This window comes from Verrucomicrobiaceae bacterium, from assembly GCA_016713035.1.
Lineage (GTDB): Bacteria > Verrucomicrobiota > Verrucomicrobiia > Verrucomicrobiales > Verrucomicrobiaceae > Prosthecobacter.
Window position 1 is genome coordinate 115,343 of record JADJPW010000001.1, and the last position, 57,671, is coordinate 173,013.

At 58.5% G+C, this 57,671-nt stretch carries 44 protein-coding genes and 2 pseudogenes (2 of these 46 running past the window's edge); 16 read left to right on the forward strand and 30 right to left on the reverse strand.

The features are described 5' to 3' along the window. The 8 genes and pseudogenes from IPK32_00495 to IPK32_00530 form a co-directional block, all read right to left on the reverse strand. Positions 1 to 1,367 carry the 5' portion of an FAD-dependent oxidoreductase gene (locus tag IPK32_00495; protein ID MBK8090502.1) on the reverse strand. Its footprint begins 586 nt before the window's first position, so 1,367 of the gene's 1,953 nt are visible here — the first part of the coding sequence; it begins with the start codon at positions 1,365 to 1,367; the stop codon falls past the left edge of the window. A 10-nt stretch (positions 1,368 to 1,377) separates the two neighbouring features. Beyond that, on the reverse strand, positions 1,378 to 2,607 hold the full coding sequence (locus IPK32_00500) for an exo-alpha-sialidase (GenBank protein ID MBK8090503.1): 1,230 nt from the start codon (positions 2,605 to 2,607) through the stop codon (positions 1,378 to 1,380). Positions 2,608 to 2,667: 60 nt separating this feature from the next. Beyond that, entirely contained in the window at positions 2,668 to 4,212 is a 1,545-nt protein-coding gene (locus tag IPK32_00505) for a hypothetical protein (GenBank protein ID MBK8090504.1), read from the reverse strand. 9 nt (positions 4,213 to 4,221) lie between these two features. Further along, positions 4,222 to 5,410 (reverse strand): annotated as a pseudogene (locus IPK32_00510) (DUF1016 family protein). A 52-nt stretch (positions 5,411 to 5,462) separates the two neighbouring features. After that, positions 5,463 to 6,911, reverse strand: a complete 1,449-nt coding sequence (locus IPK32_00515) for a TIR domain-containing protein (protein ID MBK8090505.1) — start codon at positions 6,909 to 6,911, stop codon at positions 5,463 to 5,465. After that, positions 6,908 to 8,141: pseudogene (locus IPK32_00520) on the reverse strand (DUF1016 family protein). The gene IPK32_00515 and the pseudogene IPK32_00520 overlap by 4 nt, the downstream one beginning before the upstream one ends. A 44-nt stretch (positions 8,142 to 8,185) precedes the next feature. Beyond that, positions 8,186 to 10,042, reverse strand: a complete 1,857-nt coding sequence (locus tag IPK32_00525) for an FAD-dependent oxidoreductase (GenBank protein MBK8090506.1) — start codon at positions 10,040 to 10,042, stop codon at positions 8,186 to 8,188. 1,824 nt (positions 10,043 to 11,866) lie between these two features. After that, the gene (locus tag IPK32_00530; GenBank protein ID MBK8090507.1) at positions 11,867 to 12,721 is read right to left on the reverse strand and encodes an amidohydrolase; all 855 of its coding nucleotides are present in this window, start codon (positions 12,719 to 12,721) and stop codon (positions 11,867 to 11,869) included. 92 nt (positions 12,722 to 12,813) lie between these two features. Here IPK32_00530 and IPK32_00535 point away from each other — a divergent pair, with 92 nt between their 5' ends. After that, positions 12,814 to 14,505, forward strand: a complete 1,692-nt coding sequence (locus IPK32_00535; GenBank protein MBK8090508.1) for a type II/IV secretion system protein — start codon at positions 12,814 to 12,816, stop codon at positions 14,503 to 14,505. A gap of 55 nt (positions 14,506 to 14,560) precedes the next feature. Here the strand turns inward: IPK32_00535 and IPK32_00540 are convergent, their stop codons facing one another. Together IPK32_00540 and IPK32_00545 are read right to left on the reverse strand one after the other, a co-directional pair. After that, entirely contained in the window at positions 14,561 to 15,157 is a 597-nt protein-coding gene (locus IPK32_00540) for a DNA-3-methyladenine glycosylase (protein ID MBK8090509.1), read from the reverse strand. Between the two features lie 3 nt (positions 15,158 to 15,160). Further along, positions 15,161 to 15,916, reverse strand: coding sequence for a Nif3-like dinuclear metal center hexameric protein (locus IPK32_00545; GenBank protein MBK8090510.1), 756 nt, complete (start codon positions 15,914 to 15,916; stop codon positions 15,161 to 15,163). A gap of 96 nt (positions 15,917 to 16,012) precedes the next feature. Here IPK32_00545 and IPK32_00550 point away from each other — a divergent pair, with 96 nt between their 5' ends. Together IPK32_00550 and IPK32_00555 are read left to right on the forward strand one after the other, a co-directional pair. Beyond that, positions 16,013 to 16,777 carry a DUF1549 domain-containing protein gene (locus tag IPK32_00550; protein ID MBK8090511.1) on the forward strand — a complete coding sequence of 255 codons (765 nt, stop codon included), beginning with the start codon at positions 16,013 to 16,015 and terminating at the stop codon, positions 16,775 to 16,777. 747 nt (positions 16,778 to 17,524) lie between these two features. Next, a complete protein-coding gene (locus tag IPK32_00555) occupies positions 17,525 to 19,033 on the forward strand; it encodes a DUF1553 domain-containing protein (protein ID MBK8090512.1) in 1,509 nt (502 codons plus the stop codon). Positions 19,034 to 19,045: 12 nt separating this feature from the next. On the opposite strand, the gene IPK32_00560 is transcribed toward IPK32_00555, so the two are convergent. Further along, entirely contained in the window at positions 19,046 to 19,498 is a 453-nt protein-coding gene (locus tag IPK32_00560) for a type II toxin-antitoxin system VapC family toxin (protein MBK8090513.1), read from the reverse strand. Beyond that, positions 19,495 to 19,773 carry a hypothetical protein gene (locus IPK32_00565; GenBank protein MBK8090514.1) on the reverse strand — a complete coding sequence of 93 codons (279 nt, stop codon included), beginning with the start codon at positions 19,771 to 19,773 and terminating at the stop codon, positions 19,495 to 19,497. Before IPK32_00565 ends, IPK32_00560 begins: the two co-directional genes overlap by 4 nt. A 15-nt stretch (positions 19,774 to 19,788) precedes the next feature. Between IPK32_00565 and IPK32_00570 the strand changes: the two genes are divergently transcribed. From IPK32_00570 to IPK32_00580, 3 genes are all read left to right on the forward strand, one after another. After that, positions 19,789 to 21,207: a DUF1501 domain-containing protein gene (locus IPK32_00570; GenBank protein MBK8090515.1), complete on the forward strand. Its 1,419-nt coding sequence runs from the start codon at positions 19,789 to 19,791 to the stop codon at positions 21,205 to 21,207. Continuing rightward, a complete protein-coding gene (locus tag IPK32_00575) occupies positions 21,204 to 22,139 on the forward strand; it encodes a PmoA family protein (protein MBK8090516.1) in 936 nt (311 codons plus the stop codon). Before IPK32_00570 ends, IPK32_00575 begins: the two co-directional genes overlap by 4 nt. A 281-nt stretch (positions 22,140 to 22,420) precedes the next feature. Continuing rightward, positions 22,421 to 23,173: an SDR family oxidoreductase gene (locus tag IPK32_00580; GenBank protein ID MBK8090517.1), complete on the forward strand. Its 753-nt coding sequence runs from the start codon at positions 22,421 to 22,423 to the stop codon at positions 23,171 to 23,173. Between the two features lie 84 nt (positions 23,174 to 23,257). On the opposite strand, the gene uvrA is transcribed toward IPK32_00580, so the two are convergent. Then, positions 23,258 to 26,257 carry an excinuclease ABC subunit UvrA gene (uvrA, locus tag IPK32_00585; GenBank protein MBK8090518.1) on the reverse strand — a complete coding sequence of 1,000 codons (3,000 nt, stop codon included), beginning with the start codon at positions 26,255 to 26,257 and terminating at the stop codon, positions 23,258 to 23,260. Positions 26,258 to 26,379: 122 nt separating this feature from the next. Here uvrA and IPK32_00590 point away from each other — a divergent pair, with 122 nt between their 5' ends. Further along, positions 26,380 to 27,351: a hypothetical protein gene (locus IPK32_00590; GenBank protein MBK8090519.1), complete on the forward strand. Its 972-nt coding sequence runs from the start codon at positions 26,380 to 26,382 to the stop codon at positions 27,349 to 27,351. A 66-nt stretch (positions 27,352 to 27,417) separates the two neighbouring features. Here IPK32_00590 and IPK32_00595 read toward each other — a convergent pair whose 3' ends face one another. Next, on the reverse strand, positions 27,418 to 28,425 hold the full coding sequence (locus IPK32_00595; protein MBK8090520.1) for a MoxR family ATPase: 1,008 nt from the start codon (positions 28,423 to 28,425) through the stop codon (positions 27,418 to 27,420). A gap of 27 nt (positions 28,426 to 28,452) precedes the next feature. Next, positions 28,453 to 29,973 carry a hypothetical protein gene (locus IPK32_00600; GenBank protein MBK8090521.1) on the reverse strand — a complete coding sequence of 507 codons (1,521 nt, stop codon included), beginning with the start codon at positions 29,971 to 29,973 and terminating at the stop codon, positions 28,453 to 28,455. A gap of 213 nt (positions 29,974 to 30,186) precedes the next feature. Between IPK32_00600 and IPK32_00605 the strand changes: the two genes are divergently transcribed. Beyond that, positions 30,187 to 31,467, forward strand: coding sequence for a class I SAM-dependent rRNA methyltransferase (locus IPK32_00605; protein ID MBK8090522.1), 1,281 nt, complete (start codon positions 30,187 to 30,189; stop codon positions 31,465 to 31,467). 94 nt (positions 31,468 to 31,561) lie between these two features. On the opposite strand, the gene IPK32_00610 is transcribed toward IPK32_00605, so the two are convergent. Beyond that, positions 31,562 to 34,081, reverse strand: a complete 2,520-nt coding sequence (locus IPK32_00610; protein MBK8090523.1) for a transglycosylase domain-containing protein — start codon at positions 34,079 to 34,081, stop codon at positions 31,562 to 31,564. A 125-nt stretch (positions 34,082 to 34,206) separates the two neighbouring features. Here IPK32_00610 and polX point away from each other — a divergent pair, with 125 nt between their 5' ends. Then, entirely contained in the window at positions 34,207 to 35,934 is a 1,728-nt protein-coding gene (gene polX, locus IPK32_00615; GenBank protein ID MBK8090524.1) for a DNA polymerase/3'-5' exonuclease PolX, read from the forward strand. A gap of 20 nt (positions 35,935 to 35,954) precedes the next feature. Beyond that, positions 35,955 to 36,818, forward strand: a complete 864-nt coding sequence (locus IPK32_00620) for a class I SAM-dependent methyltransferase (GenBank protein ID MBK8090525.1) — start codon at positions 35,955 to 35,957, stop codon at positions 36,816 to 36,818. Between the two features lie 46 nt (positions 36,819 to 36,864). On the opposite strand, the gene IPK32_00625 is transcribed toward IPK32_00620, so the two are convergent. Together IPK32_00625 and IPK32_00630 are read right to left on the reverse strand one after the other, a co-directional pair. Then, positions 36,865 to 37,923: a D-alanyl-D-alanine carboxypeptidase gene (locus tag IPK32_00625; GenBank protein MBK8090526.1), complete on the reverse strand. Its 1,059-nt coding sequence runs from the start codon at positions 37,921 to 37,923 to the stop codon at positions 36,865 to 36,867. An 11-nt stretch (positions 37,924 to 37,934) separates the two neighbouring features. Beyond that, complete coding sequence (locus IPK32_00630) at positions 37,935 to 38,645, reverse strand: type I 3-dehydroquinate dehydratase (protein ID MBK8090527.1); 711 nt, start codon at positions 38,643 to 38,645, stop codon at positions 37,935 to 37,937. A gap of 73 nt (positions 38,646 to 38,718) precedes the next feature. Here IPK32_00630 and IPK32_00635 point away from each other — a divergent pair, with 73 nt between their 5' ends. The 3 genes from IPK32_00635 to IPK32_00645 all read left to right on the forward strand — a co-directional run bounded on the left by IPK32_00635 (position 38,719) and on the right by IPK32_00645 (position 43,328). Beyond that, positions 38,719 to 40,113: a sugar transferase gene (locus tag IPK32_00635; GenBank protein MBK8090528.1), complete on the forward strand. Its 1,395-nt coding sequence runs from the start codon at positions 38,719 to 38,721 to the stop codon at positions 40,111 to 40,113. A 330-nt stretch (positions 40,114 to 40,443) separates the two neighbouring features. Beyond that, on the forward strand, positions 40,444 to 42,045 hold the full coding sequence (locus IPK32_00640; GenBank protein ID MBK8090529.1) for a hypothetical protein: 1,602 nt from the start codon (positions 40,444 to 40,446) through the stop codon (positions 42,043 to 42,045). Between the two features lie 20 nt (positions 42,046 to 42,065). Continuing rightward, positions 42,066 to 43,328, forward strand: coding sequence for a right-handed parallel beta-helix repeat-containing protein (locus IPK32_00645; protein MBK8090530.1), 1,263 nt, complete (start codon positions 42,066 to 42,068; stop codon positions 43,326 to 43,328). Positions 43,329 to 43,343: 15 nt separating this feature from the next. Here the strand turns inward: IPK32_00645 and IPK32_00650 are convergent, their stop codons facing one another. The 4 genes from IPK32_00650 to IPK32_00665 all read right to left on the reverse strand — a co-directional run bounded on the left by IPK32_00650 (position 43,344) and on the right by IPK32_00665 (position 48,020). Further along, positions 43,344 to 44,645: an alginate export family protein gene (locus tag IPK32_00650; protein ID MBK8090531.1), complete on the reverse strand. Its 1,302-nt coding sequence runs from the start codon at positions 44,643 to 44,645 to the stop codon at positions 43,344 to 43,346. Next, positions 44,642 to 45,940, reverse strand: coding sequence for an SUMF1/EgtB/PvdO family nonheme iron enzyme (locus IPK32_00655; protein MBK8090532.1), 1,299 nt, complete (start codon positions 45,938 to 45,940; stop codon positions 44,642 to 44,644). The genes IPK32_00650 and IPK32_00655 overlap by 4 nt, the downstream gene beginning before the upstream one ends. Positions 45,941 to 45,951: 11 nt before the next feature. Further along, the gene (gene nirK, locus IPK32_00660) at positions 45,952 to 47,421 is read right to left on the reverse strand and encodes a nitrite reductase, copper-containing (protein MBK8090533.1); all 1,470 of its coding nucleotides are present in this window, start codon (positions 47,419 to 47,421) and stop codon (positions 45,952 to 45,954) included. Positions 47,422 to 47,534: 113 nt separating this feature from the next. Continuing rightward, positions 47,535 to 48,020 carry a group III truncated hemoglobin gene (locus IPK32_00665; protein ID MBK8090534.1) on the reverse strand — a complete coding sequence of 162 codons (486 nt, stop codon included), beginning with the start codon at positions 48,018 to 48,020 and terminating at the stop codon, positions 47,535 to 47,537. A 176-nt stretch (positions 48,021 to 48,196) separates the two neighbouring features. Between IPK32_00665 and IPK32_00670 the strand changes: the two genes are divergently transcribed. After that, positions 48,197 to 48,778 (forward strand): cytochrome c oxidase subunit 3, encoded by a 582-nt coding sequence (locus IPK32_00670; protein MBK8090535.1) that lies wholly within the window; start codon positions 48,197 to 48,199, stop codon positions 48,776 to 48,778. Next, on the forward strand, positions 48,775 to 49,005 hold the full coding sequence (locus tag IPK32_00675; protein ID MBK8090536.1) for a cytochrome C oxidase subunit IV family protein: 231 nt from the start codon (positions 48,775 to 48,777) through the stop codon (positions 49,003 to 49,005). Before IPK32_00670 ends, IPK32_00675 begins: the two co-directional genes overlap by 4 nt. 2 nt (positions 49,006 to 49,007) lie before the next feature. Here the strand turns inward: IPK32_00675 and IPK32_00680 are convergent, their stop codons facing one another. The 4 genes from IPK32_00680 to IPK32_00695 are packed head-to-tail and all read right to left on the reverse strand — an operon-like array spanning position 49,008 to position 53,653. Further along, positions 49,008 to 50,690, reverse strand: a complete 1,683-nt coding sequence (locus IPK32_00680; protein MBK8090537.1) for a VWA domain-containing protein — start codon at positions 50,688 to 50,690, stop codon at positions 49,008 to 49,010. 3 nt (positions 50,691 to 50,693) lie between these two features. Then, a complete protein-coding gene (locus IPK32_00685; protein ID MBK8090538.1) occupies positions 50,694 to 51,473 on the reverse strand; it encodes a CbbQ/NirQ/NorQ/GpvN family protein in 780 nt (259 codons plus the stop codon). Then, positions 51,470 to 52,837, reverse strand: a complete 1,368-nt coding sequence (locus IPK32_00690; GenBank protein MBK8090539.1) for a cbb3-type cytochrome c oxidase subunit I — start codon at positions 52,835 to 52,837, stop codon at positions 51,470 to 51,472. The genes IPK32_00685 and IPK32_00690 overlap by 4 nt, the downstream gene beginning before the upstream one ends. A gap of 24 nt (positions 52,838 to 52,861) precedes the next feature. Further along, positions 52,862 to 53,653 carry a cytochrome c gene (locus IPK32_00695; protein MBK8090540.1) on the reverse strand — a complete coding sequence of 264 codons (792 nt, stop codon included), beginning with the start codon at positions 53,651 to 53,653 and terminating at the stop codon, positions 52,862 to 52,864. 174 nt (positions 53,654 to 53,827) lie between these two features. Here IPK32_00695 and IPK32_00700 point away from each other — a divergent pair, with 174 nt between their 5' ends. After that, positions 53,828 to 54,310: an Rrf2 family transcriptional regulator gene (locus tag IPK32_00700; GenBank protein ID MBK8090541.1), complete on the forward strand. Its 483-nt coding sequence runs from the start codon at positions 53,828 to 53,830 to the stop codon at positions 54,308 to 54,310. A gap of 18 nt (positions 54,311 to 54,328) precedes the next feature. Here the strand turns inward: IPK32_00700 and IPK32_00705 are convergent, their stop codons facing one another. The 4 genes in view from IPK32_00705 to IPK32_00720 are tightly spaced (at most 13 nt apart) and all read right to left on the reverse strand, a layout consistent with a single transcriptional unit that may run on beyond the window. Further along, positions 54,329 to 55,297, reverse strand: a complete 969-nt coding sequence (locus IPK32_00705; protein MBK8090542.1) for an aldolase catalytic domain-containing protein — start codon at positions 55,295 to 55,297, stop codon at positions 54,329 to 54,331. Positions 55,298 to 55,305: 8 nt separating this feature from the next. Beyond that, positions 55,306 to 57,006 (reverse strand): hypothetical protein, encoded by a 1,701-nt coding sequence (locus IPK32_00710; protein ID MBK8090543.1) that lies wholly within the window; start codon positions 57,004 to 57,006, stop codon positions 55,306 to 55,308. Beyond that, the gene (locus tag IPK32_00715; GenBank protein MBK8090544.1) at positions 56,948 to 57,277 is read right to left on the reverse strand and encodes a hypothetical protein; all 330 of its coding nucleotides are present in this window, start codon (positions 57,275 to 57,277) and stop codon (positions 56,948 to 56,950) included. Before IPK32_00715 ends, IPK32_00710 begins: the two co-directional genes overlap by 59 nt. 13 nt (positions 57,278 to 57,290) lie before the next feature. Then, positions 57,291 to 57,671 carry the final stretch of a DUF1501 domain-containing protein gene (locus IPK32_00720; protein ID MBK8090545.1) on the reverse strand. 951 nt of this gene lie beyond the right edge of the window, so only the last 381 of its 1,332 coding nucleotides appear in the window; its start codon lies beyond the right edge, outside the window; the stop codon is at positions 57,291 to 57,293.

Here is a 57,671-nt window from a genome sequence, read left to right on the forward strand (position 1 = left end):
ATGGCGCGATACGGCACCTGGCCGGGGAAGGTCTCGACATCGAGCATCATCTTCCCTTCCTCCAGCGCTGCCTCGATGCGTCGCGGCGTGCAGGCGTGCGTGTCGAGATACCACTCCGTCACGCCGATGCTGTCCGCATGCATCGGCGCACGCTCCAGGCCTTCCGCGAGCATCGCGTCATGCTGGGTGAAGATGTATCGCCCCGTGATGCGCCGTGCCTCGCGCACATAAAACTCGTGCGGACGATGTCCGTTGTCGGTGAACTCGTCTTTTGCGAGACCAAACTCCCGCCACGACTTCTGCCGTACCGGATCGACGGACGGATCGTTCTGTAAAAAGTAGAGCAGGGCCATCGTCGTGTCCCAAAACGCATTCATGATCTTCTGCCGCCCGTTCCAATCGGCCTCGACATACTCGGTTTGCATGCCGACGAGCTGCGGACGGTTCCAGCCGCGTTTCGAATTCGGGATCGGCGATACGATGGAGCCATGCTCCAGCAGTTTGAGCTTCTCGGGATCATAATTCGCCGGTTTTTCGACCGGCAGCCGGTTCGCGGGTTCAGAGCTCAAGATCGTGCGGTAGTTGAAGGCCTGCACATTCCCATCCGCCTCGCCCGTGCTTTCCGGCTGCTTGATCCGCTGAAAGCCGCTGAACTTCCGCATCTTCAACCTGTGATGCAGCTCCGCAGCCCGAGCCATCTCGGGCGTGGGTGCCGATTTGACCGGCGACATGAAAATCACGCCCGCATGAGGCTCGTTGAACTCACTCCGCGCCTCACGTCCGATGCGATACGGCACCTTCGCCATCGCCGAGAGATCGCCTTCGTAGCTGCAATCCGCAAAGACCCTGGCCTGGACCTCGATGGCTTCCACATTCGCCCACAGACTCATGAAGCTCGCAGATCGAATCAACACCCCGTCACGCTTCACCGCGCTGATCACCCGATTCGTGATCAAGCGAATGCGCGGCTCCTTCTTCACCAAGCCCGTCAAAACCATCTCCGCCACTTTCGGCTCAAACTTCCCGTTTGTGTGCCCGCTCTTGCCCGGCAGTGCATCGCGATACTGCGGCGACTTCTCGCCATACGTCGTGCGGTAGTGATCAAAGATCGCCTGCCGTGTCTCATCATAGATCGGAGCCCGTTTTCCCTCCCACAACGTATCCCAAACGCCGAGCCCGTTCGAGAGAATGCCGCCAAGATGATCATCGTGATTCACCAGCACGACCGACAAGCCTTCCCTCGCCGCCCGCACGGCCATCGCGATGCCGCCGGGCGTGGCTTCATAGATGCAGAGATCGGCCTCGACCTTTTCGGCGCGAGCCGACGTGGCAAAAGCAACCATCAGAACGGCAAACAAAGTTTTCATGCGGGACAGGTTACTCCTCAGCCTCCGGCACGAGCTTCAGCGCGAGGCTGCGAAAATTCTTCACACGATGAAATGTCGCATGATCCGCATCGTGCTGGTTCGGTGCGTGGATGCTGCTGCGGGCGATGATGGCGAGGTCGTCGCCGTCGATCACGGGGCGCGCATACATGAAGGACTGTGAGATCTTGCCCGCTTGCGCCACGCAACCGGCCTGAAACCAGTTCAGGCCATCGACGCTGTATTGCAGCATCAGAAAGCGGCGGTCATTGCCGCCGAGGCCGCTGGCGTAGCGCACGTTGCCGCGCTTTTCGCCGTCGCGGAACCAATCGAACGCGCCCTGGCCATCCACGACGAGATTCGCCGTGGCCCAAAACAGCTTCGACTGCTCGTCCCAGATGACGCAGAACTTCAACTGCCCGCCGGGCATGGGATGAAACTGCGTGAACTTCAAATCGAGCGGGCCGCCCTTGTCCTCAAAGTCGAGCACGGCGCACATGCCCGCGGTGGACTGCCGTTTGGGCTTCACGGTCATCAGCACGCGCAGCCTGCCGCGCACATCGATCACGTTTGGCTCCAGATACTGGCTGCTGAGATTTTCATACTGCGGATTCGTCATCGCCTCCGGCACTCCGGGAAAGGGCACCGGCTCGGACAATCGCCACGCGCTCGGATTCATCACCTCGCCGGACAAATCGCCCGCGATGATGCGCGGCCCGCGTTTGCTGCCGAGCGCGAGATCGTCCGTGGCCCAGTAGAGTTTGTTGTCGCGCTGCACCATGCCCGTGTGGCAGTTCCAGAAGTGCCCGGTGAAGAGAGTCACCGGCTCCGACCACGTTTTGCCGCCATCGGTGCTCTTGAGCAGCAGCAGATCGTCATTGCGCACCTTCGTGCCGCCCTTGTTCACGAACAAATACAGCGCTCCGCCATGCGTCCACGGCGCGGCGGAGTAGTAGGGCAAATCGGATGCCTTCAGCCACGTCTGGCCGCCATCGCTGCTGCGCAGGATGTGCGTCACGCTCTGCGTGGCCCGCCGTTCCTTGCTCCACTCCTCACGCGGCACCACCGGCACCACGGCAACGAGCGTGCCATCATTCAATCGCACCAGTCCCGGCCCCTCGACATAAAACTCCGGGTTCGGATTGTGAATCACCACGCGGTAATCCTGCGCGAGCGGCTTTGCCTGCGCATGGAGCATGAGCGGCATCAAAGCGAGGCATGAAGCCATAACGAGACGGCACATTTTGGAACGAAGCTTTGATCTCATGGTCGTGGTTGCAGTTTGGTTTTCACATCCTTGCCTTCAATCAATCCGGTAGCTGAACATGTCTCCATTCTGAAGATGAAAGCGGAGGCGGATGGGAATGCCCGTCGGAAGTGTCGCCGAGTTTTTCCAGCGTATGGGCAGCTTCACGGCGTCTTGGTTTTCGATCACGCAGGCTTCCTTTTCAAAGCCTGGGATCGTTTTGCCATCTGCATCCAGCACCTCCACCATGAGGCGGCCTTTTCTGAAATCAGCATTCACCGAGAGCTGCGTTCCTTCCGGGATGAAGTCGTGGGTTTCGATGCTTCCAGGCTTGTCCTTGGCCTGCATGGACGCGAGACCATCGACGCGCCACTTGGCCAGCGCGATGGATTGCTCCTTTTCTGGTGCCAGGCCTCCGTGTGGAGTGGTCGCAGCGGTGTAATACATCCACATCTCATCGCCGACGAAGACGGGGGCGTTGCAAAGTCCGAAGATGCTCCCCGCATCATACGCATGCGGCCCCAGCGGGATCACCGGGCTGCGATCCGAACAGCGATCCCAATGACGGCCATCCCTGCTGGTGACGAGCTGGACATCGATGATTCCCGTCGCGGATCGTTTCTGGCCGTTGACCTCGTCATTGCCGAACAACGCAGACGGTGGCTCGACGCGGCGGAAATGAGTGACAAAGCCCAGCCAATGCCCGGCGTAGGCGAAACCGGACAGGTTGTAGTATTCCGAGTAAGTGCCGCCCTTCAGCTTTCGCGTGGCCTTGTTGTCGATCTCATCGGCCACATGCACCGGATGCGGCTCAGACCAGTGCTTCATGTCCTTGCTGACCGAAAGGAACACATGGCGGATGCCCACCACGCGCGGATCCCCCTGGCGTTTGTGAAAGGCAAGATATTCGCCCGTCACCGTATCCTGCGACAGCGTGATGGTGTCGCAACCGAGCAGGATCGGTTCCGGCTCAATCGTCCATCGCCAGCCGTCGGCCGAATAAGCCGCGTAATACAGGCGGTGATCCTTGTCGCGATACCAATCGACCAACTCAAACTTATCCTTGAGCCGTTGCAGCTTGGCGTCATCCACACCCCGGCCCGCACTGCCGACCGCCTTGTAGCGCTTCGCGGGATTGGTCTCAAACTTGTCCTCAATGATGCTGGGACTGTGCAGATGCAGATCGGTTTCATTGTTCTCGCCGGCAACCTTCAGCATGGGCCGCTCCCAGCGAATGCCGTCGGCGGAGATGGCGTAAAGCACGCTGCCTGCATCCGCATACCACATCCTGAAGGAGCCGGACTTCGCATCACGCAGCACCGTTCCATAAATGTTCACCCGCTTGTCGATGATACCATCCTTGATCTTCACTTCCCAGGGCATCTCAGCAGTGAGCACAGGCTTCTCGAGTTTCTTGGCGGGATGGATGACTCGCGTGACGCCTTGCTTGCCGCGGATCATCACGCTGTCCACGAAGAGCTGTTTCTCGCCCTTTTTCAGCAGCGGTGCTGGCGGGCGGTTCAATGGGATAGATTGAGGCTCGGCGGACACCGACAGTGCCATGGCGGCGGAGATGAGAAGGATGAGAGGGAGGTGCTTCATGCTAGAGGCTCACGACTTGGATTTCTTGCCCGCAGGCTTCTTCGCGCGAGGCTGATTCAGCTCGCGCTCAATGTCCGTGATGGTCGGCAGCGATCCGCGCAGGTTCTTCGGCAGCGATTCCACCAGCCGCGTCTGCCACTCTGCCACGCCGATGGGCTTCTTCACATCGCGCAGCGCATATTCGACCTTCAGCTTGTTCTTCGCGTCCTTGCACAGCAGCAGGCCGATGGTCGGCGCGTCGTTCTCGTGGCGCATCTGATCGTCCACGGCGGACAAGTAAAAGTTCATCTTCCCCCGCGAACTCCGGCTCGAAGGGCTTCATCTTCAAATCCACCACTACAAAGCAACGCAGCCGCAGATGGTAGAACAGCAGGTCGAGATAAAAATCCTCGTCGCCCACCTCCACCGGCACCTGCCGGCCCACAAAGGCGAACCCCGCGCCCATCTCCAGCATCAGCTTCTGCACATGCTCCACCAGCCCGCGTTCCAAGTCGCGCTCGTGCGCGTCCTCGCCCAGCGTGAGGAAGTCGAAGGTATAGGGATCCTTCAACACCTCCCGCGCCATGTCCGACTGCGCGGGTGGCAGCGTCCGCTCGAAGTTCGTGATCGCCTTCCCGCTGCGCTCATGCAGCCGCGACTCGATCTGTACCGTCAACACCGCCCGGCTCCACCCATGCTCCACCGCCTTCCGCGCATACCAGAGGCGTGCGGCGGGGTCTTTGAGCTTGTGGAGAAGAATCAGATTGGCACTCCAGGAAAGCCCCATGAGCGGCTCTGGCGGAGAATCTTCAAATTGTCTAACGGGCTGTGAGACAATTGATGCAACGGGCGGTTGCACTTTTGCCTTCGCCATTTGTGTCACCGCCTGTGGCACAATTTCGCTGCTCAATTTACTAACAGGGTGTTGGACTATCTCGATGGGTTCCCAGGCGGCGTAAAAGGAACGCATAAAGAGAAGATTGGCTCGTGAAAACCCGCCCATCTCCGGAAACTCCGCCGCCAAGTCCTTCGCCAGCCGCTCCACGACCTTCGCGCCCCAGCCCTCCGCCCTCTGGGCTCGCAGAATCTCCCGCCCAATGTGCCAGTAGAGCAGAATTAACTCCCGGTTCACCGACACTGCAGCCTTTACCTGTGCGGCACGCACACGGGCCTTCAGGCTCGCGAGCAGCGGGGCGTAGGAAATCGATTCGATCTTCATGTGTTCAAAAAAATTGAGCGGTCCTCTGAGCAGAGCTGTTTAGCGATCTTGTTCAAAAGCCATGCGCTCCGGGTAATAGTTTCGGCCACCACGATTGGAAAACCGCCCAACTAGAATTCGAGGTGATACTTTGAAATTTCGCAAGGAACTCGTCTCTCACTGTCTTCCAATTCGCGCGACCTGAAATAATTCCAAGCCTGTCAGGCTCTTTGCCGGATTTGGCCTTTTGGAACCATGGAAACTTTGTTCCTCGCGACGAGTAAACCGCAGTGTATGGATACCACCGAGTATCATTCAGAACATTCGCCAGAAACACAACTGCCTCAGCTTCAATCACCCGCTCACGGTTTAAACGGGTATGCGTGCAACGTTGAAGAACGCGCTCTGCGATTGGTGAAATCCACTTCTGTTCCTGCTTCTGATTCCAGTGCTCCATGAATTGAGAATAGTGGCAGAACTCTGAAAGGGCTGCGTGCATGGATTCTCGGTATCGCCCGCGCTCCGGGAAAGGATGAACCAGTAACATTCGCAGTGCCGCAGGTGCATCTACTTCTAAAAGGACAGCCACAGCGTAGAGCGCCATTTCGTAACCCAAGACAGCCATCGCGTCTCGCACTGCGGAGCATGTTGGAGAATTGTCTGATTCTCTCGGAATGGCATTTACTCGCTCCAGCAGCGGAATGAGGCACCGCCTTACGGCATTCTCAGCATCAATTCTCGCCTCCGAGAGCGCCCATTCGAGCAGTAATTCGCGGGGCTCAATCTGAGCGTGCAAGCAATCCTCCCATCGCCGCCTGACATCAGCATTGTCATCGGTCTTTAGCTGCGAACCACCGCAGGCTTCGAGCAGTTCGTTTTCAAACAAATCAAGGAACTCATCGCGAAGCACCGCCACTCCCGGCTTCCCATCCATCAAAGCTGCACGAAGAGCAGCCCAGGTTCGCTTCATTCCGACAAAAGCACCGCCTGCCTCGATAGTCAGGTATTTTGGTGATTCTCCAAGACTAGGCTTGGTGCGAATTGGCTTACCCCAAAGGTGTCTACCGAGTTTTTCCCACTCACGGTGCATTGATTCTGTGGAGGAAAAATCAAAATACATTCGCGTTCGAAGGAACGTGGGCAGGCAGGGGTCTCCGTCTGGCGTCCGCTCCATCAAGACAGGCACGACGCGAGTTTGCCCGATGTCGTTGTAAACGTCCGCAGAAAGAATCTGCGCCTCAGTGCCAACCCCACGTTTTCGCGAATCGGCTTTTGCAGCGTAGGCCGCGTCCGAAAGCACAAGCACATGGGTGATTGTAGAGTCGGTTTTGAGGCGCTCCATGAAGGCCACGATGTCTTGGCCGCCTTTCAAATCGTATTCATCAACAACGACCTCAACGCGGTCATCTTTGATAAGGCGATCAGCGATGTCCAAGACCAATTCCTTGTAGGCAGGCGTGCTCCAACTGTAAGAGATGAAGACTTTTGGCGGATTGGTTACATTTGTCGGCGCGGTGCTCATGCGTGCTTTGGAGTTTTGCGTTCTTTTCCCACCCTCTCCAGCCGCTTCCGGGTCTCCGCGAGTTCGGCTTCCAGCTTTTTCACTGCGGGGAGGGCGAGGCTGGTATTCTCTCGCCATGACTTTGTTCGGCAGGGTGTCGAGGGTGTAATGAGCGAGCGAGGCATCAGCGGAGGAACAGAGAATGATGCCGACGGGCGGGTTTTCGCCTTCGTGGGTCCAGTGTTCGCGGGCGTAGCTGAGGTAGAGGTGCATTTGACCGGCATCGGCGTGATCCAGCGTGCCGAGCTTGAGGTCGATGATGACGAGACAGCGCAGGCGGCGATGGAAGAAGATGAGATCCACGCGATACCAAGTGCCACCCACACGCAGGCGGCGCTGGCGTCCAACGAAGGTGAAATCGCCGCCGAGTTCGAGCAGGAATGCTTCAAGATGGCGAACGAGGGCATCTTCGAGATCGGTCTCGGAGTATTCGTCTTTCAGATTCAGGAACTCGAGCACCAACGGATCGCGCACGGCCTCATCGACGGTGAGAGCGTCGCCGGATTGCGGCTTCGAGCCTTTGCGGAGCACCGCCGCCTTGTCTTTGGAAAGCAGGGTGCGCTCATAAAAGAGGCTGCCGATTTGCCGGTCGAGCTGTCGCACGCTCCAACCGCCGCGCAGGGCTTCCTCCTCGTAGAAGCGGCGGGCTTTTTCGTCCTTCACCGTGAGGAGTTTCACATACTGCGACCACGGAAGTTGGAAACGAGCGGCGAGGGCGCGGAGTAACGGTAGCGTGTCGGCGGGAGAAATACGCGACAGTGTCGCGGAAATTGGCACGCGGGATTTCGCAGACAGTGTCTGTCCAATTTGCTCCTCGGCGGATTCGTCCGACACTGTCGGGAGAGTTTTTGGGGTCCCGGATTTTTCAGACACTGTCTGAAAAATCTTTTCGGTCGGCCAACTGAGGTAAAACCGCTTCATGTGGCTGAGATTGACCGCTCCGAACCCCCGCCCATGGCGCTGCGTCAGGTCTCGCGACAGCCGCTCCAGCAGTTCATCGCCATACTCAGCGCGCCGTTTGCCACCCTGCTCGAACTCCACGATCCGCCGCCCGATTTCCCAGTAGGTGGCGGTCATGAAGCAATTCGCCGCACGGGCGACCGAGCGGCGAGACTCCTCCAGCAGCGTGCCGATGCCGGTGATGAGTCTCGGATAGGCGGCAGGTTTGGGTTGGGCGACTGGCTTTTTCATCGTCGTGAAGGTGTCATGCTGCTTCACTGAGGTAAAGGCCAGCATTAGGGGAAGAAGGACTTCCACATGGCAGCAAGTGCTGCACCCCGCGTCTCCTTCGTGGCTGGTGAACCCTTCATTTCCGCCGCATGAACGACCTTCGCGAGCTGCATCGGCACCAAAGTGCCTTTTTGGAGTTTTTCGAAGCCGTCCTGCCATACGGCTTTCACCGTTTCGGTGAGGGGTTCATCGAGATTGGCGTCGTAGCTGGCGAAGAAGCCTCTCGTGGCGAAAAACTGCGCGGCGACGACTTGGGGATCGTTCGAGGTGACATCCGCATCGTTGAAGAAGCTGATCATGACGCGGCTCGCGGCGAGTTTGCGGATCAAGGTGTCGGCAGGGAGCTTGGCGGGTGTTGTTTGGCCCTTCACCGCCAGCGCGGCGGCGTGGCCGGCGCTTTCGCCGAGCTGCATCCAGACGGGTTCGAGGCGGATGCTGCCCCAGCCGACGTGCGAGGCGCTGATGGCGACGGGGACAAGGAGGTTGTCGATTTCCTTCGCGAGGATGCTGCGATACGGAACTTGCGCGGGGCGTGATTCTTCGCCGAGGAAGAGGATGCCGTCGGTGTTGCCGCCGGGCGCTTTGCGCGGAAGGCAGGCGACGGAATCGACCGGCCAGTCCGTCATGGCGATGCTGTCAGCATGAATCGGCGTGCGGGCGATGCCTTCGACGATGACGTTGTCCTGCTCCTTGAAAACGTCGCGATCGACGAGGCGACGGGCTTCGCGGACGTAGATCTCATAGGGCATGTGGTGGTTGTCGGGGAACTCATCGGCAGCGAGGCCGTAGCCTTCGAACTGCTTGCGCTCCTTCTCCGGGGCGCTCGGATCGTTTTGCACCCACCACAGACGCATCATCATGCCGTTGAGATACTGTTGGGCGATGGCTTCGCGTGTGGGCCAATCGGCAGCGGGATACTCGTTCTGCGGGCCGATGAGACGTCCGCCGTTCCATGCGACCTTCTTGTTCGGCAGATTCGGCACGAAACCACCACCGCCTGCGGCTTTGGCGATAGCGACATCGTAGTTCTCAGGCTTCGTCGGCATGATGCGATTCGCCGGGTCGCGCGTGAGCACGAGCCGATAGTTGTAGGCCATCACTGATCCATCGGCTTCGCCGCTCTGCGGACCTTCGACGATGTCGGCGGTGGCGTGGCTGTTGTAGCGAATGTTGAGCGAGCCTTCGTCGGCGGCTTTGGGAAAGCCTCGTTGTCCCGGCTCTTTGTGGCGCTCTTGAGTGTAGATGACGCCTGCGTGTTTCTCGCGGTATAGCGCGCGCGACTCGCGACCGATTTGCGTCTTCACGCCCACCGCCGCCATGAGGTCGCCTTCATACATGCCGTCGGCGAAAACTTTGCCCATGACGGTGATGAAGCCATCGCCGTGCATCGGCTTGAACGTGATGCTTTTCAGCAATGCGTCCTCGCGCTCGGCCTTGGTGACGATGTGGCCAAGCAGAACGGTCAGCGTCTTTTCCCTCTCGACCATCGCATTGAAAAGCATCTCCGCGATGCGCGGCTCGACCTTCGGACGGTCAATGTGAGCACGGCTGGTTTGGCTCGGCATCGAGAGCAGATGTTGCGTCGAGCCTTCGCCGTATTTGTCTCGATAATAGGCTGCCGCGCCCGTGATCATCTCTCCATACAAAAGTGAGCGCAGGCCGTCATACGGCGCCTCCCAACCGCCTGCACCGCTGGTGACGAAGCCGCCGAGGTGCTGCGTGTGATTCACGAGCAGCACGCTCAGTCCTTCTCTTGCCGCCCGCACGGCACAGGCGATGCCGCCCGGTGTGCCGCCGATGACGACGAGGTCATACGCTTTGCCATTCACGTCCTGTGGCTTCGCGGCGCTCGTCAGCAGCATCGGTGGTGGAACGACCACAGGCTTGGCCGCATCGCTCGTCTTGATCGGGAAGCTCGATGCCGCGTGCGTGGTGCGTTCACCGATGGCCTCAGCCTCAGGCACGAGTTGCAAACCATCGACGACGACAAAACCTTCCGCCCCGTCATTCGAGACCTCGATGGTTCCTGACTTGCCTTTGGCAAAAGCAAACACACCCAACGCTCGCGGTAGGCCCTCCTCAAGGCAGGCTTCGCGTTGGTTTTGCTGCACGATCTTCTCTCCATCCGCACAGCGAATCTTGATCGTCGCTTTCGTCGAACGATTGGTCGCCGCGACGTAGAGCAAGCGCACCTCATACTTGCCTGCCTCGGGAATGTTCGGCGCGAAGGTCGCCGTGGCGGCTTGCTTGCGATCCGCTGTGCGATAGCTCGCTCCGACGAGCGCAGGCAGTTTGTCACTCACGGCCCAGGCTCCCGTGAACTCTGCCGCATCGTCATCGAGCATGAGGTCACTCGTGCTGGCCTCAGATGTCGCCGCCAGCGTCATCGGCTTTGCCTTGTCCGTCTCTGCCAAAGTGAACCGCGTGCTCACCACCGAGTTCTTCTCGGCACCCTCGCGATACTGAATGTATGTGGTCGCGACAAAGGTGTCGTCCGGCAGCAGTTCCAGGCCCGAGTAGCCGCAGTCGCTGCCTTTGTAGCTGTGCAGCAGCAACAGTTTCCGCTGGCCTTCGCGATGCTGCACGATGTCATCATAAGTCCCCACCCACGCGACGAAGTGATTATGCGTTCGCTTGTCCGGCCCCATGTCGCGGAAGGTCACGACGAGCCTGCCATCACGAGCATAGCGCAGCATGTGGCGATCACCCCACAAGCCCTCCGGCAGTGGCTTCAATTCCGACCACTTCGCCCCTTCGTCATCACTCGTGATGAAGTGCGAGCCCGCCGCACGGATGTTCTCACGGATCATGCAGAGCAATTGCTTGCCATCAGGCGAGCGGATCACGGCAGGTTCGCAAGGCTTCAGCGCCTTGTCATCCACCAGCACGCGCCACTTCGTCCACGTCAGGCCGCCATCGCTCGACTCGCTCTGCGCGAGCACGTTCGACCGGAGGTCAGCGTCACCCTCGCGACGAATGCTGCTCAACCCGATCAACTTCTTCCCGCCTTCCACCGGCACGATGGTCGTGAACGGCATCACGCACTCCAGACCATTGCTCGCCATCGGCGACCACGTCTTGCCTTCATCCATCGACACCGACTGCTGCATCTGCTTGTCCGGCCCACGCCCCGCATACACGATCAATCGCGTCACGCTATCTGGCCCCGTGATCCGATAGATCGAAGGACAGTTCTTCGCCTCCGTCCAGTTCTCGGGCACCGTCAGCAGTTCACTCCAAGTCCTCCCGCCATCCTCGCTGCGCTTCATAGGCCCACACGTCCCGCCATGACCGAGTGTCCACACTGCGATCATCGTCTTGCCATCTGGCAACAACACCGTCGTCGGATGCCCCTGATAGACCTCTTCAGAGCCTTGCGCGATGATGACCTGACGCTGCGTGTCCTGCGACAGATCGATGACGGGCAGCGGATCAACCGCAGCGGCCAGGAGAACAGGCGCTAAGGCGCAGAAAGAAAGTCGGAGGAGGGAGAAGCAATGCACCTCCTCATGACGAAGACCACGACGGCGAAATATCTTCTGAATCTGCTTTGGAGGAGAATCGTTTCACTTCATGCAGAAAGGCATGATGCAGAAACGAACAATCAAGAAGCGATGCGGAAGAGCTTTTGGCGTTCTCGAACAGAATCTTTCGCTCCACGAGCTTGTTAGGCGAGAGCTTGCGGATCATCGCCAGTGTCTGCGCCCCTGGCAGCCGGGACCACGGCCAAAATGGTCTGCGCAATCACTGCCATAGAGGATTTTATCCTGATGCCGGTCGAAAAAGCCCCGCGTGTGCTCCTCGTCCCGCGTCAGCGCCAGCAGGCCGCTGCCCGCAGACATATCGGCGAACATATTCGGATAATCGGCCAAATAGCGATCTGTCAGTCCGCCTGGTGTCACTTTGCCTTTTGGGTAATTCACCTTCTGGTCGTGGTTTTTGTCGATATTGCCCCAAAATGCCTGCGCATGGCCGATGAAGCTCGTTTTGGGGAATTTCGAGAGCATCGTGTGGAGGCGGTCATAGCCGCGATTGTACGTCTGGTGCTGAAAATGGAGCAAAATGGGCACTCCATAGGCCCCGGCGAGCTCATAGAGCTTTTGGCTCGCAGCAGAATCACACTCCACATCAAACTTTTGCTCTGCGATCATGCATGCACCGCGCTTGAGCCAGTGTTCCAGTTCAGAGGGCGCAGAGTCTAAATCCGTGACCTCATTCGCCGCCCACAGATATGCGCCAGGATGCGCTGTGGCAAAATTCATCGCCCAGGCCGTGCCGCTGACCTTTGCCGCTAGGCCATTGGAGCGGCCCTGGTGCGTGGATGCCCGCTCCACCATCGTCCCGCCCGGCAGCAGGATGCTGGTCGTCACGCCCATCGCCTCCTGGTGTGCCAGCAGATGTGCATCTGTGCGCAGGTGGTAGTTCATGTGCTGGTGGATGTCGATCACCGGCTCCACCGCTGCTTTTTCCTGTGAAAATGCCGTGGAGCACAGACTAGTGACTGTGGAGGCCAAAAAATTCCGCCGAGAGATGTTTTTCATGTCATTGCTGCATACGTCGGCTGCATGCCATTATTCCGCAGCCATCAGCAACTTTGATCACCACCCTGCGTTTCACCTGGGAACTCTCTTCTATGCCGAATCTCATCGACGTCCTCGTCCAAACTGCTGCCACTGCCGGTTGCCCCGAGCCCACCCGCCTCCGTCACTCCCTGGAAACAGCCGCCGATAAGCGCCAACCGCTCATGGATGCGCTCGTGGATGCCAATATGGTGGATGAAGATCGCTTCTTCTCCCAGCTCGCCACCAGCCTCGGCATTCCATTTGAGCAAAATGGTGCCACCGATGCTCCAGAGGGCATCCACAACCGCTTCCCGGCCAAAATCGCCCTCCGCCACCGCGTCTTTCCTACCCAGCTGAGCAGCACTGAGGCCACGCTGCTCACTTACAATCCCTTTGACCTCAGCGCACGCCAGGCCGTGGGCCAGGAGCTGCGCAAACGCGTCCACTGGCAGATCGCCCCACGCCACCGGATCCTCGAAGCCCTCCACCAGGGCTACGGAGTCGGAGCAGAGAATTTCGAGGAGCTGCTGGAAGGCCGCGAGGCTGGCGACGACCACGACGACCTCAAACAGGAAACCACCGTACTCGATGAGGCTGATGAGGAAGCCACCGTGCTCAACTTCGTGAACCAAATCTTCCGCGAGGCACTCAAAGAACGCGCCACGGACATCCACGTCGAGCCCTTAGACAAAGACCTGCGCATCCGCTACCGCGTCGATGGCAAGCTGCTGGAAGTCCCCGTGCCGCCAAACATGCGACTGCTGCAAAACTCGCTCGTCTCACGCCTGAAAATCATGGCCCACCTCGATATCGCAGAGCGTCGCCTGCCGCAGGATGGCCGTATCAATCTGGAGCTCGATGGTGAACCGATCGACGTCCGCGTCGCGACCATCCCTAGTGTGAATGGTGAGTCCGTGGCACTGCGCCTGCTCACACGCAAAAAGTTCGACATGAACGCCATCGGACTCGATCCGCACACCGAGGCTACCTTGAGAAAGCTAATCGCAGCCCCCAATGGCATCATCCTGGTCACTGGCCCCACTGGCAGCGGGAAATCGACCACGCTCTACACCCTGCTCAAAGAGCTGAACACCAAGGAGCGCCGTATCGTCACCATCGAAGACCCAGTGGAAAACAAGCTCGATGGCATCGTGCAAATCGCTGTGAAACCAGAAATCGACCTCACCTTTGCCGCAGGCCTACGCAGCATCCTGCGTGGCGACCCGAACGTCATCATGGTCGGCGAAATGCGTGACCAGGAGACCGTGGAGATCGCTATCCGTGGTGCATTGACTGGTCACTTAGTACTTTCCACGCTGCACACCAATGACGCTGTCGGCGGCATCTCACGCCTTTTGGACATGGGCATCGAGCCCTTCATGGTCGCCTCCAGCGTGCGTGCCTTTCAGGCTCAGCGCCTCGTGCGCACCCTCTGCACAGCCTGCAAACAACCCGCGCACTACGAAGAAGCCTATCTGAAGAACGTTGGCATTCCGGCTGATTTCAAGCGCACCTTCTACAAGCCTGTCGGCTGCCGCTCCTGCCGTGGCACTGGCTTCACTGGCCGACTCGCCATCATGGAAATCTGCCTCATGACCGAAGCCATCCAGGACAAGATCAACCAACGTGCCAATAGCATGGAACTCAAAGCTCAAGCCCTCAAAGACGGCATGGTCCCCATGCGCCAATACGGCTTCCGCAAAGCTAGCGAAGGCATCACCACACTCGAAGAGGTGCTCACCGTCACTGCGGCTAGTGAGTAGCCCCTGAAAAAGGGCTCAGTCCAATCACGAAATCAGACGGTGTTGATCCACACGATCAAGCACGCACCTTTACCTTCCCATGCGGCACGCTGACATGGGGATTGCCACGTGCGAGGAAGCGCCACGGGAAATCCACGGCCTGGCTGATTCCTACACGGATGTCGCTCACCACCTCGTAATCTTTTTTCGCCTTCCGAAGGCCACACTCTGCCTCCCTGCCCTGCCCCACCATCGGCAGGCCATGATGCGATCCGTCGATGCCTAGCGCCTGCGCCAGCTTGCCGGGACCAGAGCATAAATCGCGGACTTTTTCGCGCTTGCGGCGGCTTTGCATGTCTTCGAGACCGCTTTGCGGATCAAGCGCCCGAACTAAAATAAGCCCATCGTGCTCGCCACCCTTCACCAGCAAGTTAAAGAGCCAGTACATGCCATAATTGAAATACACATAGGCCGCACCGGGTGGCTTTGAACGCACGAACTCACGCGCACTAGGCCTGGAGGCCGTGTGACACGCTGCATCCCCCTCCACCGCATACGCCTCTGTCTCCACGATGATGCCCGAGCAGCCGTGCCACACCAACTCCACGCCTACGAGCTCGCGGGCCACAGTGAGCACATCCCGCTGGAAGAAGTTCCGTGTTAGATAAGGCATATTTCACAGCCCTGTCGGATGGTCCACAAATTGCCACGGAATGCCGAACTTCGACTCGATGTGGGCGGAGAGTGCCTTCACGCCGAAGGTCTCAGTCGCGTAATGCCCACCGTAGATGAGATTGACCCCCAGCTCCTCTGCCAGCGTGTAGCTCCAGTGTGGCCCCTCGCCGGTGATGAAGGTGTCGATGCCGGCCTTCGCCACCGTGGCGACTTCCGAACCCGCACCACCCGTCATGATGCCGATGCGGCGGCAGACGGCTGGGCCACCTGGACAGACATGCACGCGGGAGCCTGTTGCTGCCCCGACTCGCTTCACGAGCTCTTCGCGGCTGATTTCTGTTTCGATCCGGGCACCATTGTCCGTCCCCTTCGTCTTCATAAAAGTGCCACAGGGCTCAAAACCGATCGCACGGGCCAATACAGCGTCGTTGCCGAGAGTGGGATGAAAATCCAACGGCAGATGGCAGCTATACACCGCCAATCCGGCATCCAGCGCCACTTTCATCTTCTGAAACACCGGTCCCGTCCAAGTCTGCAATCCAGTCCAAAACATGCCATGATGCACAATCAGTAAATCTGCTCCAGCATCCACAGCCTTTCGTATCACGGGCAGTGTGGCGTCCACAGCCGCGACGATCTTGCTGACGCTGCCGTGGTGATTCTCGAGTTGCAGGCCATTGAGAGCGTTACCGTAATCCGCGATCTCATTGAGGCGCAGTTCGGTATCGAGGTAGGTGACGAGGTCGGCGAGTTTCATGGAGGAAAGGGGCGGCGGGGCACTTGTGATGCTGCCGAGTGGTTTTTCCATGTCATTTCGCATCAAAAACGAACGTAGTGTCCCCTGCCCTGATTTATGTTCCGCCCCCTCCTTTTCATCACACTCGCTCCGATGGCTGTTTCTGCTGCCGAACAGCCTCTACCAGCCAAAATCGAGTTCAATCGCGATGTGCGGCCCATTTTGAGTGACAACTGCTTCTACTGCCACGGCAACGACCCGAAGCACCGCGAGGCCGATCTCCGTCTCGACCTCCGCGATGAGGCCGTGAAGGCCAAAGCCTTCCTTCCCGGCAATGCAAAAGACAGCGAACTCATCGCCCGCATCCTCACCCAGGACGAGGACGATCACATGCCGCCGCCGGATTCGAACAAGAAGCTCACTGAGCGTCAGAAGGCCATTTTGCAGAAATGGATCGAGCAAGGTGCCACCTACCAGCAGCACTGGGCCTATGAAAAGCCCGTGAAGGCTAAAATCCCCGCCGGTGCAAATCCCATCGACCACCTGGTGCAAAAACGCATCGCCGAGATCGGACTCAAACCGTCCCCGAAGGCCGATGACCGCACATTGATGCGCCGTCTGTCCTTCGACCTCACCGGCCTGCCACCGCAGAAATCGGAAATCACCAATCTGAAATCCGAAATCGACCGCCTGCTCGCCTCCCCGCACTACGGCGAGCGCATGGCCATCGGGTGGCTCGATGTCGTGCGGTTCGCCGACACCATCGGCTACCACAGCGACAATCCCACAACGTCTGGCCGTACCGCGACTACGTCATCCGCAGCTTCAACGAGAACAAACGATTCGACCGCTTCACCCTCGAGCAGATCGCCGGAGACTTGATGCCGGATGCCACTCAAGAAACCCGCGTCGCATCCGCCTTTAACCGCCTGCTCCTCACCACCGAAGAAGGCGGCGCTCAAGCCAAGGACTACGAGCAGCGCATGCTCACCGACCGCGTCCGCGCCATCGGCAATGCGTGGATGGGCCAGACCACCGGCTGCGCCCAGTGCCACGACCACAAGTTCGATCCCATCACCATGCGGGACTTCTACACCCTCGGCGCTTTCTTCTCCGACATCAAAGAGCCCATCCTCGGCCGACGCGAGCCGGGCATGATGGTCCTCGATGCCGAGGGTGAAAAGAAACAGGCAGACATTGCGAAACGTCTCGCAGCCTTGCAGGCGGAGTTTGCCAAGCCACGCCCGGAACTCGCGACCGCGCAATCCGAGTGGGAAAAGAAGGCGCTGGAGGCCGTGACCACCAAGAGCACGTGGCAGCCGTTGAAGCCGCTCACCGCGGCCTCGGTGAAAAAGAACGTCACCCTCAAAGCCGACAAAGACGGCATCGTGCGCGGCGTGATCGACAAAAAACGCGAAGAGAGGAAGCAAAACGACGGCACCGAAACCTACACGATCACCACCAAGCTCCCGAAAGGCACCACCGGCATCCGCCTCGATGCCTTGAAGGAAAAATCACCCGGCATCGGCCTCGCCTCGAATGGCAACTTCGCCCTCAGCGAGGTCGCTTTGAGCATCGGAAACAAAAACAAGCAGGAGAAACTCCCGATCGCCCACGCCAGCGCCACCTTTGAGCAGAAGAATTTTCCCCGCGAAGAACACCATCGACGGCATCGCCGATCAAAAACTCAACGGCTGGGCCGTGCTCGGTGCGACTGGCGCAGATCAGTCGCTCTACCTCGAACTCGCTCAGCCACATGCCGATGCGCAGGCTGTCGTCACCCTCACGCTAAGCTTTGCGCATGATGGCAATCACGAGATCGCCAACCTCCGCCTCAACACCACCGCCGCCGCCGCGCCCATCCGCGCACCGGCCATCGCGCTTCCAGCCAAAGAGATCGCCGACATCCTCAAAGCACCCGCCGACAAACGCACCGCGTCGCAAAAACAAAAACTCGCCGAAGCCTATAAGCAGATCGCACCCGAACTCGCCGCGCTCCGCACCCAGCTCTCCACCACCGAAAAAGAAAAGGCCGACTTCGAGGCCGCCGCGCCGAAGTGCATCGTCTCCGTCAGCGACACCGCGAAACGCACCGTGCGCATCCTTCCGCGTGGCGATTGGATGAACGAAAGCGGCGAAGTCGTGAAGGCCGCGCTGCCCAGCTACCTGCCCAAGCCAAAAATCGAAGGCCGCGACCTCACGCGCCTTGATCTCGCCCAGTGGCTCGTTTCCAAAGAGAATCCGCTCACGGCCCGCAACGTCATGAACCGCCTGTGGAAGCAGTTCTTCGGCACCGGCCTCAGCAAGGTGCTCGACGACCTCGGCGCTCAAGGCGAGCCGCCCGTGAATCCCGCGCTGCTCGACTGGCTCGCTTGCGAGTTCATGGACAGCGGCTGGGACATGCAGCACATGATCCGCCTCATCGTCACCAGCCACACCTACCAGCAGGTCAGCACCTCCACGAAGGAACTCACCGCCGCTGATCCGTATAATCGCGAATGCGCCCGCCAGAGCGCCTTCCGCCTCGATGCCGAACTCGTGCGCGACAACGCCCTCGCCATCTCCGGCCTGCTCGTGCCGAAAATCGGCGGCCCCAGCGTCAAACCTTACCAACCCGCCAAATACTGGGAAAACCTCAACTTCCCCACCCGCGAATGGCAGAACGACAGCGGCGAGAGCCTGTATCGTCGCGGCATGTACACCTGGTGGCAGCGCAGCTTCACCCATCCCGCCATGCTCGCCTTCGACGCCCCCAGCCGCGAAGAATGCACCGCCGAGCGAAATCGCTCCAACATCCCCCAGCAAGCCCTCGTCCTCCTCAACGACCCCTCCTACGTCGAAGCCGCCCGCGCCTTCGCCGCCCGCATCCTCCAAAGTGATGGCGATGCCCCAAAACGCATCACCTGGGCCTTCCAGCAAGCTTTGCAGCGCCCACCGAGCGCCGACGAAATCAAGACGCTCTCCGCCTTGTTCACCAAACACCTCTCCGATTACCAAACGGACCCTGTCGCCGCCGAAGCCCTGCTCCAAACCGGCGCTGCACCTGTCCCCGCCACTTTGAACAAGCCCGAACTCGCCGCGTGGACGCATGTCGCCCGCGTCTTGCTGAATCTGCACGAAACGGTCACGCGGAGCTGAGTCATGAATCGCTCAGTTCACCTTCAAACCCTCCAACCGCGCCAGCTTCTTCGCCTTGGCGTCAAAGCTCCAAAACGTGTCGCACCCCAGCACCAGCGCGGAGGAGACGTGGAGGATGTCATAGGTGCGGAAGCCTTCTTTCGCGGTGTGGCGATCACTAAGCTGCATAAACACCTGTTCGACGGTGTCATCATCCAATGGACAGTTTTGAAAGCGCCTGCCCGTTCTGACTTCGTCCGCAAATTGTGCCCGGACTGCGGAAACATACTCGGGCGTGATGCGGAGCACTTGTGCCCCGTGTCGGGCCATGTACAGGCATTGCTGGAGCGCATTGGCGATCTCCAGACGCAACAGCCGCGTGATTGGCAGGATGTCGTGCGCGGTGGGAAGAAGTCTCCGGGCCTCTTGGCTGTCAGAGAGGTCCACCAGGATATTGGTGTAGAAATTGGTGTCGGCGTAAATCATGCAGCCTCTCCGGCGATCATGCGGGCCAGCAGATCCGACTCTTCCCGTGAGGCCGCGACCAATTCACCGTGCGCACGAAAAGGCCTCTGCAAAAGCTCCAACTGGGCGAGAAAATCATCCGGCGCTGGCCCTGCCAAAATCTTCACCCGTGGGTGTGCGGTCGACTTGATCACGCGAACAGGGGGAGATGCCACGGAACGGCGGCGGGCAGTTTTTTTGGCAAGCGTTTTGGTCTTCATTGGCAGGATCATGGCGAAAATCACGCCTTTCAGCAAGCCACTTCTACTCTCATGACCTCCCCGCTTCTCCACACCCGCCGCGCCTTTCTCGGCCGCACCTCGCAAGGTCTCGGCGGCATCGCTTTGGCTTCGCTGATGAGTCCGGGGCTGCTTGGTGCCGCCTCACGCGGAGTGCTGGGCAAACTGCCGCTGCCGCAAAAAGCGAAACGCGTCATCTGGCTCACGATGGCGGGCGGACCGTCGCAGTTGGAGCTGTTTGATTACAAGCCGAAGCTCGCGGCAATGGATGGGAAGCCTATGCCGGAGTCATTCACGAAGGGGCAGCAACTCGCGCAACTGCAGGGACAGAAATTGGTGTGCAAAGGGCCGATGTTTGGTTTCGCGAAACACGGCGAAAGCCAGATGGAGCTCTCGGAGCTGCTGCCGCATCTAGGCAGCGTAGCGGACGACCTCTGCCTCGTGCGCTCAATGACCACGGACGCGATCAACCACGACCCGGCGCACATGTTCATGAACACCGGCGCTCAAATCGCCGGCCGTCCGAGCATGGGCGCATGGATCACCTACGGCCTCGGCAGCGAGGCGGAGGATCTGCCCGGATTCGTCGTCATGGTGTCCACCGGCAAAGGCCGCACGCCGCAACCCATCGCCGCGCGGCAGTGGAGCAGCGGCTTTTTGCCGTCGAAGTATCAAGGCGTGCAACTCCGCTCGCAGGGCGATCCCGTTTTGTATCTCACGAGTCCAAATGGAGTCACCCGCGAGCGCCAAGGAGCCGATGTGGCCGCGATTAATGCGCTGAACAAACAGCACGCCGCCATTTGCGACGATCCCGAGATCGCCACGCGCATCGCGCAGTATGAAATGGCTTTTCAAATGCAGGCCAGCGTGCCGGAGCTGATGGACATCCGTCCCGAAGGCCCGAAAACGCTCGAACTCTACGGCTGCACGCCCGGCGACGGCTCCTTCGCGTCAAACTGCCTGCTCGCCCGCCGACTCGCCGAACGCGGCACGCGCTTCATCCAGCTCTACCATCGCGATTGGGACCACCACAGCCTCCTGCGCGAGGAATTGCCACTCCGCGCCAAAGAAGTGGATCGCGCCTGCATGGCCCTCATCACCGACCTGAAACAGCGCGGCCTCTTCGACGACACGCTCATCGTTTTCAGCGGCGAATTCGGTCGCACACCGATGGCGCAGGGCAACAAAGGCCCCATCGGCCGCGATCATCACAACAAAGCCATGTCCATGTGGCTCGCCGGTGCCGGCATCCAGCGCGGCATCACCTACGGCGCCACCGACGATCTCGGCTACGCCGCGCAGGAAAACATCACCACCGTCCACGACCTCCACGCCACCATGCTGCACCAGCTCGGCATCCAGCACGACGCCTTCAGCTTCAAGTTCCAAGGGCTTGATGCAAGGCTGAGCGGCGTCGAAGGAGCCAAAGTCATCAAAAAGATCCTCTCATGAAAAACACCCTCCTCTTCCTCGCACTCGCCCTTCCATCCTTCGCTTTCGACATCACCGTCGCTGAAAAAGACCACGTCGCCGTAGCGAATGGCGGCAAGGTCGTGGCGAAGCTCATGATGGCGAATGATCTCAGCACGCCGGAGAAGCATCACGAGACCTACAAGCCCTACATGCACGTCTTCAGCGCCGATGGCTCCACGCGGCTCACGAAAGGCGCGGGGTTCAACTTCACGCACCATCGCGGCATCTTCCTCGGCTTCAGCAAGATTGGCTACAACGGCAAATCGTATGATCGCTGGCACATGAAGAAGGGCGATCAGGTCGTGACGAAGGTCACGCCCGGCGAAAACACTTTCACTGCCCACATCGACTGGCAGGGCGACACCACCGCGCCCTTCCTCACCGAAGAACGCCGCTTCAGCTTCACCACGCCCGCGAAGCCCTTCTACCTCGGCATCGAAATGAACAGCGCCATCAAGACCGTGTCCGGCGAGGCCGACATGAATGGCGACCCCGAACACGCGGGTGCTCAGTTCCGCCCGAGCGAACTCGTGGACACGAAAACGACGACGTATGTTTTCCCCGGCGAAAACATCGACGCCCACAAAGTCCGCGACCTCCCCTGGGCTGCCGAAATCTTCACCGTGGAGGGCAAAACCTTCACCGTCGTGATCCTGAACCATCCCGACAATCCAAAGGACACCGCCACCTCCGCCTACCGCGACTACGGTCGCTTCGGCATGTTCCTCAAAGGCAAAGCGACTGCCGAGGCTCCCTTCAAACTCCGCTACCAATGGCTCATCGCCGAAGGCGACGTGCGTGATGCGGCTGCCTTTCAGAGCGCGTGGAATGCCTTCGCTGGAAAAAGCGAGCCTGTGCCGCCGCTGACCATCAAAGCCTCCGAGCAGTCGAAGCCAAAGGCAAAGAAGTAAGCGGTGTTTTTAGCAAGGTAGTGTCTGAAAACGTGCCCGATTCGCCCAGGCGAAGCAAAGTGGCCATCTCGCTCCGTGAGATGGCTACCCTGCTGACGCTGCTTTCAAGCGCCCCAGATGTTTTTCAAACACAGCCTAGTACGTCAGACTGGCACTGCGACCGTGCTTCACAAACGCTTGGCATGTGAGCTCAGTGGAGATGGTGTGATGAGCCTTGACGCACGCTTTTGCGGCGTCGAAGGCGAAAAAGGAATCAGTCCATTCTCGTTTAATCTGCTCCTATGAATCAAATCGACCTCAAAAACCGTGTCGCCATCGTCACTGGCGGTGCCCGTGGCATCGGGAATGCTATCTCCACCCGCTTGCTCCAATCTGGTGCAAAAGTCGCCCTGTGGGATGTGGATGAAAAAGCACTCGGGGAGGCCAAAGCTGAGCTTTCTGCCCTGGGGGCCGTCCACACTGCTCAAGTGGATGTGACCTCACTCGCATCGGTGGAGGCTGCCACGGCCTCCACGCTCGCAGCCTTCGGAAAAATCGACATTTTGGTCAACAACGCTGGCATCGCCGGAAACAACGCGAAGACATGGGAGCTCGATCCAGCTGATTGGCGCCGCGTTGTCGATATCAATCTCCACGGCCCGTTTCACTGCTGCCGTGCAGTCGTTCCGCACCTGATCGCAGGTGGTTATGGACGCATCGTAAACATCGCCTCCATCGCGGGGAAGGAAGGCAATCCGAACGCCTCCCATTACAGCGCCTCCAAGGCCGCCGTAGTGGCTCTGACGAAGTCTCTCGGCAAGGAATTGGCCACGGCTGGCATTCTGGTGAATTGCATCACGCCTGCCGTGATCGAGACGGATATTTTGAAGCAATGCACGCAGCAGCATATCGACTACATGCTCTCGAAGATTCCGATGAATCGCTTTGGCAAAAAAGAGGAGGCCGCAGCTCTCGTGGCTTGGCTATGCAGCGAGGATTGCTCTTTCACCACGGGCTCTGTCTTTGACCTCTCGGGCGGTCGTGCGACGTATTGAGGCGCAATACACTTTCTATCGCCATTTGATGCATTTCATCCACAGGCTACGGAGCTTGGAAAGGCTCGTTTTTCCACGACGTGGCTACAATAGGTCACGCAGGAATCGCCCTGTCACGCTTGCTGGATTTGCAGCGATCTCTGATGGAGGGCCTACGGCGAGTAGGTGGCCGCCAGCCTGTCCGCCAGTGGGGCCTAGATCGATGATGTGATCAGCATGGCGGATGATGTCTAGATGGTGCTCGATGATGATGAGGGTGTTCCCCGCATCACGCAGACGCAGTAGCACATCGAGCAGGGTCTGGATGTCTGCACTGTGGAGGCCCGTGGTCGGTTCATCGAGGAGGTAGAGGGTTTTTCCCGTGCTGCGCTTCGCTAGCTCGGTGGCGAGCTTTACCCTCTGGGCTTCGCCGCCGGAGAGTGCGGCACCACTTTGACCGAGCTTGATGTAGCCGAGCCCGCAATCCTCTAGCGCCTTGAGTTTCGCGGTGATCTGCATGTTGGCGGCGAAGAAGCGGTGTGCTTCACTGACGGTCATTTCGAGCACATCGGCGATGGATTTGCCTTTGAAGGTGATTTCTAGCGTCTCCTGGCCGAAGCGGCGACCCTGGCACGCGGTGCAGGTCACGTGCACGTCGGGGAGGAAGTGCATTTCGATCTGGAGCTGGCCATCCCCCTGGCATTTTTCGCAGCGCCCACCTGGTGTATTGAAGGAGAAGCGACCTGCATCATATCCACGCTGGCGTGCGAGCGGCAGCTTGGCAAAGAGCTCGCGTATCGTCGTGAAGACGCCGCAATAGGTGGCGGGATTACTGCGCGGACTACGACCGATGGGCGACTGGTCGATGATGATGGCTTTGTCGATCAAATCGAGGCCTGTGATGCGATCATGCGCGGCAGGGACCTCTTTGGCGCTGTAGAAATGCCGCTGTAGGGCCCGCATCAAAATGTCATCGACTAGAGTGGACTTCCCACTGCCACTGGGACCTGTGACGCAGGTGAAGCGACCGATGGGGAAGCTCACCGTGAGGTTTTTGAGATTGTGGGCACTTGCGCCATGGATGGTGAGGGCGGATTGGGGAGAGGATAGAGGCTGCTTCTCTTTCTTCTCACTGCGGTCTTCGATCTGATTCTGCGTTTTGGCCTCGATGCGGCGTGTGCCGCTCAAAAACTGCCCGGTTAGCGAATTTGGGTTCGCCATGACTTCTTCGGGGGTGCCTTGGGCGATGAGATGGCCGCCATGGGGGCCAGCGGCGGGTCCCAGCTCGATGAGGTGATCGGCGGCACGCATCATGGCCTCATCATGCTCGACGACGAGTACGCTATTCCCCAAGTCTCGCAGGCGAGTGAGCGTGCGGATGAGTCGTTCGTTGTCGGTAGGATGCAGGCCGATGCTGGGCTCATCGAGCACATAGAGCACACCGGAGAGCCCCGCGCCGATCTGGGTGGCGAGGCGGATGCGCTGCATCTCGCCGCCAGAAAGGGTGCCGCTCTGTCGATTCAGCGCCAAGTAGCCCAAACCGACTTGTTCGAGGAATTCGAGCCGATTGCGAATCTCTCGCTGGAGCTCCCCCACGTAGGCTTTTTGCTGATCGGTGACTTCGAGTGCATTCAGCCACTGCAAGGCATGCGAGATGTCGAGGCTGGTGAATTCATGAATGTTTAAGCCTGCCCCTTGTACATTGTCATGGCCTCTGGTGTTGGTTTCCAACAAAGAACTAGAAACCAAGAACGAAGAACTCAGCCTGACGGCTAGGCTTTCTTTTCTCAATCGCTTCCCTTCACACGATGGACAGGGCTGCGCGGTCATCAGCCGGGTGAGGTTGGCTTTGAGCATTTCGCTCTCGGCGTTGCGGTGCAGGCGGGCGATTTCGGCCAGCAGGCCTTCAAAGGGCTTTTCGAGGCTCTTTTTGTTCGCGGTCTTTTGCCATCCGGTGTCGATGGTGATGGCCCCAGTGCCATGAAAGAGGGCTTCTTTGAATTCTGCGGGCAGTTTGGCGAAGGGGGCTTTTTCGTCGATGGCGTAATGCTTTGCGAGGGCCTCAATGCCGCGATTGAAGATGATTTTGAGCTTGGGGATTTTCGCCCACCAGGACTTGATCGCGCCGTTGGCGAGCGATTTGGACTCATCTGGCACGAGCAGCGCCGCATCGGGCTTCAGGATGCTGCCCACGCCCTCACAGCGCGGGCAGGCTCCGACATGCGTGTTGAAGGAAAAATGCTGCGGCGTGAGTTTTTCGAGTGTGTAGCCGGTTTTGGCGTTGGTGTAGGCCGTGGTGAAGGTGAGGACGTTTTGTGGTGCTCCAGCGGGCTCTGAACTCGGCGAGCTGGGTTCTTGAATGAGAAAGCGCACTTCACGCTCATTCCAGTGCAGCGCGGCCTCGATCGCCTCCATGAGGCGTGGGCGGACATCCGCGCGGAGGATGAGACGGTCGATGACGATCTCGACAGCGTGCTTTTCGCTCTTAGAGAGCATGGGCAGAGTATCCAGCTCATGGATCACGCCATCGAGTCGGATGCGGATGAAGCCCTGGCGGCGGAGCTTATCAAATAGCGGTGTGAGCAGCTCTGCGCTGGCTGCTGGTAGTGGAGCCAGCACGACAAGGCGTGTGCCTTCATCCAAAGCGAGGATTTTTGCCCCGATCTCGTCTGGGGTGCTGCGCTGGAGTGGATCGCCAGTCTCGGGATCATGCGGCTGCCCAGCGACGGCGTAGAGCACACGCAGATAGTCATAGATCTCCGTGACGGTGGCGATGGTGCTGCGCGGATTCGGCGTCGCATTGATCTGCTCGATAGCGACGGCGGGGGAGAGTCCCTCGATGAAATCCACGTCGGGTTTTTCGAGCTGATCGAGGAACTGCCGTGCATAGGCGCTGAGGCTTTGCACATATCGCCGCTGCCCCTCTGCGTAGAGGGTGTCAAAGGCGAGCGAAGACTTCCCACTGCCACTGACGCCCGTGAGCACCACCAGTTGGTGACGCGGGATGTCGATGTCGATGTTCTTGAGATTGTGCTGGCGTGCACCGCGCACGCGGATCATTTCACGGCTCGCAGTTCCCGGCTCTATGTTCGCGGTTTGGCTCATTCAGTTTTCGATAGGGAGGCTCCATGTTCGATGTTCCTCCCCCGTTCAAGGCATTAAGCATCCCAAGAACTTGCCGCCAAAGCCGTTGAAATCCTGCACAGTCCTCATAGACTCACCTCACCATGAAACCCCTTCTCGTCCTCCTTCTCTCCGGCGCTCTCGGCTATTTGGCCTATGAATACGCCTATCCGCCCATCGCGGAGGCCATGAAATTCACCCGCCATGAGGATAAGAAGCCTGAGAAAAAGGACGTGGAGGTGGCGGTGGTGCCAGTTCCTAAGCCGGAGCCCAAACCGGAGCCAAAACCCGAGCCGATGGTCGCTGAGGTGAAACCAGAGCCCAAACCGGAGCCGATGCCCGAAGCGCCAAAGCCAGTGATGCCCGAGCCCCCGCCCGTGGACCCGAATGCCTTCGTGCCGCCCGTTTTCCCACCTGTGGATGAAGTGACAAAAAACTGGACTGCCGTGCCAGCAGGCTTCTTTGCCCAGCCAAAGCAGGTCAAAATGAACAAAGACCTGGAACTCACTATGAAGACCGGCAATGCCACGGCCAAGTCCGCCGTGAAGGCTGGAGGCAGCATTTTTGTCATGGGCCAGAATGGGACCAATCTCATCGTGGGCTCCAATCCTGGCTCCCCGATGCGCGGTGAGGTGGCGATGGATGACACGAACTTCAAAGAAGTCTTTGCCGCTGCCTACGAGCAAATCAAAGTCGTCCGCACCGAAGAAGCCCGCCGTGCGCATGACAACCGCCTCGCGGCTGCTGAGCGTGCTAAGAATGCCCCTGCTGCTGGCGCTGGTAAATCCGGTGGTGGCAGCGGTGGTGGCAAGCCCGAGAAAGACGCCGATGGCAAATACCCCATCCTCCTCGCCAGCATGCGTGCAGGCGAAGTCACCGAGATCAAACCCGACAACATCAAATTCTGGGGCGATGTGCAGCAGGAAAAGATCGACGGTGCGGACTACTTCACCATCAATGTGAAATACGAAACGCAGACCATGTTCGGCAAATTCGAAACCGAGGCCCAAGCCCGCATCAAGAACGGCAAAGTCGAGAAATGGGTCTATACCGGCTCTGGTGAAGTCGTGCCGTGATGGGCTTTAGGTTCTCGGTTCGCAGTTCGCTGTTCCCTGTTCGCTGTTCCCTGTTGTTTTTGGGGGCTAGGCGGCCTGCATGGCAGGTGTTTTCACAGAATCCAGCAGCTTGGTGATGATGTCGTCCACTTTCACCTGGGCGGCCTCGCCTTCGAAATTGAGGATGATGCGGTGACGCAGAGCTACGAGGGCGATGGCGCGGACATCATCGGTAGAAACAGCGGTGGCCCCATGCACAGCGGCCCACACGCGGGCACCTCGGATGAGCGACTGGAGCCCACGCGGGCTGCTGCCATAGCTGACGTAGCGCCGCACCTCTGGCAGCGCATCAGGCTGCTCTGGATGGGTCGCGAGCACGAGGCGGCTGGCATAGTGGGCCACGGGATCTGCCACCGGCATCTGCGCTAACTCACGCTGCATGGTGATGAGCGACTCGCCAGACACCAGAGTGTTCAGTTTGGGCTCCTCAAAGCCCGTCGTGCGGCGGGAAATCTCTACCAGAGAGTCTAAATCTGGGAACGGCACTTTGATCTTAAACATGAAGCGGTCGAGCTGCGCCTCTGGCAGCGGATAAGTGCCCTCCATCTCCATCGGATTCTGGGTAGCGAGCACGAAAAACGGCTCTGGCAGCAGATGGCGCTCCCCACCCGTCGTCACACAGCGCTCCTGCATCACCTCCAACAGCGCGGCCTGCGTCTTGGGCGTAGCGCGGTTGATTTCATCGACTAACAGCAGGTTTTTGAATACCGGGCCTTTTTCATAGCGCAGTGTGCGGTGTCCGCGCTCGTCCTCACCCACAATGTGTGTGCCCAAAATGTCTGCGGGCATCAAATCCGGCGTGCATTGCACCCGCCCCGGCTCCAGGCCGATCACCTGCGAGAGCGTCCGCACCAAGTAGGTCTTCCCCAAGCCCGGCACCCCCTCTAGCAGCACATGACCACCTGAGAAGATCGCAATGAGCACATCACCGAGCAGCGCATCGTAACCGACGATGGCTTTTTGCAGCTCCGTTTTGAGCTGGTGAAAGAGGGGGCGGAATTCAGACATCGGATAAAAAAATGAGAGACGGCGCATCACACCGCACCGCGCTGATTCTGCAACCTAATCCTCCAAATACACTGCATACACCCGCGCCATGCTCTGCGGCGGGAAATGCACCCTGAGGGCGATTTTTTGGCCTACGGGCAGCGATTTGGCAAAGGTGATGGGCACACGCACACCATTCGCACCTACCTCGGCCTCATAGCCGGCCAAAACATGGTCCAATGGATCTAGAAGCTGAATCTTCAGCGGCTGCTCCTTGGTTACACCGTCCACATTCAGCGCGATCCGCTGCGCCGCGAAGGCACTGGTGATGAAGAGCCCCTCCTCCTCCGCGACTTTTCGCGACAGGGAGCCAAATCCATCCCGTCGCAGCGTCGCGAGCCCGATGTCCATATCCTCCAGCACGCCACCCGTGTCCCAGTGTGAGTACCAGATCATCGTTTTGTCCCCCTCATTCACAAAGGCGTGCCCCTGCAGGATCGCCACATCATCCCACTCGCCTTCCCTGCCCCGTGGGATGATCTGAAAGCCCGGCACGGGCTCACGGAAATGCACGCCGTCATTGCTCATCACCAGCCCCAGATCGACTCGCACGCCGAAATTCCAGCTCTTGCCTTTCGGTGGAGCTTCTGCTGCATCCTGCCACATGCCGTGCAGACCGACGAGCACATTCCCCCGGTTCCAAATCCCAGCTCCCATGTGCATCTGGCGGCCTTTTACCGGCGGATTCACGAGCTGCTCCGGCCGTGCACAGGCCAGAGCTTTCGCCTTCGACCACGAGAGGAAATCTGGTGAGCGATATGCCAGCATGTCACGCCCGATGTCACTCCCATCTGCCCGCCATGACCACGGGCTAATGAGCTGCCCGGTGGCATAATAGAAGTCTCCAAAGCGATACAAACCGCTCACTTCAAAGCGCTCGCCACCCGCATTCACGGGTCGATCCCCGACGCATCTCCATCGCAGACCGTCCGCACTCGTCGCTGTGACGAATGCACCCCAGCGCCGCTCATTGGGGCCTATTTTACTGCGTCCGCCCTTCACTTCATCAAAGGGCATGTGTGCGATGAAGGCACATTTGTAGCGTTTTGCCGGATCTGGCTCCTCCGGCTCATAAAGCACGGAGAGGAAGTCATTCACGCGTGTCATGGAATGAGGATCACCCTCGATGAGGCAGATGTTGTTCTTCGTATTTCCACCGAACTCCACGAGTCCCAGCTCTGGCTTGGTCCATGTCACTCCATCTTTGCTCTCCGCATAGCACATCGGCCGCCACCAGCCCGGTGCCTGCCCCGCTTTGATCTCTGGCTCATGCATGCCGAGATACCACATGCGAAAGGTGCCCCCCTGCTTCATCACGGTGCCGTAAAGAATGGCATGGCCATGATCCGGGGCACCTGGTGGCCCACTGCGTAGCACTGGATTGGCTGGATGCTTTTGCGCCGTCTCTAGCGTCAGCTTCAAATTGTGCTGCCAAGCGATGTTTTGGTCATCAAAAGCGAAAAACACCTGCTCACCCGCTTGGCTGAAGCACATGGAAGCGATGAGGATGGAAAAGAAAATGGCGCTGGGCTTCATGGATACGGTCGGTGAGTGCTCCATCCAATACGTCTCTGTCCGTAGGTCTTCGTTTAGATATTCGTTCCTGTAAGCCAGTGATGTCCCTCCTGCCAGGGGCGGGCAGAGTTCTGCGTGGTGCATCAAAAGACCTTCTTCTGTGCATGCAGCACCCAGCGAGGAAGTCTGCACTTTGAACCTTGAACTTTAAATCTCGGACCCGATAGAAAGCGCATGCGTCCAGCTCCGCGCTCCAATCATCCCTCTCGCTCGAATCGTCCCCACCGACGCCCACCGCCACCTGCTGCCCCCGTGATGGCGGTGCCCGGCGCTGAGGCGTGGAAGACGCCCTGGGCGCAGATGAAGTATTTCTCCTTCAATCCGGCCGTTTACCCGAACATGCTCACTGCCGTCTCGCCTGATGCAGGGCCAGGCGACCTCGTGAATGTGTATGACAAGGAGGGAAATCGCTTTGGCACCGGTTTTTACAACGGGAAGGCCCGCGTACCACTCCGCGTGCTCGATCATCATCACGAGGACTTCGATGAAGCGGCGCTCGATGCACGCTTGGAGGCTGCGATCGACCTGCGGTTAAATACCTTGCGTCTCAATGACGTCTCGGATGCCTGGCGGGTCATTCACAGCGACGGGGATGGGCTTAGTGGCCTCATCGTAGATCGCTACGCGGACGTACTGAGCATCGAAGTGACCACCCTGGGCATCTGGCAGCGACTACGGCGCTGGCTACCCCGGCTGCATGAGCGGCTGGGCACGAAGCAGCACGTCATCGAAGTCGATCCCGACATCGCCCGCATCGAGGCCATCCGCCGAGCCGATGTGCCGGAGGCTGATGATGAGGCTCCGCGCAGTATCCGCATCCGTGAGCACGGCGTGCGCTATCAGGTGAGTTTTGAGGATGGGCATAAAACAGGCTTCTTCTGCGATCAGCGAGAAAATCGCGTTCGATTCGCCCAAATGGCCCGTGGGCACCGGGTGCTCGATCTTTGCTGCTACACGGGCGGATTCGCTCTAGCCGCCAAAGTTCTCGGTGGCTGCGAAGATGTGACGGGCGTCGATTTGGACGAAAAAGCCATCGCTCAGGCCAAAAAGAACGCCGATCTCAATCAAACCCGCCTCACCTGGACCCACGGTGACACCTTCACCTGGGGCCGCCAGATGCAGCAGAATGGCGAGCAATGGGACGCCGTCGTGCTCGACCCACCAAAACTCATCCACACCCGTGAACCGGAGGAAGCCCAGCTCGGCCGGAACAAATACTATGACATGAATGTCGTGGCCCTGAGTCTGCTACGGCGCGGGGGGCTCTTTGTGAGCTGCTCCTGCTCAGGGCTGCTGGATGTGGCAGAGTTTGAGGAGATCGTGATGCGTGCCGCCCACCGCAGCAAGCGCCGCCTCCAGATCCTCGACCGCCCCGGCGCAGGCGCAGACCACCCTGTGATGTCCAACTGCCCCGACGGCCGCTATTTGAAGACCCTGTGGGCCGTGGCGCTTTGAGGGCTCTGATTACAATTTCATTCTCCGCCTCAGCACAATCTGTTGCCAATCCGCCACTGGGATTTCACAAAACACGAGGACCGAGTGCGTCAAATCACAGCTCGATCTTCATCGCTGGTGGCGGCGTGAGCTTGAGCGTGGGTGGAGCGTCTTCGGGCTCGGCACCAGGATCGACTGGGATGGCTTTTTTCACTGGGGAGCCGTCTTCATTCACTGGAGCGGCCTTGGGCGTGGCCACAGCAGAGTTGTAGGGGTCCACTCCGATGACGGTGACACCTCGCATGCGCACCGGCTCGACATGGGCCCACTTGGCCCCTTCGGGGATCAATGAGGCATCGGGGGATGCTGCATCGAGTGCCGCACTCTGTGTGAAAGCGGCGATGTCCATGCCGAGTCCATCACCGGTGTGGGTGGAGCAGAAGCCGTCGATGATCGTGCCTGCGCGGACATATTCCATGTAGGTGTTACGCACGGATTTTTCGATCCCGTCGGGGCCTTTGACCTTCTCGTAGCAGTAGTCGGTGGCCCGCAGTCCACTCTGGCGGCAGAGCTCGACACGCTCTGCGACTTCTGGCGGGGCTATTTCCACGGCGGGATACGAGGCGGTGGCAGCATTGATGATTTCTGTCCAAGCAGGGAGCACGACTTTGCTGGAGAAGGCACCTGGGTAGATGGTTTTTTGCTTATCAAAGCCTGCCCATACTCCGCAGGTGACGCTGGAGGTGTAGCCGAGGAACCAGAGGTCTTTGAAATCGTAATGCGTCCCCGTTTTTCCTGCGACGGGGAAGTCCCCCAGCTTGTAATCCGTCACGGCGAGGCTGCCGGTCCCTGTGTGCAGCGCCTCGACGAGGCAGGTGTGCGTCTGATAGGCCGCGATGGGGTCCATGCTCTGCACGGGAGCCTGCTCGGCATCGGGGATTTGGAAGACGACATTGTCCTGCGCATCGGTGATGCGCTGGATGACGCGGAGCTTCTGCGGGCGACTGCCGAGAGTGGGAAAGTTCGAATAAGCGAGGCACATATCACCCAGACGGCACTCACTGGAGCCGAGGAAGAGATTCTGATACTCACTGAGGGTGGAGGAGATGCCGGCACGGGTGGCGGTGTCCTTCACGGCCTGCAGTCCTACTTTTTCCCCCAAGTTCATGACGGGGCTATTGCGACCACGGATGAGCGCATCCCGCAGGCTGACATCGGCCATGATGTGCTTTGGAGAGTCTTCTTCGGTGCCCCACTCGCCGAGCCAGCCTCCGTCACCACCGATCTGCACACGGCGATTGTCAAAGGGCATGGCACTCACCTTGGAGCCGGGATAAACACCGCGCTGACTGAAGGCCGCCGCATAGACAAATGGCGTGAAGGCTGTGCCCGCCGGACGGAGGCCATCCATGGCACGATTGAACTGGCTGTCGGCGAAATCACGGCTTCCGACCATCGCGAGGACGCTGCCGTCTTTGTTATCCATGACGAGGGCGGCTCCCTGGAGGTACTCGGGGCGCGGGCGGGGCGTGTCGGGGGCGATTTCTCCTTTGCGCAGCTTGGTAGTGTAGTCGGTGAGGATGGTTTTGTACTGGTCGTAGGTCTGGTGCTCGTAACCGGGGTGCTTTTCGACTTCCGCGAGGTGCTTGGTGATGGCGGACTCGACCTGACGCTGGAGGCCCTGGTCGATGCTGGTGTAGATTTTAAATCCACCGATGGAGGCCTTTTCCTCGCCAATGAGATTCATGACCTCCGAGCTGACGGTGTCAAAGATGCTGCTCTGACGCATATTCGCACTCTGAGGTGCCGTGGCCATGGGCTTGAGCTTCAGCTTTTCTGCGACATCGCGAGTGAGAGTGCCCTCGATGACCATACGCTCCAGCACATAGTTGCGCTCCTTGATGGCGCGGACGGGGTTTTTCAGGGGCTGGATGTTATTCGGGCTCTTGATGAGGCCGACGATGGTGGCTGACTCCTCTATGGTGAGCTCTTTCACGTCTTTGCCGAAGTAACCGCGTGCAGCGGCCTGGACCCCATAAAAATTCGCCCCGAAGAAGATGCGGTTGAGATACATCTCCAGGATCTCGAACTTGGAAAAGTGCTTTTCCAGCCGCTGGGCAAGGAAGGCCTCCAAGATTTTTCGCTTATAGCTCTTTTCCATGAGTTGGAAGGTCTGGCGGGCGAGCTGCTGGGTGATGGTGGAGGCCCCCTGAGTGACCTCACCAGCACGGAGGTTCAGCCACACAGCACGGGTGAGGCCGATGTAGTCCACCCCATCATGCTGAAAGAAGCGGCTATCTTCCTGGGCGATCAAGGCATCGATAAAGTGCTGCGGCACATCCTTGATCGCGATCGGCGTGCGATTGAGCACGTAGATACGGGCCAGCTCCTCCGCGTCGCGGTCATAGATGACACTGGAGGCTTCCAGCTTTTTGAGCTCGTTCAGGTCGAATTTTTCCGCCTCGATTCGTAGCGGGGCCATGATGACGCTGTAAACGCCAATGACCGCCACGATGCCGAGAAGGAACAGGGCGACGAGAGCGCTGAACCAGGCACGCTTATAAAATGGCAGTCGTAGGCCGGCTTCGCCGCGCCAATTGGACTGGGGTCTGAGTGCAGGATCGAATCCCTTCATGAAAAGTGGGTGGAGGTGCTAGTGGGCACGGATGTTAGGCCAGATTAAGAGGCTGGCAATGCCGGGAAAAGCGGAATGTCGTTTGCCGAAGCTCGATTCTGGGGCACTACCCGCCTCAGAATCCCATGACACGCCAGGACGCCGCCGCCATCTTTGAACGCATCGCCACTTTGCTCGAGCTAAAGGGCGAAAACCCCTTCAAAACACGGGCCTACCGCGCTGGCGCAGAGATCGTGGAGAGCTACAGCGGCGACATCATGAAAATGGCGGCTGAAAACCAGCTCGCAGGCATCAAGGGCCTCGGTGAGGCCCTCCGCGATAAGCTGCATGAGATGGCGACGACCGGAAAACTCGTGTTTTACGAAAAACTGCGATCCGAGTTCCCAGAGACACTTTTTGAGCTTTTTGACATCCAGGGCCTTGGACCGAAAAAAGTGGCCGCACTGCACTCGCAGCTCGGAGTGGGCAGTATTGCCGATTTGAAGCGAGTTTGCGAAGACGGCTCCGCTGCGGCGCTTTCCGGCTTCGGAGCCAAAACGGTGGCCAAAATCCTCGAAAGCATCGCTTTTCACGAACAGCACGCCTCTGAGTTCCGGCTCGATCAGGTCTATCCGGTGGTGCAGACCATGCTGGAGGCACTGCGTGAGCATCCAGCGGCCTCACGCGTGGAGATTTGCGGCAGTTTTAGGCGTGGAAAGGAGACCGTGCATGATCTGGACTTCCTAGTCGCCACCAAGCAGCCAGAGGCCGTCATCGCCGCTTTCGTCAAACTACCACAGGTGGTCGATGTCATCGCCCAGGGAGCCACCAAGGCCAGCGTACACGTAGAAAACGGCCTCCAGTGTGATCTACGAGCTGTTTCGAGCGCCGAATTCCCCTTTGCCCTGGCCTACTTCACCGGCAGCAAGGAGCACAATGTGGCCATCCGCGGGCGGGCACTCACGCAGGGGCTCTCGCTCAATGAATACGGCTTCACCGCCACGAATGATGGCGCGGCCCTGCCAGAGGTGCATGAAGAGCGGGATATTTACCGCGCACTCGGCCTAGACTACATCGAGCCTGAGTTGCGTGAGAACACTGGTGAGATCGACGCTGCCGAGCAGGGCAAACTACCACGCCTCATCGAGCTGGAGAATCTGCGCGGCGTTTTTCACAATCACAGCACCGCCAGTGATGGCCGTGCGACACTGCGTGAGATGGCAGAGGCCGCGCAGGAGCTCGGCATGCAGTACTTCGGCATCGCAGATCACAGTAAGTCATCCTTCCAAGCCAACGGCCTCGATGAAAAGCGCCTCCTGGCCCAGATCGACGAAATCCGCGCACTCAATGCCGAATACGAAGGCTTCCGCATTTTCACCGGCAGTGAGGTGGACATCCTCAAAGACGGCACGCTCGACTTCCCAGACGAAATCCTCGCCCAGCTCGATTACACCGTGGCCAGCGTGCACAACGTATTCAATCTGCCCGAGGCGGAGATGACCAAACGCATCATCAAAGCCATCGAAAATCCCTACATCACCATGATCGGCCACCTCACTGGCCGGCTACTGCTCCAGCGTCCGAGTTACGCTGTCGATGTCCCAGCCATTCTGGATGCCGCAGCCGCCACAGGCACCATCATCGAGCTCAATGCTAGCGGCTGGCGCCTGGACATGGACTGGCGCTGGTGGAAGCTCGCCCGCGATAAAGGCGTGAAATGCAGCATCAATCCCGATGCCCACAGCACCCACGGCTTGAAGGACGTCGTCTTCGGCATCCGCGCCGCCCGCAAAGGCTGGCTACGCCGTGAAGACGTCATCAACACCCTGCCCCTCGCGGAGGTGGAAAAGGCCCTCAAACTGAAACGCAAGTAAACTATCCCTAAGCTCTCCGCATGCCCCCGCCGCCGCCCCCACCACCACGCCGCCGCCCTTTACGCTCACAGGCGCAGCATTCGCATCCGCAGCCGCAACGTGCTGCAAGCAGCAGCGGCGCTCATCCACTGCGGGAGCATCGCACTTCCTGGGAGAAATCGGCCGATTGGTATGACCGCATCATCGGAGAGCGTGGCTCGGAGCTGTATCAGGCGGTGGTGATCCCGCAGGCGCTTCAGTTGCTCGCGGTACAGCGCGGGGAGCGTGCGCTGGATCTGGGCTGCGGCCAGGGTGTCTTTTGCCGTGCTTTGGCGCAAAAGGGCGCTGAGGTCACAGGCGTGGATGCCTCCCCTACCCTGATCCAGAAGGCCAAGACGTATCAGGTGCGGCCACCGGTGCGTTACTTGGCCCGCGATGCAGCCCACATCGCAGATCTAGGCGAGTACGATGCCATCTCAGCCATCCTCTGTGTGCAAAACATGGAAAAACTGGCCGAGGTGACGGCTGCGGCCGCGAAGGCTCTGAAACCCGGTGGGCGCATGCTCTGGGTAATGAATCACCCGGCCTTCCGCATCCCACGCCAGAGTGCCTGGGGTTTTGAGGACGATCGAAAAATCCAATACCGCCGCATCGACGCTTATAGCAGCGAGCTGAGCATCCCCATCGTGATGCATCCCGGCAAGCACGACAGCGAGAGCACCGTGAGCTTTCACCGCAGCATGGAAAGGCTCACGCAGGCAGGTTTCGCCGCCGGATTGATGCTCGGCGGCTTGCAGGAGTGGCATAGCCATAAAGAAAGCCAGCCAGGTCCCCGCGCACGCGCAGAGAATCGTGCTCGCAAAGAGTTCCCGCTCTTTCTTGCGCTGCTGTGGCGGAAGGTGTGAGCTTTTATGGAGGAGCGGACGCTGAAAACAGCCCGCTTGATTTCGACTACGCCTTCAGTGCCCAATCGAGCAGTGCCTGCGCATCTCGCCACACGCTGGACTCCGTGTCATTGAGGACAATGACGATGCGGCGGCGGCCATTGCGCTCGCCGGTGGCGATGAGGCAGTAGCCAGCGGCCTCGGTGAAGCCGGTCTTCATGCCGTCGCAGTCGCCTAGCGTGCGCAGGACGCGGTTCGTATTCGCGAGGTCGATGACTTTGCCATCGGGCTTTTTAAACTTGTAGGTCTGGAGCCTCACGATCTCGCGGATGTCGGGCATTTGATCTGCTGCTCGTGCGATCACGGCCAGATCGCGTGCGGTGGAGTAAGGTTGGTCCTCTGGATTGAGGCCTGGCAGGCCATGCGGGTTGATGAAATGGGTGTTTTGCAGGCCTAGTGCAGCCGCCTTCTCATTCATCTTCGTCACAAAGGCATCGAGCGAGCCAGCGTGATCGCGAGCGAGTGCCTGGGCGATGTCATTGCTGCTTTTGACCATCATGGCGGTGAGGAGCTGTCTGCGGGAGTATTTCTCTCCCTCTTTGAGGCCGAGTCGGACGGGTGAGCACTGCGTATCGCTCTTTTCGACGGTGACGATGTTATCGAGATTCCCATTTTCCACCACGAGCACGCTGGTCATGACCTTCGTGGTACTGGCGATAGGACCGCGCTTATCGGCATTCTTTTCAAAGAGCACATCCTCACCGCGTGCATCAATCACGATGCAGCGCTCGGCATGTATTTGTGGGATAGGGCCACGCAGATTCCGAATCTCGATCTCCTGCCGGACACGGCGTGTTTTCTCGATCTCATCGGAGAGCTGCTTTTGCAGCAATTCGACGGTTTTCTCCTTGGCGAGGATGTTGGTGCGCATCTCCTCCACTGCGTGTTTTTCTTTGGCGAAATCCGCCTCACGCTGAGCTACGGCAATGAGCTTCGCGGCGGCCTCCTCCTCACGCCAGAGGAGCTGCTGCTCACGCTTTGGGTCATCACAGCCCACGGTGAAAAGGAGCAGCACAAAAGCCGTCAGAAAGCGGACAGCGCGGTGATGGAATGGCGGGAATGGCATCGGAGCGGGGATCAAAGCTGCTGAAGAAGGTTTTTCAACTCGGCAACGGGCCATTGGCCAGGAGCGTTCGCCTTTCCGATATAGCCGTAATTGAGCAAACTGCCGCATTTTGCCAAAACTAGCCGCGAAACACGCCCCCATGGCCCCATCCCCATCACCGAGAGGCGCTGCCGGTTCGGTGCAGCGGCCAATTTCATGAGGCGGATCAGATCTTCCTGCGATTGCAGGAAAGTCGCGATTTTCACCGCATCCACACCGGCTGGCTGGCCATAGGAAATGGCACCAGAGAGCACTTCATCACTCGGCGTGATCTGAAAGTCGTGAAAGGAGCCCACCACAAAGGCACCCGCCGCGTGGGCATTCTTAATCGTCGTGCTCATCTCCTGGGCGCTGCGCAGCTCGATGTCGATCAGGGCTGCTAGGTCCAAAAGGGGCTCATACATCGCCGCACGAGCCACTGGGTCCTCTGGTGCCTGCCCCCCCTCCGCCGGATGACGGGCGGTGAGCAGCAGCGGGAGCGTGTTTCCAGCCAAACGAGCACGTAAATCTGCGGCAGAGAGCCCCAACAGATCGAGTCGCAGTTCCACGACATCACAGAGAGAATCGCGGTCAGAAACGGGCATTTCCATCAAGCGCTCCAGGGCATCCTGATCGGCCACCACACCCACGGCGAGGGGGCGGGATGAAAGGAGTAGGTTTTTCGATGAAAGGAGTTGTGGCATGAGCTAGATTGACTATAATTTCGAGAACACTAAGTAATTTCTAATCGTTAACGGATTCTACTTCGACTCATTTATGCTCGGCAGAAAGCAGGAAATCAATTTGCAGCTCACGGAGATCTTCGACTCCGCGATTCTGGCATTCTGCCTGTGGTTTAGCCACTACCTGCGAGATCGCGTCGTGCCGATCTTCATGCATGACGTACCCGCGATTCCCGGTTTCGAGGAATTCTACTGGGTGCTGGCCATCGTGCCACTCTTCACCCCCATCGCACTGGAGGCACGCGGCTTTTACTCCAACATCTACAACAAGACACTAGGGCGCAGCATTCGCCAGATGATCGAGGCATTGGTCATCATCGGCATGTTTGTGGGAGTCTGTGTGGTCTTCCTGCGCTGGGACGTGCCCAGCCGAGCAGTAGTCATCTTTGCTGTGGCGCTAGGAGCCTGTGCCCTGCTCCTACGGGAGTCCTGGCAGCGTGAGCAACTGCGCAAGCGCCTCCGCACCGGCAAAGGCCGTGACCGCGTCATCGTCGCAGGCGGCAGGCAGGACATCGAATCGTTTATCCGTGGCCTCAGTGGCGAGCAGAGTGCAGAAATCGAAATCGTCGATGAATTCGACATCACAGAGCGCCCTCCGGTGGAACTCCAGGCAGTGCTCAAAGAGCACGCCATCAGCCGTGTGCTCTTCGCCGTGCAGCATGTCCATTTTGGCCGTATAGAAGAGGCTGTGCAGGTGTGTGAAACCGTCGGCGTAGAGGCCTGGATCGCAGCAGACTTCTTCCAGACCGCCATCGCCCGTCCCACCTTTGACGTCATGGGGGGCAAGCTCATGCTCGTCTTCCACAGCACACCACAAGCATCCTGGGAACTGCTCTGCAAAGGAGCCCTCGACCGCATCGGTGCAGCCATCCTTCTCACGCTTTCCTTCCCCTTTTGGCTAATCGCCATCATCGGCATCCGCCTCGGCTCTCGTGGCCCCATCTTCTTCAAACAAGATCGCGCTGGCCTCTATGGCAAGAGCTTCACCATGTGGAAATTCCGCACCATGCATATCGATGCAGAGGCACTCCGCACAGAATTGGAGACACAAAACGAAATGGACGGCCCCGTTTTTAAGATCAAAGACGACCCCCGCATCTTTGGATTCGGACGCTGGCTGCGCCGCATGAGCATCGACGAGCTCCCCCAGCTCATCAATGTGCTACGTGGTGAAATGAGTCTCGTCGGCCCTCGCCCGCTCCCCGTCTATGAGATCGAGCGTATCGAAAAACACGCCCAACGCCGCCGTCTCAGCGTCAAACCCGGTCTCACCTGCCTCTGGCAAGTCACCGGTCGCAACGGCATCAAGAACTTCGATGAATGGGTCGCCCTGGACCTTAAATACATCGACAACTGGTCCCTCTGGCTCGACGTGGAAATCCTCATGAAGACCGTCCCCGCCGTGCTGCGTGGATCAGGCGCGAGCTGAGAGAGACTATTTTTCTCAGATCTTCATCACGATCGACTCGTCGCCCCTCTTTTTCGCCTACTTTGCACTACAGCAGCGGCCTTCTCCTAACTGAGACCTGAATCCGTGAGGTAAAAAAAACGCCCCAGCGTCGTGTCAGTCCGTGAAAACTCCGCGACTTCCTCATTGGTCAACATAGCTTACGGAATCAGGTGGAATATAAAGGTTTTCAGAGGTGTCCGAGATTCTGTCAGCAGTAAGTTTACCAAATCGAACCAGGAGGAGCCCCCCTTTCTGTTTGTTGAAGAGGACTCGGGCAGAGTGCATGGATCGCCCCTGCTTCCACAGAAAATGCTCCAGATTAGCCAAGTACTCCTGCCCGTCGATCACACCGAAAGCGCCCTGCGTGAGGCTGCCCTGCGGCTACTAGGCATCCGCGCGGCCGATCTGCGCTCCGTCGCGATCAAGCAACGTGCCATCGACGCCCGGCGTGGCCATGTGGAGTTCAGTTACACGCTGTTTATCGAGGTGACGGATGAGGCGGCTGTGCTAAGGCAGCATGAAAAGAATCCACGAGTGCAAATAGCATCCCCTTTGCACTACGAGCCACCCACAGCGAATACGCAGATCACGACGCGGCCCATCGTTGTCGGCACCGGGCCGTGCGGGCTTTTTTGTGGCCTATTGCTGGCCCGTGCGGGTTTGAAGCCGATCCTGCTGGAGCGCGGAAAGGCCGCTGGGGACCGCGCACGCGATGTGACGGGCTTTTGGAATCGTGGGTGGGACTTCGATGCGGAATCGAATGTGCAGTTCGGTGAAGGCGGTGCGGGCACTTTCTCGGATGGGAAGCTCTACACGCAGATTCGCGACCGTGAGCAACGCATCCCCTGGCTGCTGCGGGAGATGGTGCGCGCAGGTGCCCCAGAGGACATCCTGATCAAAGCACGACCCCATATCGGCACGGATCGCCTGATCAAGGTGGTGCGGCATCTGCGGGAGGAAATCATCTCTCTCGGCGGCGAGGTGCGCTTTCAGGCACGCGTGACAGATGTGGTCATCGACGACGTCGCCATGCGCGGCGTGGTGCTGGCAGACGGCGCTGTCATCGAAGGCGGGCCATTCATTTTTGCCATCGGTCATAGCTCACGGGACACCTTCGAGATGCTGCGACGTCATGCCGTGCCGATGGAGCGAAAGCCCTTCTCCATCGGGGTGCGTATCGAGCACCCGCAGCAGATGGTGGATCGTGCGCTTTATGGCAAATGGGCAGGTAGTCCGCTCCTCGGAGCCGCTCCCTATAAATTCGTCTCCCATTGTGGTGAGCACGCGGCATACAGCTTTTGCATGTGCCCCGGTGGGCTGGTGGTGGCGGCGGGCTCAGAGCCTGGCACGGTCGTCACCAATGGCATGAGCAGCTACGCCCGAGCGGAGTCGAATGCCAACGCGGGCTTCATGGTCGATGTGAGGCCGCAGGACTTCCCTGGTGACGATCTCCTCGCCGGAGTGGAGCTTCAGCGCCGCATCGAGCGTGCAGCGTACAAACTCGGCGGCAGTGATTACCGTGCGCCGGTGCAGCTTTTGGGTGATTTCCTCGCAGGCAAAGCCTCCACCGGTCCTGGAGCAGTGATGCCCAGCTATAAGCCTGGTGTGACATGGACGGACCTCACACCCGTGCTGCCAGATTACATCGTAGAGACACTACACCGAGCCATTCCAAAGATCGAGCGGGGCATCCCTGGCTTTTCGCGTGAGGATGCGGTGCTCACGGGCTTCGAAACACGCAGTTCGTGCCCGATCCGCATTCCGCGTGATGCCCATACGCTGGAATGCACCGGACTTCGCCAGTTTTATCCAGCTGGTGAAGGCGCAGGCTATGCAGGCGGCATCATCAGCGCTGCCGCAGACGGTCTGCGTGTGGCAGAGGCTGTTCTACGCGGCCAAAGCGCTCCTTAATCATCTTTCACTCCACGCTTATGCGCTATTTCCTCGCTCTTTTTCTTCTCTCTCATGCTCCCGCGGCAGATCTGTCCGTCAGCGCCTATCCGTCGATTCAGGCCGCTTTGGATGCGAATCCGAACCGCATGCTTTTCGTGCCAGCGGGAGATTATCCGATCAGCACAAAAATTCGTGTGCGGGGTGATCGCAGTGGGCTTTTTGGCCCTGGGCGCATCATTCAGCAAAATGCTGATCAACCCATCATCGAAGTCGAAAATGCATCTCAGGCCGAAATCCGTGATCTGACGCTCACACGGCCAGAGGGGAGTATGGAGACAAAAAACGAGGGTATTTTGGCAATCGGATGCCGCGACCTCGTCATCGACCATGTGAGTGTGATCGACAATCACACACGCTCGGGAGCCATCATGCTGCGAGAATGCCAAAATAGCCGCATCAGCCGCTGTCTGGTGAAAAACTACATGCGTGTGACTGTGGATGACCGCACCGCGAGCCATGAATGGGGCTACGCATTCAACTGCACCGACGGCACAGGCCTCAGCATCAGCTACAGCACCGGCACGCTGATCGAGGGGAACCGCATTATCGAGGAGCGAATGATCCCGACCCCAGAGATCAAAGCGAAACACAAACTGGGGGATTACGTGAAGAAAAACGCCGTCAAAGGCACTTTCCTGAGCCAACAAGCATGGGACGCAGGCTACACCGATAACTGGCAGCAAGGCAGCGGCCTCATCGTCACAGCACCGGATAAGAGCGATCTCACCCGAATCCTGGGCAACCACATCGAAAACGCTGCCCAGGGCATCGACCTGCACACAGATCACGTCATCGTTAGCAACAACATCATCGTGAACTCTTTCATGGGCATGAAAGCCATGCATGGCAGCCGTAACGTACTCATCACAAGCAACCAGTTCATCAAAAACTGTCTTTGGGCCATCGGGCTCATGCCTGGAGCGGCCGCGAACGCCGAAAACAGCGACGGCGGCAGCATCATCGCCAACAACATCATCTCCGACTTCGGTCACGGTGATGCGCAGTGGATCTGGGGCAAGGAACGCTCTCCTTTCAAATTCGACAATGGCCAACAAGCTGACGATCCGCCACTCACCAGCGTTCTGGTGACTGGCAACATCATTCACAGCATCGGCCAGCCTCGCTACAAATACGCCGTCATCATCGCTGGCGGCCCTAGCGGCCCACAGGACATGCATTTCACGAGCAATCTCTTCCCCAAAGGCACCCAGGGCGTGGCCAATTCTGAACTGAAGCCGTGAGATCTACAAAGCCGCTCAGAACTTCAGATTCGTCATTACATAAACAAAGTCGGCATCACTGCTGCTGCCGGATGCGGAGAGATAATCACCCGCAAAGAAGTGTGAGTAACCAAAGGTGATGCTGAGATTCGCATGAGCGGCGTAGGTGAGCAGCAGATCGAGCTCACTGCCTGCGAAATTGCTAGCAGCGGGACTGAGGGGCCGCACGGCAGTAGCGGCATTCGCTCTGCGCCAGGTGTCGGCAGTCGTAGCGAGCCAAAAAAGGTGATAATCGAGGCTGGTGGTGAATTTGGGCGTCGGCTTGGCACTGAGATGTAGGACGACGTCATGCACATTGCTCCACGAAAAGGCGTCCATGTAGCCATAGTGTGGGTGATTGGTGGGAAAGAGGTTTTGAAAGGCTCCTTGCTTGTTGTCCGCAGCGTTGCCGTCTCCACTGCCATAACTGTATTCAAGGCCCACGCGGGGCTTCCAGGGTGCCTGAAATGTGTAGCCACCTTCGATATAGCTGGCAAAAGCACGCAACTCCCGCCCGCCTGCTTTACCCGTTTGCAGGACGAACTCGGTCTCATAGTCCCAGGGACCGAGTTTGCCAGGGATAGACTTCCAATGAGTACCGAGAGTCAGGAAGTGATCGTTGCGATTGGTGTCGTCGAAGTAGAGAGCATAGACCTCCGTGTCCTGAATCCCGTATGTGGGGATGTGCGCATAGAGGCCGGTGAGTAGCGAGTCTTTGTCGCTATCATCCATGCCGAAGCGGTCGATGTTTACCACGGAGGCGATGAAGGCATCCACCCAGAGGCCGTCTTTGCCTGTGTAGCGTAGTTTGATGGCATCAAAGGTGCGGCTGAGATTGCTCCACTCCAGCGGGCCGATGAGGCGCTGGTCGCCGTACAGCAAGACTTGGCGCCCCATTTTGAGTGAAAGCGGGGATATCTTGGCATCGCCGATCTCGATGTAGAGCTGGCGTAGATCGAAGGAATTATCGCCTTCGGCACCGAGCACACCTGGGAGGTCAGCACGCTTGCTGCCGATCTCGCGAGCGTCCTGGCCCTGCACGTAAAAGGTGAGCCAGCTCACCGGCTGAAGCTGGAGACTGACGCGGGCACGATTGAGCAGCCATGCATCATCGGTGGCGGCATGGATGCTGTTGTTGAAGTCGAAGTTGTTCTCCCTCATTTCGAAACGAGTCTGGTCCTCGATGCCGACGACAACACGACCATCTGCAAAAGAGAGCGGATTCGGCGCAGCGGGTGTTTGCGAGTAAAGATTTATTGAGAGATTAAACGCGGTGATGAATAGAAGGATCTTTTTCATGGGGTGAGTAGTTTGCGAATGGCCTGCACGGTGGGTTCGATGTCGGCACCGAGGGATTCCTCGCGGTGGAGGACGTTTCCTTCTGCATCGAGCACAGCGATGAGATTGGAGTGAGCGAAGAAGCCCTCGACGAGTTGAAACTTGAAATTCAGCGCCACAGCTAGCTGCTGTACATTTTCTGCTGGTGATGCGAGGAAGGTCCAGCGTGCTGCATCCAGTTTCAGCTCGCTCATTTTGGCGGCCATGCGTGTGGGAGTGTCGTTCTCGGGGTCAATGGAGAGAAAGGTGAATCCCACGCGGTTCGCCTCAGCGCCGAGTGCGGACTCAATGCGCTGCATGTCATTGAAAATGCGTGGGCAGGCGAATTTGCAGCGCGTGAAGCCCATTGTAAGTACACGCACCTTCCCCCGCAGACTAGCCAGCGTGACAGGCTGGTCATCCTGTGTGCGCCAAGTGCCAAGCAGGTCATACGCTGTGCGAAAAGCCGTGGTGGCGAGTGCTGGCGCGTTTTTTGTCACGGACTTCGCAGCTCGGAAACCGAGACTGCCGACGCAGTAGCTACCCTGGAGGCTGCTGCGGAAGGCATAGCGCATAAAGGCGGCGTAATTGCTCACATCCGCTGCAAGTAGCGAGCCTGCACCGCAGAAGAGTTTTCTCTCCAGCGAGCCATCCCCGCGTGAGTCACCGACGACCATGGTGGAATTGAAATCATGCACCCATTCCCATACAGCACCGTGCAAACCACGCACGCCGTGCACATTGAGCACGCCTTCATTGGCAGCAGACAGAGGCCCACTCGCAGGTTTGGAGTACCATTCGAGGAGTTGGCGCAAAAAGACCTGGTCCGAGCTAGCATCCAGCCGCGTAGCATCAGCACGGGCGACGAACTCCCACTCATCCTGCGTGGGCAAGCGTTTGCCTTGAGCCTCGCAAAAGGCCTTTGCAGCAAACCACGAGATATTCACCACAGGAGCTGCGAGAGCCTTTTCATCTCCTACATCCAAATCCCCGCGCCAGTGGGATAGGTAGTTTTTATCCGCAAGGGTGCTTTGGATCTGTGATCGACGCCAAGTGGGGTTGTTTGTCACGAATTCAAGAAACTGCGCATTCGTGACTTGAGCGATGTCGATGTAAAACGGCTCTGCATTGCGTGCCTTTGCCTCTTTGGCGTAGAGCGGTTTGTAGCTGCCGCCGGCGATCAGAGCCATGCCGAGCGGCTTGGATGGCAGAGGACCGTTTTCGGCTGCTGGCAGCAGACTAGCCGCCAGCAGCATGATGGAGAGTGTGTAGCGCATGGGGAGATGGATCAATGCCCCGGTGCGGCTGGTGCAGGGGCCGTGGCACGAAGCTCTTTGACCATCGTTGGAAGCACCTCGGTACCGTTATTGCCCCACTGACTGTACACATAGGTCAGCGCATTGGCGACTTGTTCATCATTGAGACCGAGCTGCGGCATGATGCTCTCAAAGACCTCTCCATTGACTGTGACTTTTCCTTGTAGACCATGGAGCACGGTGCCCACGGCACGTTTCACATCGGCGTTGAGGTAGTCAGACTTCGCTAGCGGTGGGAAGGCCTTTGGAATGCCTTGCCCCTCTGCCTGATGGCAGGCCATGCAGATGGCAGAGTACACGAGCTTGCCGCGTGCGATTCGCTCCTCTTTGTTGGCAGCAGGTGGCTGTTGCGAGGATGCCTGCGGGATGGACTGAATGGCTCCGCCTTCGAGCTGATAGATGCGATCATCCTGCTTGCCAGAATAGACCAGCTTGTTCTCCGGTCCACTGACCTTGATCATGCCCACAGCACCTTTGTTGAAGGCACGGAAGATCGAGTGGTCAACGAGGATGTAGGTGCCTGGCACCTCCAAACCGAAATCAACAATGACACTGCCCCCGGCGGGAATCATCGTGGTCTGCACCTGATGTTGCGCAGGTTTCGCGCCGCCTTCGAGATACACATTGTCAAAAATCTCGCCGATGACGTGGAATGATGAGGTCAAATTTGGCCCTCCATTGCCGACAAAAAGGCGCACTTTTTCGCCCACCGCTGCCTGCACAGCTTTATCACCTGCCATCGCTCCCACGCTACCATTAAAGACGACATAGTCAGGCGTCTCTGTGAGTGCCTTGTCCATACTGAAGGGTTGCAGTCCAGCCTCGCCATACGGTCCTTTCGTATAAAACTCAGACTGCATGACATAGAATTCTTTGTCCACCTTTGGTAGTCCGCCGATGGGCTCAACGAGAATGAGACCGTACATACCATTAGCGACATGCATACCCACGGGTGCCGTGGCACAGTGATAGACATAGAGTCCTGGATTTAGCGCCTTAAATGAAAAAACAGACACATGCCCAGGCGTGGTAAAGGAGGAAGCGGCACCACCACCAGGGCCAGTCACAGCGTGTAGGTCGATATTGTGCGGCATTTTACTGTCGGGACGATTCATGAGGTGAAACTCCACTTCATCATTTTGGCGGATGCGGATAAATTTCCCCGGAACACTGCCCCCAAAAGTCCAAAAGGTGTAATCAACACCATCAGACATGCGCTTCACGACCTCAACGACCTCAAGCTTGATCGTAACCTTCGTCGGATGGTCTCGCGTAATGGGTGGAGGCACGTTCGGCGCATCTGTGAGGATGGCATCCTCCGCGCCTGAGACTGGTTTGTCCTGCTGCTTCGATGGGTTGGCCGATGCATCATCCGAACCGCTCGTAGTGGAGACAGCAGAGACCTTTGCAGCCTCCACCGTAGTCTGACGAGCCTCTAGCATGGCCTTCATGAAGGCTTCTTGCGACTGGCGCTCGTTCGAGCTGAGTTCACGATCACCACATTGGGTGATTAGCGGGGTGACGAATGCGATCAGGAGTAGGTGTAGGTTTCGTTTCATGGAGTATCTGTCTGTGGTTGGGATTTGTAGCGTGCGTAGCGCTCACGCTGCTCAGGCGTGAGATTCGCTGGGTCAAAGCGGGCATCGGGGATGCTGTTGATGCGGGAGTGGATCACGTTGGCCATGTCCTCGGCGCAGCGCTTGATGTGATCGGCATTTTCACCAGCAAAGAGGTCGTCCACCGTGCTGCGAAACAGCACCAGCCAGTGATCGAATTTATCCCGACCCATGTCCGTGAGCGGCACCAACCGAGCATGCGCTACGAGTGGATTCCCCGTGAATCCGCCACTGCGGAACATCACAGTCTCCCAAAAGGCGTACATCTTCGGTAAATGCGTCTGCCAATTCGTCTGCGCCACATCATCGAAGATGTGTCCCAACACGGCATCCGACCTGACTCGGTCGTAGAAGGTATTGACGAGCAATTCTATCTCGGTTCGACCTAGTAGGTCGGGATTATTTGCGGGTTCAGAAACGGTCATGCAAAACCGATCATAGAGCGCCATTCGCACGATACTCCGCAAGCCCTGTCAAGATTTGTGCTTTAATTGCGGAACTCGGCTTCCGTAATAAGATCATCATCACACTTTCGTTGAGTTCACACATGCAAATTCACGGATCAATGCATCGTGGATTACCAAGTCCCGACCCTTTAATCATGAAATCCACCGACCCATCACTTGCTGAACCATGGGAGCCACCCGGCGGCTTACTGGTATGGCTACTAGTAGTCGTTGAGATCGTCACCTTCGGCGCAGGAATCATCACCTTCCTTGCACAGGGGCGTGATCTTGCTGCGGAGTATGCCGCAGGGCGTGCATTGCTGAACCAGCAGATGGCTTTCGCCAACACGCTGCTGCTTTTGACGGGCGGCTGGTGCATGGCCAATGGCATCCATGATTTACGCAGTGGAAACTCACGAATCGCCCTCCGCTGGGTTATGGCTGCCATCACCACGGGTCTGCTGTTCACGGTTCTCAAAGGCGTCGAGTATGCGGACAAAGTGCAACACGGCATCGGTTTCGGTAGGGATGTATTTTTCACGTTTTATTATGCCCTGACTGGTTTTCATCTGGTGCATGTACTGGTAGCCGTGGTGCTGCTAGCCTTCATGGCACGGGGCATTCATAAAGGTCACTATCACCGGGAGAATCACTTGGATGTCGAGAGCAGCGGCATCTTCTGGCACATGTGTGATCTCATCTGGCTGCTGGTCTATCCCATTATCTATCTGTTATGACTCGAGCCAACACACTCATCTGGGTTACACTCATGTTGCTGACGGCCCTGAGCTATTTTCTGGGGGAAAAAAGCACCGCTAGCGGCTTCATTCTGTTGCTCGCTGGCGTGAAGTTCACGCTTGTCGCGTGGCAATTCATGGATCTGCGTCACGCCTATATGCGCTGGAGCGTGGGGCTCGTATCGCTGCTAGTTCTCGTGCTAGGAATCGCCGCATTTCTGATCTGATCTCACGCGGCCAGTTTGAGCCGGGCGAAGGCACCACACATGCTGGCCACGAGTGCTTTGGGGTTCGGAACGATGTCATAATGCTGACGGGCAAACATGCGGGGAAATTGCTCACGGGCACGTTTTTCAATGGCGAAGGCGTGGGTCATGATGCCGTGCTTGGTGCCGGTTTCGATAGCTTTGCGCACGTCACGGATGCCGTGTTCACCTTCATAGCGGTCGTAGTCGCATGGGCGGCCATCAGTGAGCAGGAAGATGACTTTTTTGGACGCGGTCTGGCGCATGAGCAGCTCCTGCGCGTGACGCAGTGCGGGGCCGATGCGGGTGTAGCCCTGCGCTTCCAGCTTGCCTAGTCGTGCGCGGGAGCTGTGCCATGGATCGGAGAAATCTTTGACCAAATGAAAGCCGCACTGGCGGCGTGTGTTGCTGCTGAAGCCTGCCACAGCAAAGGTTTCGATGAACTCCTCCATCACCTCAGCCACGCAAAAGAGTGTCTCACGGATGGTATCGAGAACGCGGGCATCGTCGATCCAGGCATCGGTGGAAAAGCTCTGATCCATGAGAATGAGTGCGGCGACGTCATGAAGGCGGCGCTGACGCTGGATGTAAATGCGCTCATCCGCTGCATGGCCACTGTGTCGGGCGACTTGCGCGGCGATGACGGCGTCGATGTCTAGCTCCGGTCCATGGGGCTGGCGTTTCGCGCGTTGCGTCTGCGTGGCCAGCGCAGCGAGTTTTTTGCGCAGATCCAGGATGACAGATCGGTGCCGCGTGGCGGTGGCCTGTGCCCAGGCGGGATCAGCCTCAGTGAGCAACTCTGGCTGCACATGACACCAGGCGGGCAGGTGGCGCTGCTTGCGATAATCCCACTCAGGATACGGGATGCCGCCTGCGGGTGCGGTGGTGCCGATTTCCAATGACAGGCCATCCATGACGATGTCACTACGATAGATGGAGCGCGGTCGCTCACGCGTGCGCACGACGTGCTTCATGTCCACCGAGCGTAGGGCTTCGGCGTGCTCTTCGAGCTCGTCTTCATCGTCGGTTTTGCGATTGAGCCCTGTGTATTCTTCCAGCGTCTCGGCTTTTTCAAAGGTGTGGATCGGCATCTCGGCCTCGACGGGCTGGTCTTCGTCGCCTTCGAGCACGGTGACATTCGTTTGGCCGCGTCCTTCGATCTCGGTGACGTTTTCTGGCTGCTGCGCGGTGGGTTGATCACCGAGGAGGCTTTTTTTGACTTCCGCAGCCGGTGCGTGACTGAAGTCCGGTTGGCCGATGATCTGCCAAAAGTCCGCTTCTCCAAGTGATGGCCGCAATTCGTCGATTCGGGCCTGCAAGGTCGGCATTTCGGCTAAAAGTGCCTGCGGCTCGAAAAGGCGATTTTTCATCGCAAAGGCAGCAAGGAGTGTTTTGAGCTGAAACAGCGCCGCATTGGCCTCCAGCGTGTCTGCGCAGGAAAATTCCGATGGCAGAAAAACGCGCTCATGGTCGCAAAGCACGGCATTTGGTGTCTCGAACAAATTCACAGGCCGCTCGGCGATCATATTCGCCAGCAGGAAGAGCTGCTGACGGAGTGGTGCCAGCGAGACCCGCACGGTTGCAGCCTTCCGCTCCGCCGGTGTGATGAACAATCGGCGGTGCAGAGCCTTGAGGCCGAGAAAGAGGTTTTCTTCCCATTCAAACATGGCTCATAGCGTCAATTCTATCACCTGCGTGATCGCAGCGAGTGCGTCAGGGTCATCTGTGAGCGGCTCGGCGATGGCGACAGTGGCGGCGTAGCGCGGCGGAAGTCCTGCACGAATGAGCTTCGCCGCATCGACGAGCAGGCGGGTGGAGACACTCTCCAGCAGCGAGAGCTCGGTGAGAGAGCGAACTTTTTTCGCGATGCTGACGAGGGAACGGGCTTGTTTGTCGTCGATGCCGGTTTCGCCAGTGAGGATTTTTATCTCGGTGTCCTCCGTGGGGTAGCCGAAGCCGAGTCCGATGAAGCGCTGACGGGTGGAGGGTTTCAGCTCCCGCATGCTGCGCTGGTAGCCGGGATTGTAGCTGATGACGAGCATGAACTCCGGCGGTGCGTGCAGGGTTTCGCCGGTGCGGTCGAGAAACAGCTCGCGGCGATGATCGGTGAGGGAATGAATGACGACGATGGCATCTGCGCGGGCTTCTGCGACCTCATCGAGATAGAGGATGGCCCCTTCCCGCACGGCGCGGGTCACGGGACCGTCTGTCCAGCGTGTTTCCCCGCCGATGAGCAGGTGGCGTCCGAGTAAGTCAGTGGCCGTGGTGTCCTCGTTGCAGGAGACGGTGATGAGTGGGCGGCTGAGTTTGGCAGCCATGTACTCGACAAACCGCGTCTTGCCGCAGCCGGTGGGGCCTTTGAGCATGAGCGGCAATTTGGCCGCCCATGATTTGCTGAAGAGTTCGGCCTCGCGACCGGTTTCGAGGTAAAAAACAGAACCAGTACTCACGAGACAGTGGGCTGATCTTCAATGGCACGAACATCCGACTGCATGGCCTCAGCGGATGGCAGACCGAAGCGGCAGAAGTTGTAGAGGTAGAAGCAGATGCCGAGGAAGAAGAGGCAGGCTGCGAGGATGAGGCCGACGAAGTGGATCTCGATCTCCTTTTGCACGGCGAGGAAATCCATGCCCATGCGGCGCTCCAGATTCACCTGCGTGATACCAGCGACGGCGAAGGCACCCGTCATGGCCGTCATGCCGATATTACTGAGCCAGAAGCCGTAGCTGGAAGCGGCATTATCCCAGAGCTTGCGTCCAGTGAGGATGGGCATGGCATAGGCGATCATGGCGAGATTGATCATGGCGTAGGCTCCCCAGAAGGCCATGTGACCGTGCATGGCGGTGACGAGTGTGCCGTGCGTGTACATATTTACCTGAGGCAGCGTGTGCGCGAAGCCGAGGAAGCCCGCACCGACGAAGGACATGATGGCGCTACCGAGAGTCCAGTTCAGCGCGGTCTTGTTCGGATGGCGGCGACCGCCTTTCTTCGCCATGGCGAGAGCGTAGATAGCCATGCCGAGGAAGGCAAGCGGCTCCAGCGCGGAGAAGATGCCGCCGACCATGAGCCAGTACTTCGGTGCTCCGATGTAGTAGTAGTGGTGTCCGGTGCCGAGGATGCCGGAGAGGAAGGTGAAGCCGACGATGATGTAGAGCCATTTTTCCACGACCTCGCGGTCCACACCGGTGAGCTTGATGAGCAGGTAGCAGAGTAGAGCACCCATGATGAGCTCCCACACGCCCTCTACCCAGAGATGCACGACCCACCAGCGGTAGAAGGAGTCGAGCGTCTGATTATCAAAGTCGATCATTCCTGGCAGATAGAGCAGCGCGGCGGTGAAGAGGCCAAAGAAGAGCACGATGGCCGTGGTGGTATAGCGCTTCCCATTCCAGATGGTCAATCCGATGTTCGCGATGAAAGCGAGCACATTGACCACGACGAGGTAGTCGAGCGGTCGCGGGATTTCGAGGAACTTGCGACCTTCCCAGTAATTCAGGTGGTAGCCGATAATGGCGGCCACGCCGACGACGAGGAAGGAGATGAGCTGCACCCAGGCGAGCTTCGGCCACATGAGTTCGCGGTCTGCCTCCTCTGGGATGATGAAGTAGGCGCTACCCATGAAGCCGAGCAGTAGCCAGACGACGAGCAGATTGGTGTGCACAGCACGAGCCGTGTTGAAGGGGATGAACTCATGCAGCCCGTCCATGCCGATGCGGGCAAAGCCCATGATGAAGCCATAGACGATCTGGAGCACGAGCAGCGCCATCGCGGAGGCAAAGAACCAGTAGGCGATCTTTTGGGATTGGAATTTCATGTTCGTCGAGAAAGGGAAAAGGTTTTATTTAGGCTGGGCGGCAGGCGCGGGGGCCGGAGTGGCAGGTGCCGCAGTCTCTGGATTCAGGCTGACGAGCCAGTCAGCGATTTCGATGACCTGCGCTTCGGTGATGGCGACGCCCACGAGCTTCGGCATTTTCGTGTCAGGCTTGGACTTTACCGGATCGCGAATCCACTCGATGATCTGGTCACGGGTCTTGCGGCGGAAAACGTCATCGAGTGGCGGAGCACCGATGAGGGCACCTGCGGCACCTCCTTGACCCTGGATCTGATGGCAACCGATGCAGGTGCCAGTGGTAAAGATGGCGGGCACTGGCTTTTTCAACGGTGCAGGGCCGCTGGAGGCCGCGACGGGCGTGCCTGTAGCTTGCAGGGCCTGGCGCAGCGGCGGATCAGCGGGGAAGCCATTTAGATCGACTTTCCCGCACCATTCGAGGAAGGCGATGGTGTTTTCGATCTGCTCATCGGTGAAGTTATACTGCACCATCTTGCGCTGGCCGGGGAACATGGCCTGCGGGTTTTTCAGGAAGATCTTCAGCCAGTCCTTGCCCCGGTTTTCGACCGTCTTGGTCAGCTCTGGGGCGTAATAAGCACCCTCGCCGAAAAGCGTGTGACAGCCCATGCAGTTATTCTCCTCCCAGATGCGTTTCCCTGCGGCGACAGCGGGCGTGATGTTCTTGGCATGAGTCTGGTCAGGCACCTTCAGATGCGTATCAAAAGAGAGCACCAGGAAGATGCCGGCAAAGACGGCGGTTCCTCCGAGGAAGAAGACTTTGGCTTGGAGTTTGGTCAGCACGGCGGCAGTCGGGTGAAGTTGTATTGCGGAAATAGAGTTCCGTATTTCGTAGAGTGCCGCCCATAGCGACTCGCTCAAGTGACAACGACCGCCTTATCATGCGTAAGGGTGCGCAGATTTTGCTTTTTTGCCGCGCACGCTCTTATGTCGAGTATCAGTCCACCCACTTCAACCATGCTAAAGATCGGAAAACTCGCCCAACAAGCCATCGCCGCTGCCACATACCTCGCGGAGCGCTATAATGCCGAAGGCACGCGTGTGAGCGCGGCGGAGATCGCCGATGCACGTGAGTTGCCTCGACCCGTAGTGGCAAAGCTACTAGCATCGCTCTCGCTCAATCACCTGACCACCGGCACCACGGGTCCCACTGGCGGCTACCGCCTTGCCCGCCCGCCAGAAAAAATCACACTGCACGACATCGTAGCTGTGTTTGAGCGCATGGACATTCGTCCCATGTGCCCTTTCGGCCCAAATTACTGCGGCAACGGCACCCCCTGCCCTCTCCACGATGCCATCTCCGTCGCCAGTGATCAGGTGGACGACTTCCTCAAAAGCCAACATCTCGGCCCCTTCCACAGGCAAGGTGGCAAAACCGCTGCGAGCCGCGTCATGAAAAAACCAGCAGCGAAAAAGAAGCATGCATCGAAAAAGCGCTAATCAGCGCTTCTCACATCATCAAAATGCATCGTAGAACGTTCCGATGTCGCCGGGCTCGGCGGCTGCATTGAAGGCAATGGCGGCACGGGGATGCTGATTGTGCAGACCGGTGAGCATGTAGGGCAGGTCGAAGCCCCAGCCGAGGTCTTGACGCAGCGGCTCGATGGATTCAGCGACGCATTTTAAGACGGGGCGCAATTGATACTGCGGTGAGCGCAGCAGCCCCAAGAGTAGCTCCATCGGGCAATTGCCCGCACCACGGCCGAGCCCGGCAAAGGTGGCATCGAGGTAGTTCGCACCGAGGGCGATGGCTTCGATGGTATTCGCGTAGGCGAGCTGGAGGTTGTTGTGGGCGTGGATGCCGACCTCTTTACCGCCCGCTTTGGCGTATTGGAGGTATTTCTGCATGAGGCGGCGTGTCTGCGTGGGGTATAGAGCTCCAAAACTGTCCACCACGTAGATCGCCTGCGCCTCGGAGGGAGCGAGCAGCTCCAAACCGGCCTCCAGCTCGCAATCTCCCACCGTGGTGACGGCCATGAGGTTCACCGTGGTCTCGTAGCCTTTGTCATGGGCATCTTTGAGCATGTCCAGAGCCAGTGGCACCTGATGCACATAACAGGCCACACGGACGAGATCGACGACGCTGTCTTTTTTCTGCGGAATGTCCTCGTGATAGTCGCATTTGCCCGCATCGGCCATGATGGCGAGTTTCAGTGGTGTGGCGTTGTCCCCGACGATGCGCCGGATGTCCTCCTCACGGCAATACTTCCAGCAACCATGCTCACCGACTTTGATGTCTTTTTGCGAGGCCCGGTAGCCGATCTCCATGTAGTCGATGCCACCCGCGACACAGGCCTCATACACGGCCTTCACGACTTGATCATCAAACTGGTGATTGTTCATGAGTCCACCGTCTCGGATCGTGCAGTCGAGCACACGGATTTCAGAGCGATGGGAGAGCCAGTCGGAGCAGTTTGGGTTGGCCATGGGTTAAATTAAGGAGTGGGTTTCACTGGCGTCGGCGGTGGAGTGCGCACATCCACCAGCAGGGCGTCCACTGGCACGAGGTGGCGGTAGATGAAGGCCTGCATCATGTCCTCCGCTGGCACAGCGGTGGAGGTGAAAGTCTGCACCCCATCGCCTGCGGTGCCGATGATCGTTAGAGCATCGGGTTGTGCGTGGTCTGGACCGCTTGGCACACTGATGGTGACATCCGCAGTATCTTTTCCTTCCGGGACGACGGCGTTTTTCATTTCAAAACCCTTCGGAGCATCTTTGAGTGCCAGAGTGATAGGGCCAGTGAAGCCGCCATCCCTCAAAGCATGCACAGTGACCCTAGCGGTGGTGCCAGGTTTGGCACTGAGTGAGGCGGGGGTGATGCGCAGTGAGAAAACACGCTCGGCGATGTGTACTTTGAGCCGATAGGCATTGGTGATGCCACTTTGTCCCTGAGTGTCACTGACGCGGATGAAGGCTTGGCCATCGGCTGGGAGTTTTACGCTGACGCGTGAGTCCGCGTGATGCGTGGTGAGACCACTGGCGAGGTCTTCATGGTCATCATTGAAGGCAATCTGATTCCCTTCGTTATCAAAGACAGATAAACTGGAATCCACAGGCGATCCGAGGCGCCGTGCGAAGACCTCAACAATCAGCTCATGATTGCCGCGCCCTTTCACGCGGTAGAAGTCAGCCTCGCCGATGGTTTCGATGAGGCCATTGACGATCATGGGCGGCTTCAGCTCCTGGGCACCGCCGAGGGTGTTGTTGGGCTCGCGTTCACGCTCTTGCGGCACGCTGTCGATTTGGAAGGGAATGGCGTTGGATGTCAATCCGCCGACTTTGGCCTGCATGAGCACGATCCCAGGCTCTTTAGGTGCTTGGTAAGTCGTTTTGAACTCTGAGCCCAGATTCCCCCCCTGGTAGGTGATTTCGACTTTTTCGCCCGCAGTGGCTCCCAGCGGCGAAATACCCGTGAGGAAGGGTAACTGCCCCAAAGAGATGCGGTATACGAAATCGTCCCGACCACGATAGATCGAATCATGCACGCGGATGCGGTACAGCCCATCCGCAGGGATTTTGTAGAAAAGCACGGGATCTGGATCAAAGCGGTATCCATCCGAATAGCCGACTTCGAAGCCCTGGTCATCATGCAGCGAGACGACACTCTGGAACCAGCCAGGCACGGCATCCGCCAGATACGGGATCAAGCTGCGTGCGTGCATGGCGAGCACGACACGCTCATCCTTTTTTGCTGTGAAGGTGAATTCATCCACCTCGCCAGGCATGATGCGGCCATTGAGTGTCACGGGCAGTGTTACGGACTCATTGAAGACACGTTTGTTCTTCACTGCATCCATGCCACCACGGTATTTTTCGAGATCAAACTCACGCGGCGGCTCTGCCTCACGGTATTCTGGCAACTGGCCGACGACGAAGCGCATGGGATTGCTCAGGCCCCAGGGTGTTCGCACACGTAGGTGGCGCAGGCCTGGCTCGGCTGTCTCCGAGATCGTGATCTGCACGCGGACGTTTTCACCGATCTGGGTATTGAGCTGCTGCTTCGGGTCATTGCGACGACGATCATACTCCATCATCAGGCGCAGATTTTTCTCCGTGAGATCCGCTTCACGGAGCAGTTTACGAATGAGGGCCAGTTTTTTGATCTGCGGGCACTTCACCAGTGCGGCCCATGTCACGTAGTTTTGCCTGCACGTCGCGGAGGCGGTCGCGGTAGTCGTCGATGATCTGCGCAGAGGGCAGCTTGTCGTGTTCCAACACTTTACCACTCACACCGGAGCCTGAGACGATGACTTCCGTCTTTTCATCGAGATACTGCCCCCCGATGGAGACCTCTAAGCTGCTACTAAACTGCCCACCCGCAGGATACACGTAACCGATGCGTGGCGCTGGCTGCGCCTGTGCGGTGGCGCAGCCAAATAGGCATAAAAGAATGACTCGCAGTTTCATGATTTGGCTCCGATCAGATGAGTTCTTTGAGCAGTCCGCCCATGGGCACTTTTTCTTCTTTGCCTGGCACAACGAGTGTCGGTGTGCCGAGAGGGTGCGGTAGCGGTGCGTCCGCTGGGATGCCTAGCTGGCCGTAGATGCTACCGATCACGTCAGCAGGGTACACAGGACGCTCCGCGACTTCTTCCCCTGTGGCGTTCGATTTGCCAAGAACCTGCCCGCCTTTGAATCCACCACCCGCGAGCAGGGAGGAGAAGCATTTGCCGAAATGATGCCTGCCACCATTCCAGGGCGACTCATTGGCCACTTTCGGCGTGCGACCGAATTCGCCCGTGCACCACACGATGGTGCTTTCCAGCAGCCCGTGCTCAGAAAGATCTGCCAACAACGCGGC

What these genes read in the sequence shown, in the direction of transcription:
- IPK32_00500 (MBK8090503.1), bottom strand. Translation starts at nt 2,607, where the DNA reads ATGTGCCGTCTCGTTATGGCTTCATGCCTCGCTTTGATGCCGCTCATG.
- IPK32_00505 (MBK8090504.1), bottom strand. Translation starts at nt 4,212, where the DNA reads ATGAAGCACCTCCCTCTCATCCTTCTCATCTCCGCCGCCATGGCACTG.
- IPK32_00515 (MBK8090505.1), bottom strand. Translation starts at nt 6,911, where the DNA reads ATGAGCACCGCGCCGACAAATGTAACCAATCCGCCAAAAGTCTTCATC.
- IPK32_00525 (MBK8090506.1), bottom strand. Translation starts at nt 10,042, where the DNA reads ATGCTGCTGACGAGCGCCGCGAAGCCACAGGACGTGAATGGCAAAGCG.
- IPK32_00530 (MBK8090507.1), bottom strand. Translation starts at nt 12,721, where the DNA reads ATGAAAAACATCTCTCGGCGGAATTTTTTGGCCTCCACAGTCACTAGT.
- IPK32_00535 (MBK8090508.1), top strand. Translation starts at nt 12,814, where the DNA reads ATGCCGAATCTCATCGACGTCCTCGTCCAAACTGCTGCCACTGCCGGT.
- IPK32_00540 (MBK8090509.1), bottom strand. Translation starts at nt 15,157, where the DNA reads ATGCCTTATCTAACACGGAACTTCTTCCAGCGGGATGTGCTCACTGTG.
- IPK32_00545 (MBK8090510.1), bottom strand. Translation starts at nt 15,916, where the DNA reads ATGAAACTCGCCGACCTCGTCACCTACCTCGATACCGAACTGCGCCTC.
- IPK32_00550 (MBK8090511.1), top strand. Translation starts at nt 16,013, where the DNA reads ATGTTCCGCCCCCTCCTTTTCATCACACTCGCTCCGATGGCTGTTTCT.
- IPK32_00560 (MBK8090513.1), bottom strand. Translation starts at nt 19,498, where the DNA reads ATGATTTACGCCGACACCAATTTCTACACCAATATCCTGGTGGACCTC.
- IPK32_00570 (MBK8090515.1), top strand. Translation starts at nt 19,789, where the DNA reads ATGACCTCCCCGCTTCTCCACACCCGCCGCGCCTTTCTCGGCCGCACC.
- IPK32_00575 (MBK8090516.1), top strand. Translation starts at nt 21,204, where the DNA reads ATGAAAAACACCCTCCTCTTCCTCGCACTCGCCCTTCCATCCTTCGCT.
- IPK32_00580 (MBK8090517.1), top strand. Translation starts at nt 22,421, where the DNA reads ATGAATCAAATCGACCTCAAAAACCGTGTCGCCATCGTCACTGGCGGT.
- uvrA (MBK8090518.1), bottom strand. Translation starts at nt 26,257, where the DNA reads ATGAGCCAAACCGCGAACATAGAGCCGGGAACTGCGAGCCGTGAAATG.
- IPK32_00590 (MBK8090519.1), top strand. Translation starts at nt 26,380, where the DNA reads ATGAAACCCCTTCTCGTCCTCCTTCTCTCCGGCGCTCTCGGCTATTTG.
- IPK32_00595 (MBK8090520.1), bottom strand. Translation starts at nt 28,425, where the DNA reads ATGCGCCGTCTCTCATTTTTTTATCCGATGTCTGAATTCCGCCCCCTC.
- IPK32_00600 (MBK8090521.1), bottom strand. Translation starts at nt 29,973, where the DNA reads ATGAAGCCCAGCGCCATTTTCTTTTCCATCCTCATCGCTTCCATGTGC.
- IPK32_00605 (MBK8090522.1), top strand. Translation starts at nt 30,187, where the DNA reads ATGCGTCCAGCTCCGCGCTCCAATCATCCCTCTCGCTCGAATCGTCCC.
- IPK32_00610 (MBK8090523.1), bottom strand. Translation starts at nt 34,081, where the DNA reads ATGAAGGGATTCGATCCTGCACTCAGACCCCAGTCCAATTGGCGCGGC.
- polX (MBK8090524.1), top strand. Translation starts at nt 34,207, where the DNA reads ATGACACGCCAGGACGCCGCCGCCATCTTTGAACGCATCGCCACTTTG.
- IPK32_00620 (MBK8090525.1), top strand. Translation starts at nt 35,955, where the DNA reads ATGCCCCCGCCGCCGCCCCCACCACCACGCCGCCGCCCTTTACGCTCA.
- IPK32_00625 (MBK8090526.1), bottom strand. Translation starts at nt 37,923, where the DNA reads ATGCCATTCCCGCCATTCCATCACCGCGCTGTCCGCTTTCTGACGGCT.
- IPK32_00630 (MBK8090527.1), bottom strand. Translation starts at nt 38,645, where the DNA reads ATGCCACAACTCCTTTCATCGAAAAACCTACTCCTTTCATCCCGCCCC.
- IPK32_00635 (MBK8090528.1), top strand. Translation starts at nt 38,719, where the DNA reads ATGCTCGGCAGAAAGCAGGAAATCAATTTGCAGCTCACGGAGATCTTC.
- IPK32_00640 (MBK8090529.1), top strand. Translation starts at nt 40,444, where the DNA reads ATGCTCCAGATTAGCCAAGTACTCCTGCCCGTCGATCACACCGAAAGC.
- IPK32_00645 (MBK8090530.1), top strand. Translation starts at nt 42,066, where the DNA reads ATGCGCTATTTCCTCGCTCTTTTTCTTCTCTCTCATGCTCCCGCGGCA.
- IPK32_00650 (MBK8090531.1), bottom strand. Translation starts at nt 44,645, where the DNA reads ATGAAAAAGATCCTTCTATTCATCACCGCGTTTAATCTCTCAATAAAT.
- IPK32_00655 (MBK8090532.1), bottom strand. Translation starts at nt 45,940, where the DNA reads ATGCGCTACACACTCTCCATCATGCTGCTGGCGGCTAGTCTGCTGCCA.
- nirK (MBK8090533.1), bottom strand. Translation starts at nt 47,421, where the DNA reads ATGCTAGAGGCTCGTCAGACTACGGTGGAGGCTGCAAAGGTCTCTGCT.
- IPK32_00665 (MBK8090534.1), bottom strand. Translation starts at nt 48,020, where the DNA reads ATGACCGTTTCTGAACCCGCAAATAATCCCGACCTACTAGGTCGAACC.
- IPK32_00670 (MBK8090535.1), top strand. Translation starts at nt 48,197, where the DNA reads ATGAAATCCACCGACCCATCACTTGCTGAACCATGGGAGCCACCCGGC.
- IPK32_00675 (MBK8090536.1), top strand. Translation starts at nt 48,775, where the DNA reads ATGACTCGAGCCAACACACTCATCTGGGTTACACTCATGTTGCTGACG.
- IPK32_00680 (MBK8090537.1), bottom strand. Translation starts at nt 50,690, where the DNA reads ATGTTTGAATGGGAAGAAAACCTCTTTCTCGGCCTCAAGGCTCTGCAC.
- IPK32_00690 (MBK8090539.1), bottom strand. Translation starts at nt 52,837, where the DNA reads ATGAAATTCCAATCCCAAAAGATCGCCTACTGGTTCTTTGCCTCCGCG.
- IPK32_00700 (MBK8090541.1), top strand. Translation starts at nt 53,828, where the DNA reads ATGCTAAAGATCGGAAAACTCGCCCAACAAGCCATCGCCGCTGCCACA.
- IPK32_00705 (MBK8090542.1), bottom strand. Translation starts at nt 55,297, where the DNA reads ATGGCCAACCCAAACTGCTCCGACTGGCTCTCCCATCGCTCTGAAATC.
- IPK32_00715 (MBK8090544.1), bottom strand. Translation starts at nt 57,277, where the DNA reads ATGAAACTGCGAGTCATTCTTTTATGCCTATTTGGCTGCGCCACCGCA.